The following is a 43805-nucleotide window of genomic DNA, read 5'->3' as shown; positions in this document are numbered from 1 at the left end:
GTCATCGCCGACGCCGTCCGCATCACCAAGGTCTGACCCCGGACGCACCGTCCGGGCCGCGAGGAACGGTGACCGAGAAGCGGGGGAGGCGGCGGGCGGCCGGTGAGGGGGCCGCCCGCACCGGGGAGGCGGGGAACGGCGTGAGACGGCGCGGTCGCCCGCGCGGGCGGGGATGAGGGCGGAAGGTCCCATGCCGGTGGGACCTTCCGCCCTGCCGTTCCGGGAGACCCTCTCCCGACCATGGGAGGGGGTGAGAAGGATGACCGAGACCCGCGAGGTGGTCGTCGGCTACGACGGCTCGGACTTCTCCATGCAGGCCCTGGAGTGGGCGATGGACGAGGCGGAACTGCGGCAGCTGCCGCTGAGGGTGGCCCACGCCTGGCGCTGGCCGTACGGCCAGGCCGAGGAGGAGGTCAAGCTCCACCTGCGCAAGGCGGCCGAGCACGTGCTGTACCACGGCGCCGACTGCGCCCGCTCATGCAGCAGTTCGATCACCGAGGTGACCGCCGACCTGTACGAGGGGTCCGCCGCCGAGCGGCTGGTGGAGCTGTCGGCCCGCGCCGAACTGGTCGTGGTCGGTTCGCGCGGCATGGGAGCGCTGGCCAGGACGGTCCTGGGGTCGGTCGCCGGCTACGTCGCGGCGCACGCGTGCTGCCCGGTGGTCGTGGTGCGCGGTCCCGGCCCCATCCCCGTGCCGCTGCACCGGGGGGCCGTGGTCCTGGGCATGGCCGCGGACACGCGAGACGAGGCGATCGGGTTCGCCTTCGGTGAGGCGGACGTCCGGCAGCTCAGCCTGGTGGCGGTGCGGGGCGGCCCCCTCCAGCCGATGCCGTGGCTGTCGCAGGGGCCGCCGATGCCGGAGCCGGCGATCGTCGCGAAGACGGCCGAGGGGGAGATGATCGAGCGGCTGCGGCCGTGGCAGATCCGGTACCCGGAGGTGGCCGTCCGGGTCCACAGCGTCACCGGGCCGCCGAAGGACGTCCTGGCGGACCTCTCCAGGGAGGCGAGCCTGATGGTGGTCGGCGGGGCGCGCGGGCACGGACGGCTGGGTTCGGTCACCAGGTCGATCCTCCAGCGCAGCGCCTGCGCCGTCGCGGTCGTCCCCGCGCCGGTCCTCCCGGGAGAGGACGTGGCCCCCGCCGGGAGCGCGTGGACCGAGGCCGCGCGGAGCGGGGACGCGCGGGCCGCGGCGGACTAGGTCAGGAGGAGAGACCATGGTCATGCGGGTGAGTGACGTCATGGGCAGGGTGGCCATCGCGGTCCAGCGTGACGCGACGTTCGCCGAGCTCGTCGCGACCATGCGCCGTTTCAAGGTGGACGCCGTCGCGGTGGTCAACGCCGACGGCCGCCCGGTCGGCACGGTGTCGGAGGACGATCTGCTGCCCGGCGGGACGGACCTTCCGTACGGCGAGGGCGGACCGCACGGCGGGCCCGCGGGCGGCGGGCGTGGCCCGGACCACCAGAAGATCATGGAGATGACCGCCGAGGAGCTCATGACCAGCCCGGCGCCCACGGTCGTGGGGGAGACCCCGGTCAGGGAGGCGGCCCGCCTGATGCACGTCAACGGGGTCAGGCAGCTACCGGTGATCGACGCCGTCAGCGGGCGGATCGCCGGGACCGTGCACCAGGCCGACCTGCTGAGGATCTTCGCCAGACGGGCGCCGGAGGTCCTGGCCGACGTGGCGGCGGCCGTGGCCCGGCTGCGGCTGGACCCCCGTACGCTCACGATCTCGGTGGACGCCGGCGTGGTGCGCATCCAGGGGCGGCTGGCCAGGCGGTCGCAGATCGCCCGCCTGGCCGAGGCCGCGCGGCAGGCGGACGGCGTCGTGGACCTGCGGATCGACGTCACCTACGACCACGACGACCTGACCGGTGAAACGGCGGACCACCCGGCGGAGGCCGCCCTGGCGAGGACGGCCACGGAGGACTGAGGGCGGATCCCGGAGGACCCCCTGCGGAGCCCGGATGGCCACCGGCCGCCTCAAGGCTCACCCGCCGTTCCAAGGTTCACCCGCTGTTCCAGGGCTTCCGGCCGCTCCTGGACCTAAGGGCCGTTCCGGGGCCTATCGGCCGCTCCAGGCCGGCGTGTCGTCCAGGGTCCATCGCAGCTCGTCCACCACGTCGACCACCCCGTTGACCCGCTGGACCATCCGTACCGCCAGCCGGGCGTCGCTGCGCCGGTGCATGCGCCCGGTCAGGGTGACGACACCCTGGTGGACCGTGACGGAGGCGGTGCTGGGCTCGGCCCACAGGGTGCGGTCGAGGATGTCCCGGCGTACCTCCTCGGCGATGTCGGCGTCATCGCGGACGAAGACCTTCAGCAGGTCGTGGCGGCTGACGATGCCCTGGAGGACGCCCTCGGCGTCCACCACGGGCAGCCTCTTGATCCCGTGCTCCTCCATCAGCCGCATCGCCGAGACGATCGAGGCGTGCCCCCGCACGGTGATCGCCGGAGCCGTCATCAGCTCGGCGGCGGTGTCGCCCCGGGCCTTCGCCCGGCCGTCCCCGCCCTTGGCGCTCAGACGATCGCGCAGCCGGGAGCGCAGCGGCGGCTGGTAGCCCTCGCGGTAGTAGCGCTCCCTGAACTCCTCCTTGCGCAGTAGATCCTCCTCCGAGACGACGCCGACGACGTGTCCCTCGGCGTCCACCACGGGGACCGCGCTCACGCCGTGGGCGATGAGCACCTCCGCCACGTCCTTGAACGGGGTGCAGCCGTTGACCGACGCCACCTCGGTGGTCATGACGTCCTTGACCTTCGCGTGCATACCGGACCTCCTCCGGGCTTCCCGTGCCGCCCGCATCTCTCATCACACCGCCGCGAGGGCCGCCGGGCAGCGGCCGGAGGTCCTCAACGGCGGGGACCTTCGGCCACCGCCGGAGGAGCCGCTGCGCATCAGAGTGGGTGCGATGCGCATTTCGTGGGGAAACTCATATGTATGGCAGATGTTGAGCCATATGCCCTAACTCCGCACATGCGGCTGGACGAGCTGCTGGCGGAGCTGCAGGTGCGGCTGGAGGCGGTGCTGGCCACCCGCGACCGCATGCAGGCCCTGCTGAACGCCGTGGTGTCGGTGGGCAGCGACCTGGATCTGGAGACGGTGCTGCGGCGGATCGTGGAGACCGCCACCACCCTGGTCGACGCCCGCTACGGCGCGCTGGGCGTCATCGGGGAGGAGGACACGCTCGTGCAGTTCCTCCCGGTGGGACTGAGCGAGGAGGAGATCGCCCGGATTGAGCACTGGCCGCACGGCCTGGGCCTGCTGGGCCTGCTCATCAAGGATCCGTGCCCGGTACGGCTGGCGAACATCGCCGACCACTCCGAGTCCTACGGCTTCCCGCCCGGCCACCCGCCGATGGGCTCCTTCCTGGGGGTGCCGGTACGGATCCGCGAGGAGGTGTTCGGCAACCTCTACCTCACCGAGAAGCGCGGCGGCGGGGAGTTCGACGAGGAGGACGAGGCGATCGTGGTGGCCCTGGCCACCGCGGCCGGCGTCGCCATCGAGAACGCCCGCCTGTACGAGGAGACGCGCCGCCGGGAGGTCTGGCTGCAGGCGTCCTCCGACGTCACCACGGCCCTGCTGTCGGGCGCCGAGCCCACCGAGGTGCTCACGCTGATCGCCGGGCGGGCGCGGCGGATGGCGGGCGCCGACGCGGTGGCGGTGCTGCTGCCGGACGGCGACGGCCGGCGGCTGCGGGTGGTCATCGCGGAAGGTCCCGGCATCGTCCCGAACGTGCCGGCCGCCTCGGATGCTTCGGACACCGCGGACGGCGGCCGGGGCGCACCGGAAGCACCGGAGACATCGGGAGCCCCGGGAGCGCCGGAGGCGTCGGGAGCGACAGGCGAGTGCGACGGCCCCGCGGACGGACGGCTGTGCCCGAAGGTGGGCGCCTTCGCCCTCGTGTCCGGATCGCTGGCCGGGCAGGCGTTCGCCTCCGGCGAGCCGTTCATGGTGACCGGCCCCGTCGGCGGCTTCCCGCCGGGCACGGCCGACCCGGCGGCGCCCGGACCGGCCGCGGCGGTGCCGATCGGCGCGGCCGGCACGGTGCGCGGGGTGCTGTCGCTGGCCAAGCGCCCCGGCCGCATCCCGTTCAGCCAGGTCGAGCTGCGCACCCTGCACGCCTTCGCCGGGCAGGCGGCGATCGCGCTGGAACTGGCCGAGAGCCGTATCCACGCCGAGCGCCTCAGCCTGCTGGAGGACCGCGACCGCATCGCCAAGGACCTGCACGACGTGGTCATCCAGCGGCTCTTCGCCGTCGCCATGACGCTGATGAGCGCGGTGCCGCTGATCGAGCGGCCACAGGCCGGAACCCGGGTGCAGAACGCCATCGACGAACTCGACAACACCATCCGGCAGATCCGCTCCACCATCTTCGCCCTGCAGAGCCCCGACGGCGGCGACACCGGAGGGCTGCGCGGGCGGATCACCGCGCTGGTCGAGGACGCCGGAGCACACCTGGGCTTCCAGCCTGCCCTGACCATGGACGGCCCCCTGGACACCGGGGTCCCACCCGAGATCGGCGACCACCTGCTGGCCGTGCTGCGCGAGGCGCTGTCCAACGTGGTCCGCCACGCGAAGGCCACCCGCGTCGGAGTGCGCGCCGGACTCGCCGGGGACCGGCTGACCCTCCTCGTCGAGGACGACGGCGTCGGCCTGCCCGCAGACGGCCGCCGCAGCGGACTGCGCAACCTGCGGGAACGCGCCGACCGGCTCGGCGGCGTCTTCTGCGCCGACGCCCCGCCCGGCGGCGGCACCCGGCTCACCTGGAGCGTTCCGCTGGGCTGAGCCCGGTGCGGAACGCGGGCCGGTGGGCCCTCCGGCGGCGCCGCTAACGGCGGAGGCGCCGACCGGAGATCCGTTCGATGTGGAGCACGATGAAGTGGTCCCCGCAGCCCGCGGCCCACGCGGTCAGCGGCAGCCCGGTCAGCCGGGTGACCTCCTCGGGGTCCTGGACGGTCCGGGTGCGTCCCAGGGCGGTGACCGACCAGCCGGTGCGGGCGTCGGTGTCGAAGTCGTCCGCCTCGAAGGCCACCACGGTGTCCCGGGTGGCGGCGGCCACCTTGGAGGAGGAATCTGTGCAGATCACGATTTTTCCGCCATCGACGCAGAAGTCGACCGGCTCGACCGCGGGAAGGGCCCGGTCGGTGAAGACGATCCTGCCGATCGGGGCCGACGACAGCAGCTTCATGCACTCCTCCCGGGAGAGCGCGTGCGGCCGGATCGAGTCGATGTCCATACCTGAAGCTTCGTCGAGAGAGGTCCCGGCGGTTGAGGGGAGAAGGTCCCCTTCTCACGGACCATGGCCCCGCGCCGTACGGACCTTCGGTCCCACGGTCCCGTGTCGTACGGACCTCCGGTCCCCTACCGTGCGGGCCTCCGGTTTCACGGCCCTCCGGGGACGGGGTCAGAACCCCTGACGGACGGGGACGTTGTCCCGCTCCCACAGCAGATCGTCGATCACCCCGACGACGCCGTCGACCCGCAGGGCCATCGTCAGGGCGGTCCGGGTGTCGCCGCGCAGGGTCATCGTGCCGCTCAGCGTCGCCATGCCGTTCCTGACGGAGACCCGCACCCGGGAGGTGTCCATCCACAGTGAACGGGTCAGGACATCCTGACGGATCTCGCGCTCGATGTCCCGGTCCGGCCGGACGAACGGCTTCAGCAGGTCGCGGCGGCTGACGATGCCCACCAGCCGGCCGAGGCGGTCCACCACCGGCAGTCGCCTGACGTGGTGGTCGCGCATAAGGCGGCAGGCGTCCGCCAGCGTCGCGGCCTCCGGGACGGTGATCGCGGGGGAGGACATCAGTCTGCGGGCGAGATCGCACCGGCTCGGGCGGCGGACGCCGTCGCCGGGCGCGGTCCCCGGTGGGCCCTCCGGCTCCTCGCGCAGCAGGTCGGACTCGGAGACGACACCGGTCACGCGGCCCTCGCCGTCCAGCACCGGCACGGCGCCGACCGCGTGGGCGACGAACACGGCGGCGATCTGCTTGAAGCAGGCGTCCTCACGGACCGAGATCACCTTCCGGGTCATGACGTTTCCGACGTTGACGCACATCGTGCCTCCAGCCGCACTCGGCGGGGCGGGCGCCCGCGAAGGGGCCCGGCCCGCAGGTGTGAGGTGACGGTGTGTGCGGCGCATTACGAAGAACTGACTCACCTCACACCCAGAAGAGTGGGCGTGCGGACGGCGAGCCTCTAGAGGCTAAATGCCCTTTCTGGCGAGGACTGTCGGCCCTGCCTGGTCGACGGCGCGGAAACCATCCACCCGGCACAGAAATACTTTGAGCTGGGTAAATGCTGCGAAAACCGGCGCCGCGCAGCCTTGACAGGCACCCGGTGTCTCATATTCTGACGTTGGCGGAGGGGAGTACCCGAACCGTCAGGATCGTCAGTACGGCGGGCCGCACGCACGCCCGGTCCTGGCGCCGCCCGGCCTCACGCCGCCGGGACGGTGGGGAGACCTCCGGTCACTCGACGACCGGGGGATGCTCGATGAACGTTCCGCTGTGGATCTGGGCCGCCGTGCTGGGCGTGATCGTTCTCATGCTGGCCGTAGACCTTCTCGCCCATCGCCGGGCGCACGTCATCGGGGTCCGCGAGGCCGCGGTGTGGTCGGTGGTCTGGATCACCCTCGGCCTGGCGTTCGGCGCGGTGATCTGGCGTTTCTGGGGCGGGGAGTTCGCCGCCCAGTACTACGCCGGCTACCTGATCGAGAAATCCCTCGCGGTGGACAACGTCTTCGTCTTCGCGATCATCTTCGGTTACTTCGCCGTGCCCAGGGAGTACCAGCACCGGGTGCTGTTCTTCGGGGTGCTGGGCGCGCTGGTCTTCCGCGGCGCGTTCATCGCCGCCGGATCGGTGCTGATCGCGAGCTTCGCCTGGATCCTGTACGTCTTCGGCGCGTTCCTGGTGCTGACCGGCGTCCGGATGGCCCTGCACCGCGACGAGACCATGGACCCCGGGCGCAGCGTGGTACTGCGGCTGTTCCGCCGCCTCATCCCCGTCACTGACGAGTATCACGGCCAGAGGTTCCTGGTCCGTCGGTCGGGCCGGTGGGTGGCCACCCCGCTGCTGGCGGTGCTGGTCCTGGTCGAGGTCACCGACGTCGTCTTCGCCGTCGACTCCATCCCGGCCATCTTCGCCGTCACCTCCGAGCCGTTCCTGGTGTTCACTTCCAACGCCTTCGCGATCCTTGGTCTGCGGGCGATGTACTTCCTGCTGGCCGACCTGATGCACCGCTTCGTCTACCTCAAGCTCGGCCTGGCGCTGGTGCTGGTGTGGGTCGGGGTCAAGATGCTGCTGCTGGACGTCTACAAGATCCCCACCGGCCTCTCCCTCGCGGTGGTCGCCGCGATCCTCGCCGTCGCCGTCGGCGCGAGCTGGCTCACCACACGTCCCGGCAGGGCCGGGAAAGAGCCGGCCACCGCGGGCGCCGGAGAGGACGCCGAAGCCGATGGAGCGGGGTCGTCCTGACACCGTCACGGCCGGGAGGCGGTGGCACGACGGCCCGGATCGGTCTTTCACCCACCCTGGAACCGGACCGAGGGCGTCTCCACTCCCTGTGAGTGATCTCGGATCACACCCGGAGCGAGCCCGAAGGATCCTGTCCGCCCCGGGAGGGACACCGGGCGAGATCTGGCAGATCGTGAAGGGGAAGACGCCGTTCGCGGTCAGGGGGCCGCCGGGGGCTCCGGAGCGGCCCGGTGGCCGATGAGGTGAAGCTCCCCCAGATCGCCGACGACGATGTCGGCCCCGGCGGCCCGCAGCGCCTCTCCCCGGCCGCGCCGGTCCACGCCGATGACCGGTTCGAACCCGCCCCGCCGTCCGGCCCGCACCCCGGCGAGGGAGTCCTCCACGACGGCCGCCTCACCCGGCTCCACGCCCAGCCGCCACGCCGCCTCCAGGAAGAGCGCGGGGTCCGGTTTGCCGGGAAGGCCCAGCCGGGCGGCCTCGACGCCGCCGACCCGGACATCGAACAGGTCCGCCATGCCGGCCGCGCGCAGCACCTCCGCGCAGTTGCGGCTCGCCGAGACGGCCGCGACGCGCACCCCGCGGCGCCGCAGTCCGGTGACGAGCGCGACGGCCGCGGGGAAGGGGGCGACGCCGTACCGGTGGATCGCGGCCAGGAAGGCCGCGTCCTTGCGGGAGGCGAGCGCCGCGACCACGTTCGTCTCCGGCGAGATCCCCCGGGACCGCAGGAGGTCCCGGACGCCGTCGGCGCGAGGCTTGCCGTCGACGTGCAGCAGGTACTCCGCGTCCGCGTCGAACGGCCGGAACGGCTCGCCGCGCCGCCGGGCGCGCTCGCCGAGGAAGGCGTCGAAGACCTCCTTCCACGCCGCGGCGTGGATCACGGCCGTGTCGGTCAGCACCCCGTCGGTGTCGAAGATCACCGCCGCGATCCGCCCGGCGTCCAGCACGGGGCGGGACGTCACGGCGCTCCGTCCCGCGCGGGGTGATCGGGCGATCCGGCCCGTCCTTCGTGCCCCGGACGCCTGCCGTCCCGCCGGACGCGCCCGGTGGGCCCGGCCCCGTGGCGGCGGCGCTCGGTCGCGTCCGCCAGCGCGGCGACGGCCCGCAGGTCGATCCGGACCCGCACCTCGCCGCCGGTGAACTCGCGGGTCACCGGCAGGCCGAGATCGTCCAGGACGATCAGCATCATCCGGTTGACGGGCAGCACGTCGGCCACCAGCTCGGCCACGCCCAGGCCGGCGGCGTCGATCGCCAGACGCTCCAGCAGGAGCGTGCCGAGACCGCGGCCGTGCACGCGGTCGTCGACGAGCACGGCGACGTCGGTGTCGCTGAGATCCTCCGCCGGGACGTGTTCCGCGATCCCGACGACCCGCCCGCCCAGGACGGCGACGAACGCGCGTCCCCGGTGGCCGGGGGCGGTAAGGCGTTCCATGTGCAGATGCGCCGTGGCCCGCCCGCCGGCGAAGAACCGCAGGTAGGCGGACTCCTCCGAGGTCCGTTCCACCAGGTCGTGCAGGGCCGCGCGGTCCCGGCCCCGCAGCGGCCTGATGTGGACGGTCTCCCCGTCGCGCAGCGGCGCGTCGTACCCGGGCGACCCGCCTCCGGTGTCGTCCGGCGCGGCCTGCCGGGGTCCGCCGTGTCCGGTCGGAGCCTCGCTCATCCCGGCTCCAGGAGGGGGCGATGGAACCGTACGGAGGACGGCTCCCAGACGGGGCGGACCACCGCCAGCGCCTGTTCGAGCGACCGCTCCAGCGGGACGCCGGTGTCGATCTCGGCCGCGCCGGCCCACGGCGCGGCCCGCGCCGCCAGCTCCGCCGCGATCTCCGGACCGGCGTCCGAGATCCCCCCGGTACGGCTCGCGAGCCGGTCGGCGACCACCTGGGACGGGGCGGTGCAGCGCAGCTCGAACAACTCGCTGGACGCGCCGTCGGCGACCGCTCCGGCCGCCGTCCGGTGCGCGGCGTCGGTCCAGGAGGCGTCGAGGACGACCGGCTCGCCGTTCCGCAGCAGCCTGCCGGCCCGCGACAGCAGCTCGCCGTAGGCGCGCTCGGTGTGCTCCCGGTCGTAGACGCCCTCGCCGAACGGGGCGGCGGCGGACCGCTCGGGGGTGACGCCGGCCAGTTCCTTGCGGACGCGGTCGCTGCTCAGCAGCGTCACGCCGAGCCGGTCGGCGAGGGCCGCGGCCAGCGTCGACTTGCCGGTGCCGGGCGTCCCGCCGACGAGGATCAGCGGAACCGCTCCGGCCCGCAGGTGGCGCAGCGTGAGATCGGCGAGCTCGCGGGCCCGCAGCGCCGCGCCGGGCTCGTGCTGGGCGTGCCGCAGGCAGGCCACCTTGGCGCGGACGAAGGCCCGGTAGGCGACATAGTGGTGCCACAGCGCGGGCGGGGCGGGGTCGCCGGAGAACTCGGTGTACCAGTGCAGGAACAGCTCGGCGGCCCGGGGCGCGTCCAGCCGCTCCAGGTCCATGGCGAGGAAGGCCGCGTCGTCCAGGCCGTCGAGGAAACGCAGCCGCTCGTCGAACTCCAGGCAGTCGAGGATCCGGGGCCCGTCGTCCAGGCAGAAGACGTCCTCGGCGAGCAGGTCGCCGTGGCCGTCCACGATCCGGCCGCCGGCGACGCGGGCGGCGAACAGGGGGCCGCGGCCGTCGAGGAAGCGCAGCGCGCTCCGTTCGATCCCGTCCAGCACCGGGGCGTCGACGACCCGCTCCGGCAGCGCCCGGACCTGATCGAAGCTCGCGGTCCACCGCGAGCGCAGCGCCGCCACGCCGCCCTCCTGGTCGATCCGCGGGGAACGGCGGGCACGGCCGTGCAGGCCGGCGAGCACCCGGGCGATCCGGCGCAGGTGATCGTCGACCGGCTCGCCCGCCCGGACCAGCGCCGACAGCCGCCGCTCCTCGGGCATGCGCCGCATCACGACGAGATGCTCGCAGACCCGGCCGTCGGGGCCGACCACGTCGGCGACCCCCTCGTAGACGTCCGGGGCCAGCCGCCGGTTGAGGTCCACCTCCTCCCGGCAGACGGCCCGCCGCGCCTCGAGGGAGGTGAAGTCGAGGAAGCCGAGGTCCACCGGCTTCTTCAGCTTGACGGCGCGATCCCCCAGAAGGATCACGACGCCGGAGTGCGTCTCCCTGACCTGCGCCCACGGTTCCATCGATCACGCCTCCGCGTCCCGGTCCGGCCGTACGGCCGGCGCCGCCCGCCCCGCACGGCGGGCGGACGTCCCCGATGCCGGTCCCCTACCCGCAGCCGCGCCTCCCGACGCGGCCGGGAGCCGCTCAGGAGTGGGAAAACCGCAGGTGAGGAGTGCCAGAACGGGTAAGCACCAGGAAACAGGATCCGGTGGGCGCCCGGGAACGGGGAACCGCCCGCACGCCCCGGCCGGGGCCGGCGGGCTCTGGTGCGCGTCCGGGGACGGGACCGGGCGTGACCGGGAGACCCGAGCGGGCGCCGGACGGGGAGCGGGACCCGCGAGCGGACCGGATCCGGCACGGAAGGAACCGATGGACGTTTCGGATCACCGGCTGGGGGACCGCGTGTTCGCGGCGGTGGTGCTCGGCTGGCGCGCGACCGGGGTGCCGTCGGGTGCCCCCGCCGCGCCGTTCCGCCGCCGCGTGACGGCGCTCTGCGCCGCCGGTCTCGACGTCGCGGTGCTCGCCGGCGAGCCGCCGGAGGCGGTGGACGCGCTGCTGCGCGCCCGGCCGGCCGGCCCCGGACGCCTGTGGCTGTGCGCGGGCCCGGAGGCGGAGCCGTACGAAGTGGGCGAGGCGGGCCTGCGGCCCGTCCCTTCGTGGGAAGGCGACGGGGCGCGGGGGCTGCGGACGGCGCTGGCGCTGCTGGCGGAGCGCGGGATCGGCCCAGGAGCGGTCCTGGTGATCGGCGACCGGTTCGCGGCGCCCGGCCGTTCGGACGCGGACGCGATCGCCTCCGTTCCGGAGGCCGCGCGGGCGACGCTGGTGGCGGTCGGTCCCGGACTCCGCCCGGCGGCGGGGCCGGACACGGGCGATCCGGCTGAAGGTGTGCTGTTCCGGGAGAGCGGGCCGGGCGAGGGTGTGCTGTTTTCGGAGGGCGGTCCGGCTGAGGATGTTCCGCTCCAGGAGGGCGGCCCGGACGCGGGCGTCCTGTTCCTGGAGGGCGGTCCGGACGCGGTGCTCGGCGTCCTCGACCGGCAGGTACGGCTGAGGCGGCGCCGCCGGGTCCCCCTGGTCGACGACGACCCGGCGTGGACGATCCGGGAGACCGGCCGGGACCCGGCGCGGAACCGGGTGACCGAGACGCTGCTCACCCTCGGCGCCGGCGGGTTCGCGACCCGCGGATCGGTCGAGGAGGCCGTCCCCGGCTCGCACCCCCTGGTGCTCGCCATGGGGATCTACACCGGCGTGGGGTCCGGACAGCACCTGCTGGCCGGGCCCCGGTGGACCGGGCTGGTCCTGCGCCCGCCGCCCGAGGAGGACCTCCGCCTGCTCGACCTGCGCAGCGGCCTGATGGCGAGGGAGGAGACCGGCCGGACCCCGCCGGTCCGCACGCTGCGGCTGGCGTGCGTGAACCGTCCCGGGGTGGTGGCGATGCGCGCCGAGGCCGGGATCGGGCGGCTGCGCCCCGGGCCGCCGCTGCGGCTGCCCGCCGAAGGGCAGGGCACCGAGGGACGGCACGGCGGCCGCGACTGGGCGCGGGTGACCGGCGCCGTCGGCTGGGCGGCCGGGGACACCGGGTTCGATACGGCCGGGAGCGGCCTGGACGTCTGGGACACCGGGGGCGGCGGAGGCGCCGGGAGCACCGGAGGCTCCGTGGGCGGCACGGGCCCCGGAGGCGTCGCCGCCCTTTCCTCACAGCGCGTGGGCCGCGACGGCGGGGTGCGCACCGTGGAACGGATCGCCGCCTACACGGCCGACCCCGTCCGCCGCCCGGTGCCGCACGACGCCGCCGGGGCGCTGGAGGCGGCAGAGCGGCTCGGGTTCGACCGGCTGCTCGTCGAGCAGCGGGAGGCGTGGGCCGGGCGGTGGGCGGCGGTGAACGTCAGCATCCCGGACGACCCCGCCGCGCAGCTCGCCGTACGGTTCGCCCTCTTCCAGCTCTGGACCAACGCCGACCGGCTCGCGGGCGGCGGGCTCGCGAACGGCTCGGAGCACGGGGGCCGCGCGTGGCCGGGAGGCGGCGCGGAGCCGGGGTACGGAGGCCGCGCGGGGCCGCCCCCGGCCGTCGGCGGCGGATACGGCGAGGCGGCGGCCGGAGCCGGTGGGCCCGGCGCGGCGGGCATCGACGACGAGTACGGCGAGGCGGCGGTCAGCGCCCGGGGGCTGTCGGGCGGAGCCTACGGCGGCCACGTCTTCTGGGACGCCGACGTGTTCGTGCTGCCCGCCCTGGTGAGCATGCATCCCGCCGCCGCCCGTGCCATGGTCGCCTACCGCCTGGGCCGTCTGGGGCCGGCGCGGGCGCGGGCCGCCACGCTGGGCTGCGCGGGGGCGCGCTTCCCCTGGGAGTCCGCCGCCACCGGAGACGACGTGACCCCCGCGATCGGGCACCTGGGCGGGGAGGCCATCGGCATCCTCACCGGGCGGATGGAGGAGCACATCACCGCCGACGTCGCCTGGGCGGCGGCCCACTACGCCCGCTGGAGCGGGGAGGACGGATTCCTGACGGGCCCGGCCCGGCCCCTGCTGACCGAGACCGCCCGCTACTGGACGTCCCGCTGCCGGACGGACCGCGACGGCCGGGCGCACATCGACCGGGTGATCGGCCCCGACGAGTACCACGAGGGGGTGACCGACAACGCGTTCACCAACGTGATGGCCCGGTGGAACCTGCGGCGGGCGGCCCGCCTCGCCGGCCCCGGATGCGCCGAGGCCGGACGGTGGCTCACCCTCGCCGGCCGCCTGGTGGACGGCCACGACCCTGTCACGGGCCTGTACGAGCAGTTCACGGGCTACTTCCGGCTGGAACCGCTGACCATGGCCGAGGTCGCCACCCCGCCGGTCGCCGCCGACCTGCTGCTCGGCCGCGAGCGGGTGGCCGCCACCCAGATCATCAAGCAGCCCGACGTCCTCATGCTGCACCACATGGTCCCCGAGGAGGTCGAGGCCGGCTCGCTCCCGGCGAACCTGGACTTCTACGGCCCCCGCACCGCGCACGGCTCCTCGCTCTCCCCGGCGATCATGGCGTCCCTGCTCGCCCGGGCGGGCCGCGCCGACGAGGCGCTGGCCCTGCTGCGCACCGCGCTGGTCCTCGACCTGGACGACCTGACCGGGACGACCGCCGACGGCCTGCACCTGGCCACGCTCGGCGGCGTCTGGCAGGCGATGCTCACCGGGTTCGCCGGGGCCCGTGTCAGCGGCGGCGTCCTCCGCCTGGACCCCGTCCTCCCCGCCGCGTGGGGCGGCCTCGGCCTGCGGTTCCGCTGCCTGGGGCGGCGGGTGCGGCTGGACGTCACACGCGAGACGGTCACCGTGCGGACCGACGGGCCCCTGCGGGTACGGCTGGGCGACGGCGATCCGCGCCCGGTGGACGGCTCCGCGTGCCTGCGGGGTGATGACCGATGAACGGGCCGTCCGCAGGGGCGGGGCCCGGAGGAGGGCGGCGCGGGCCAGCCGCCGAGGCGGGGGAGCGGCGCACGGGGCGCGGATCGGTCGCCGGGGCGGGGGAACGGGGCACGCGGCGCGGATCGGTCGCCGGGGCGGGGGAACGGGGCACGCGGCGCGGGCCGGCCGCCGGGGCGGTGACGTCCGGTGCGCGGCACGTGCTGGCCGTCGTCCACGACCCGGGGGCGGAGGCGGCCGTGGTCGACGCGGCCGGGGCGGTGGCGACGCTCCTGGGCGCCGACGTCCGGGCGTTCCGCCTCGCCGCGGAATCCGGCGCCGGGGAGACGGTCGCGGCGGTGCTGCACGAGCTGGAACGGCCGGACGTCCTCGCGGGCGTCCTCGCCGGTGACGGCGGTGCCCGGTCGGGGACGTGGGCCGTGGTGCGGCGGGCCGGCAAACCGGTCGTGCTGCTGCCGCCCCGGCGACCCGTGGCCGCGCCGCCGGCGGCGGGTCCGGCGGCGGGTCCGGCGGCGGCCCGGAGGGTCATCTCCCGGGTGCTGCTGCCGCTGGACGGCTCGGCCGAGGCGGCGGCGGCCGTGACCGGGGCGGCCGGGCTGTTCGCCCGCACCGGCGCGGACCTGGTGGTCCTGCACGTCTTCGACGAGGCGACCGTCCCCCGTTTCTGGGACCAGGCCGCGCACGAGCGCCGGGCGTGGGAGGAGGAGTTCCTGGCCCGGCACTGCGCGCACCCCGGGGTGCGGATGGAACTGCGCAGCGGGGTCGCCGGGGAGCAGGTGGTGGACGTGGCGGCCACCGAGCACGTCGACCTCATCGCCCTGGGCTGGTCCCAGCGCGCCGAGGCGGGAAGAGCGCGGACCGTCCGCCGTACGGTGGCCGGTGCGGGCGTGCCGGTCATGCTGATCCCGGTGCCGCGGCCGTAGGTCGCTCGGTGACGGAGGGACGGGAAGGCCCCGCCCCGGGGCTCCGGGCCCGGGACGGGTTCCTCATCGTTCGCGACGGCTGGTCCCGGACGCCGCCCGGGGCCCGCCGCCGTGCGGGTCACCGTACGGACGGCGGCGACGGCACGCGGGTCAGGGCACCGGAGACGGCGTCGGCGGGGTCGGGGTCGCGACCTCGGTGGTCATCGGCGTCCAGCGGTTCGCCAGCCGCCGCGACAGGATGGACATGGTGGTGTACTCCAGGTCCTCGAGCGGCAGGCGGTGCGGTTCGAACGGGCCGTGCCGGCGCAGGTAGTCCATGACCTCGCCCGCCTGCTGCCGAGCCCGGTCGAAGGCCGGGTCGTCGAACATGTCGCGCGGGCCGATCAGCTTGCCGCCCCTGATCTGGAAGCCCAGGCAGACCACGCGCGGCGGGCCGTCGAACCGGGACGGGTGGGCGTGCTCGACCGGGACCGGCATGAACGGCGCGTGGTGGGAGCCGCGCATGCAGCCGGCGACCGTGTACGGGAAGGCGAAGGGCTCCAGCGCCTCACCGACAGCGGGCAGCCCCGACTGACAGCGGATGATCATCACCGGGTCGTCCTTGCCGACGTACTTGCCGGCGATGAGCGACAGCCGCTGGGTGCTCGTCGCCGCGGCCGTCTCGCCGAGGGTCTTGGAGCGGACCCCGTGGACGACGTAGCGGGCCGGTGCGCCGATGTACATGAGCATGTCGTAGATGTCGGCCGGGCAGTCGAAGACGATGCGCTTCTCCTCGTACAGGTCATAGACCTCGAAGCCGAACCCGGCGTGCATCTTCTCGTCGATGACCAGGCCCGGGGTGTTGAACGGGTCGGCGAACATCTTGTACAGCGGCAGGTTCCACGCGCCCGGCTCGGTCTTGTCGGCCAGGAAGCACAGCACCGGCTCCGACGGGCGCTCCTCGAACTCCAGCTCGGCGTAGCCCGGTCCCATGCCCTTCAGGTTGCCCGAGAAGGCGTCCGACAGCAGGTCCTGGCCGGCGCCGTACAGCCGCAGCTCCTGGGCGATGCGGGTGGTGGCCCGGAAGGTGTCCCAGGCGAAGGAGTGGATGAGACCCGCGTCCACGCCGTAGGTGTGGGTCATGATGAGTGAGATGTCGTCGCCGCAGGAGGCGACCCGGCCGTCGATGAGCAGCCCGGAGGCCGTCGCCCTGCCGAGCTCGCGCCTGGCCTCGGCCAGCATGTCCGGGTGCACGGCGGAGTGACCGACGAACCCCCCGGTGTCGGCCTTGATGACGCTCAAAGTGATCATGGTGATGCCTCCCCCTGGCTTCTCCCTGCACCCACCCTGTGCCGGGCCTTCTCGCCGCCGGTAGGGCAGGAGGTCCCGGGAGGGACGGGACTTCCGCACCTACTCGGCGGCGCCCGGGCGGCCACACGCTGGAACGACGCCCCCGGCGCCGTCTTCGAGGAGGAGGCCGAGATGACGTGGGAGCCCATCCGCAAGACCGGAGGCCGGGCCGTACGGGCCAACCTCGTGGACTACGAGCGCGAGTGCCGGGAGTTCTCCTGGCGGGCGGCGCGGCGGTCGATGGACGGCCTGCCGGGCGGGCGGGGGCTGAACATCGCCCACGAGGCCCTGGACCGCCACCTGGGCACCCCGGTGAGCGACCGTACGGCGCTGCGCTGCGTCGGCCGGGGCGGCGAGGTCACCGAGCTGACCTACCGGGACCTGCACGTCGCCACCAACCGGTTCGCCGGCGCGCTGCGCCTGCTGGGGGTAGGCCGGGGCGAGCGGGTCTTCACCCTGCTCGGCAGGGTCCCCGACCTCTACGTGACCGTCCTCGGCACGCTGAAGAACCTCGGCGTGCTGTCCCCGCTGTTCTCCGCCTTCGGCCCCGAGCCGATCCGCGAGCGGCTGCGCCTGGGCGACGGGAGGGTGCTGGTGACCACCCCGGAGCTCTACACCCGCAAGATCGCCCCGGTCCGGGAGTCGCTGCCCGGCCTGAAGCACGTCCTCGTCACCGGCGCGGGCTCCCCGCCCGAGGGGACGTTCTCCCTGGCGGAGCTGACGGCCGGGGCGTCCGCGGACTTCGAGATCCCGCCCACCGACCCGGAGGACACGGCGCTGCTGCACTTCACCAGCGGCACCACCGGCAGGCCCAAAGGCGCGGTGCACGTGCACGAGGCGGTGGTCGCCCACCGCGTCACCGCCGCCTACGCCCTCGACCTGCGTCCCCCCGACGTGTTCTGGTGCACCGCCGACCCCGGCTGGGTGACCGGGATGTCCTACGGCGTCATCGCGCCGCTCACCCTCGGGCTCACCGTCGTGGCCGACGCGGGCGAGTTCGACGCGCGGCGCTGGTACCGGTTGCTGGAGGAGCAGCGGGTGACCGTCTGGTACACCTCGCCGACGGCGCTGCGCATGCTCATGCGGTACGGCGAGGCCCCGGTCCGGGAGCACGACCTGTCCGCGCTGCGGTTCGTCGCCAGCGTCGGCGAGCCGCTCAACCCCGAGGTGACGGTCTGGGGGGAGCGGGTGCTCGGCCTGCCGGTCCACGACAACTGGTGGCAGACCGAGACCGGCGCCATCATGATCAGCAACTTCGCCGCGATGGACGTCAGGCCCGGCTCCATGGGCCGCCCGCTCCCGGGCGTCGAGGCGGTCCTGCTGGAGCGCGGCGAGGACGGCCGCGCCCGGGTCGAGGACGGGCGGGTGCGGGTGATCGAGGAGGCCGGCGTCGAGGGGGAGCTGGCGCTGCGCCCCGGCTGGCCTTCGATGTTCCGCGGCTACCTGGGCGACCCGGAGCGGTACGCCGGGGCGTTCGCCGGGGGCTGGTACCTCTCCGGCGACGTCGCCCGCAGGGACGAGGACGGCTACTTCTGGTTCGTCGCGCGGGCCGACGACGTGATCAAGTCCGCGGGCCATCTGATCGGCCCGTTCGAGGTCGAGAGCGTGCTGATGGAGCACCCCGCCGTCGCCGAGGCCGGTGTGATCGGCAGACCCGACCCGGTCGCGGGGGAGCTGGTGAAGGCGTTTGTCACGCTCAACCCCGGCTTCGAGCCGACCGAGGCGCTCCGGCTGGAGCTGGTCGCCTTCGGCCGCCGCCGTCTGGGCTCCGTGGCCCCCAAGGAGATCGCCTTCGAGCGGCACCTGCCGCACACCCGGAGCGGCAAGGTCATGCGCCGCCTCCTCAAGGCCCGCGAGCTCGGCCTGCCCGAGGGTGACGTCTCGGCCCTCGAACCACCCGTCCGGGTCCCATCCCGCGGGCCCCGGCCCGGATGACCACGGCGGACGGGACGATCCACCGGACAGGACCCGTTGATCCACCGAACAGGACCGGGCGATCCACGGAACGGAGCCCGGTGATCCATGGAGCGGGGCCGGGGCCCGCCGGGCATCCTCACCAGCGCTGGCGGGCCTCCTCGGCCCAGCCGACCAGGCCGTCGAGATCGACCCGGTCGCCCTCGTCCGTCCGGACGCTGCCGGAGAAGCGGCCGAAACACTGGTGGGTCTCGCTGCCGACCACGCCCAGCTCGGTGCGTGAGACCCTCTCGTGGAACGGGTGGAAGACGACCTCCACCCCGGGACCGGTCATCCGCCAGGGCCGCGTCCAGTCGCGCCGGTCGTACACCCAGGTCAGCTCATCGCCGATCTTGTGCATCCGCCCGCCGGTGAACAGCGCGTTCTCCGTCGAACCGGTGCCGTCGGTCCACCTGCCGCCGAGCTGGATCGCCCGGCCCGGCGCGCAGCCCGCCGCCCAGTTCCAGGTGATCGAGTACGGCCAGCGGCCCCGGCCGTGGTCGAGCACGGCGAAGGAGGTCGCCTCGTCGAGGACGTGCCGGGCCCCTCCGACGGTCAGGGTCCCGCGCACCGGCCTGCCGAGGTCCTTGACCGTGTACTGGAACCTCCGGGGACTCCACGGGACGACCACGCCGAGCGACTCGTGCCCCTCGGGCAGCGGCACCTCCACGTCGAGCCGCACCCCGGGCGCGGCGGCCTGCAGCGACGTGCCCCCGGCGCGCTGGTCGATGTCGATGCGCAGCCCCGGGCCCCGCGCCGACACCCGGCCCTCACCGCAGCGGTCCGGGAACACCGCGCCGCGCGCCAGCGGCACGACCACGTCCTTGACGATCTCCTCGCCGGTCGCGCGGTCGAGCACGTAGACGCCGTGCACGCCCGCGTAGTCGAGGGAGGAGGCCACCACGCCGACGATGTGATCGGGGGTGACGACGCCCCAGTACTCCCAGCGCTTGGCCCGGCCCCAGCCGCGCAGGTTCGCGCGGTGCAGCGGACGCCTGCTCCATCCGACGGCGCCGGGGTTGAGCCGCCCGTCGGGCAGGCACAGATCGACGGGGGCGGTTATCTCCCGCTCATGGGTCGGCATGACGGGAGCCTAGCGACGCGCCGCCGGGACGCCCAGACCACGGCCCTCCCGTCAGCCGGTGCCCGCGCGGGCGGCCAGGAAGCGGGCGCCGCCGGCCACGGTGGCGAGGGCCGGGTAGTCGTCCTCGTCGATCCGGCAACCGCCCGCCTCGCTGAGCCGCTCCACGTAGCCGAGGAAGTCCAGCGAGTCCAGCTCCAGCGCGTCGCGGAGGTCGGCGTCCGGAGGCAGGGCCTCCGGGTCGGCGTCCGGCGCCACCTGGCCCAGCACGCGCCTGACGATCTCCTCGGCCTGCTGCGGGGTCATAGCGCCTCCGGGTGGTTGAGCAGCCGGTCCACCAGGTCCAGGAACCGGCTTCCGGTGTAGCCGTCGGTGGCCCGGTGGTCGGCGGCGAGCGTGGCGGTGACCAGGGGCCGGACGCCGAGCATGCCGTCCGCGGCCCACGGGCGCTCGACGATCCTGCCGAAGCCGACGAGGGCCACCTGCGGGGGATGGATGATGCCGTGGACCGTCTCGGCCCCCCGCTCGCCGAGGTCGGTGACGGTGATGGTCGCCTCGGTCATCTCGGCGCCGCGCAGCAGTCCGGTGCGCGCCCGGGTGGCGAGGTCCTTCAGTGCGGCCATGAGGTCGCCGAGGCCGAGCCCGGCGGCGTCGTGCAGGGCCGGGGCGACCAGGCCGCCGCCCCTGAGGGAGATCGCGACCCCCAGGTGCACCGCCTCACCGGGCACGAACGCGTCGTCGATCCAGAAGCCGTTCAGCTCCGGCACCTCGGAGGCGGCGACGGCCGCCGCCTTCAGCAACAGGGCCGCGGGGAGCAGGCGGCCGGTCACCGGCAGGTCCCGGTTGCGCTCGCGCAGCCACCCGAGCGCGGCATCCATGTCCACGGTCGTGCTCAGGTGGTAGTGCGGGATCTCACGGTTCGACCTGGCCATCGACCGCGCGATCGTCCGGCGCATCGCCTCCCGCCGCCGGTCCGGAGCCGGCACGGGTCCTCCCGGGCCGGGCTTGCGCGGAGCGGGCCTCTCCGGGGCGGGTGCCGGTCCGGGCGGCGCCCCCGCCCCGGGCGGCGCTCCCGGTGGGACGGCGCGTGTCGCTGCCGCTCGCACGTCGCCGGCGCGGATCGCCCCGGTGCGGCCGGTGCCGCGGACCCGGGCCAGGTCCACGCCGAGCTCCCGGGCCAGGCCGCGGGCCAGCGGTGACGCCTTGATCCGGGACGGCGCGGCCGGTCCCGGCGGAGCCGTGGCCGGTCCCGGGACGGCCGCCCGGGGCGACGGGGAGAGGCGTTCCACGTCCGCCCGGGTCACCCGGCCGCCGGGGCCGGTTCCGCGTACGGCCGTCACGTCCACCCCGCGCCGCTCGGCCAGGTGCCGGACCAGCGGCGAGACGACGGGCGGCGGCGCGGCGGGCCGTACGGGGCGGGGGGGAGGGGCGGGTGGTCCGGCGGTCTCCTCCGGGCCCGTGCGGGCCGGCTCCCCGCGTGCCGGTTCCTCGCCGGGCGGGGCGGGGGCCGGTGCCGGAACCGCTCCGGCCGGTGCGGGCGGCCGGCGCTCCGGAGCCGGGGCGCCGGCGATGACGGCCAGCGCCGTGCCGACGGGGACCCGTTCGCCCGCGCCCACCAGCAGGCTCTCCACCACACCGGTGTGGAAGGACTCCACCTCGATCAGGGCCTTGTCGGTGTCTATCACCGCGATGGGGTCGCCCCTGCGGACCGGGTCGCCGGGGCCGACCAGCCACTCGGCGACGGCGCCCGATTCCATGTCGGCGCCCAGCGAGGGCATCAGGAACTCCTGGCGTTCCTCCGTCATCGAGCACCTCCCGTCCGCGGATCCGGTTCCTGAACCTCCTCCTGAACCTTCCCCGGGAAGACCCCGGAGGAGGTTCAGGAGAAGATCCGGCGGGATCGCGGAGAACCGTGGAAAGCCGGAGAAGATCCGAGAAGACAGGGCGATGTCAGGTGGCGACCACCTCGCGGACCGCCTCGACGATCCCCGCCACCTGGGGGACGGCGGCCTCCTCCAGGTGGCGGGCGTAGGGGATGGGCGCCTCGGCCGTGCACACCCGCGCGACCGGCGCGTCGAGCTCGTAGAACGCCCGCTCGGCGATGCGGGCGGCGATCTCGGCCGACAGCCCTCCCGAGCGCCAGCCCTCGTCCACGACGACGGTCCGGTGGGTCCTGCCGACCGACTCCAGGATCGTGGCGTCGTCCAGCGGGCGCAGGACCCGCAGGTCGATCACGTCCGCCTCGACGCCCCCGGCGGCGAGCTCGGCGGCGGCCGACAGGGTCTTGCCGAGGGTGCCGCCGTAGGCGATGAGCGTGACGTCCCCGCCGGACCGCCGCAGCGCGGCGCGGGTGATGTCCACCGGCCCGGGACCCGCCACGCCCGGCATGCCGTACAGGCCGCCGTGCTCGAAGATCAGGACGGGGTCGGGGTCCTCCAGCGCCGGCCAGAGCATGCCGCGGGCGTCGTCCAGGGTCGCGGGGGTGAGGATCCGCAGGCCCGGGATGTGGGCGTACCAGCCCTCCAGGCTGTGGGAGTGCTGGGCGGCGAGCTGCCGGCCGGCGCCGGTGGTCATCCGGATCACCAGCGGGACGTTGAGCTGCCCGCCGGACATGTGCAGGAGCGTCGCGGCGTTGTTGAGGATCTGGTCGAGGGCCAGCAGGCTGAAGTTGACCGTCATGATCTCGACGATCGGCCGCATGCCGCCCAGCGCCGCCCCGATCCCCGCTCCGACGAACGCCGACTCCGACAGGGGCGTGTCACGGATCCGCTCGGGCCCGAACTCCTCCAGCAGCCCCAGGCTCACCGCGAAGCATCCGCCGTAGGAGCCGACGTCCTCGCCCATGAGGAACACGCGCTCGTCGCGGCGCAGCGCCTCGCGGATGGCCTCCCGTACGGCCTCGCGGTAGGTGGTCTGCGGCGCGCCCGCGACGCCCCCGTCCGGCCCGGCCGTGTTCACGGCGCCGCCCCGGCCCCTCGCGGACGCCGGGCCCGCCCTCCGGCGGGCGGCTCATGCGGTCCGGGCGGCCGGGGCACGGTGGGCTCGCTGTACACGAAGCGGGTCAGCTCCTCCACCGGTTCGAGCGGGGCCTCCTCGGCGAAGGTGACCGCCCGGTCGATCTCCGCGGCGACCTCCTTCTCCAGTACGGCGAGGTCGTCGTCGGTGAGGTCCCCGGCGGCCCGCATCCGCGCGGCGAGCGCGTCGATCGGGTCGCGCCGCTTCCACCGTTCGATCTCGGCCCGGTCCCGGTAGCGGTCGGGGTCGTACATGGAGTGGGCGCGGAAACGGTAGGTGCGCAGTTCGAGGAAGTGCGGCCCGCCCCCGCCGCGGATGGCCCCGGCGGCCCGCTCCGCGGCCCGGGCGACCAGCGGGGCGTCCATCCCGTCCACCGGCCAGGCCGTGACGCCGTAGGAGGCCGCGCGGAGCGCCAGGTCGGTCTGGGCGTGCGACTTCGCCAGGGCGGTGCCCATCGCGTACAGGTTGTTCTCGCAGGCGAACAGGACCGGCAGCCGCCAGAGCGCGGCGAGGTTGATGCACTCGTGGAAGACGCCCTCGGCCACCGCGCCGTCACCGAAGAAGCACGCGGTCACCCGATCGCGTCCCCGCATCCGGTCGGCGAGGGCGAGCCCGACCGCCAGGGGGAGCCCGCCGCCGACGATGGCGCTACCGCCGTAGAAGCGGCGGTCGGAGTCGAAGAGGTGCATGGACCCGCCCCGGCCCCGGCTGCACCCGGTGCTCCTGCCGTACATCTCGGCCATGATCGCCGTGGCGGGCACCCCGTGGGCGAGGGCGTGGCCGTGCTCGCGGTAGGTGGACACGACCGCGTCCTCCGGGGCGAGGGCGTGGCAGACCCCGGCGGCCACCGCCTCCTCCCCGATGTAAAGGTGCATGAACCCGCGGATCCGCTCGCCGCTGTACAGCTCGACGCAGCGCTCCTCGAAGCGGCGAATGCGCAGCATCTGGTGGAGCAGCTCCCGGTCCGGGGTGGCGCGTGTCCTGGTCTTCGGTGCCATGGGTCCGTCCTCGCGTGCGGGTGCCCGTCATCTCCACTGTCGGTGACGCCGGACCGCGCCGACAGAGACGAAGGTCCCATCTCCCGGGGCCCGGGGATGGGCGCCGTGCGCGCGGAAGACCAGGGCGGCCGACGCCGGAGCGGACCTGAAGGCGGCCGGGGCCGACGCCTTCCACCCAGCCCTCCCCTCAGCCGCCCGCCGACACCCGGTTCTGGAACCGCGGGTCGCCGGCGCCCGGCAGGAACCGGACACCGCAGACCCGGCGGAGCCGCCGCGGCCGGTACGGTCACCGGCCGCGGCGGGGGAGGGGAGAGGGGTCAGCCCGCCCGGCAGGGGGAGCCGTTGAGGGTGAAGGCGGTGGGCTTGGCGTTGGCGGTGCCGTTGAGGGAGGCCAGGAAGCCGAACTCGGCGCTGCCGCCGCCCGCGGCGAGCGTGCCGTTCCAGGAGACGTTGGTCACGGTGACGGCGGCGCCACTCTGGGCGTGGGTGCCGTTCCAGGACTGGGTGATCTTCTGGCCGTCGGCGAAGGTCCAGCCGGCCTTCCAGCCGTTGACCGCGGTGGTGCCGTTGTTGGTGACCTTGACGCTGCCCTGGAAGCCGCCCTGCCACTGGTTCGTGACCGTGTAGGCCACCGTGCAGGAGGCGACCGGCGTCGGGGTCGGGGTCGGGGTGTCGTCGACCGTGGGCGTCGCGCTCGGGGTCGCCGTCGGGGTGACGCTCGGGGTGGGGGTGGGCTCGGCGCCGCCCTTGGGGATGACGACGGTGCTGATGGAGTTGGCGGGGAACGTGCCGGTGAAGCCGTTCGCGCCGACCTGCTGGTCGGCGGCGCGCTGGATCGCGGTGAGGTTCGCGGCGCTGTAGCGGTAGGTCTGCGCGGTGGAGGAGCCGGTGCGGCCCTTGAGCGCGATGTCGCTGGTGAGGTCCTCGCCGGTCTTGTTGACCACGACGAGGGTCAGCGCCTTGTCGGAGGCGCGCTCGGCGGCGTAGACGGCGAGCTTGCCCTGGTCGGCGCTGGTGGCGGAGACCGCGGTCTCGCCGAACGCGCCGCCCTTGCCGTCGTAGTTGCGGTACATCCGGAACGCGTACGCGACCGGGTCGGTGCCCTTGGGCGCGGTCCACAGCGCGGCCAGGTCGAGCTTCTCCCTGCCGAAGATGCCCAGCACGTCGGCCTCGGCCAGCGCGCCGTTGATGTGGCCGTAGGCGCCCCAGCTGTACTCGGTCATGGCGACCTTGGTGCCCGGGTAGTGCTGGGCGACCAGCTCCCGCATCCGCGGGATCATCCGCACCGGCTGGTTGATCCAGCTCTCGTCCACGTAGGCGGAGTCCCACAGCTGGCGGGTGGAACGCAGCCGCAGCGCCTGGGTGGCGGCGTCGCCGGCGTCGGTGGCGCTCACCCCGGACTGCTGCGGGTAGAGGTGGTTGTCGAAGTAGTCGAGGATCCGGACGCCGTTCTTGTCCTCGTAGGCCTTCATCTGGTCGAGGTACCACGGGCCCAGGTCCTGCCCGCCGTGCGCCGCCTTGTCCGGCGGGTTGCTCCAGCAGCCGGTCCGGCCGCAGGTGTCCTGGTCCAGGCCGGAGAAGGTGATCGAGTTCAGGCCCCAGCCGACCGGGCCGAGGGTCTTGGCGCCGGGGTCGGCCTGCTTGACCGCCGCGGCGTAATCGTAGGTGCGGTCGCGCAGCTCGTCGTAGCCCAGTCCCTTGGAGCGGACGTCCCGGTGGGTGGAGTGCCACAGGTCGGGCTCGTTGTCGAGCTCGTAGTACCTCACCCCGCCGTCGGCGGCGGCGCCGTACCTGCCCTTGAGGTGGGTGATCCAGTCCTTGACGTACTGCGGGCCGGCCTCGACGCTGGTGTCCTTCGGGTCGTTGCCGGTGATCAGGGTGCCGTCGGGCTTCTTGCCGTTGCCGCAGTCGGGGGCCCAGGGGTCGGTGGACTCCTGCGCGCCGTACTTGGCGACGCCGAATCCGCACGCCTTGGCCCGGTCCTTGGCCACCCAGCCGATCAGCGGCAGGGTCAGGATGGTCCGCGTGCCGGTGGCCCGGTTCTGCTCGACGAACCGGTCGGTCTCCGAGCCGTTCGGCAGGGTCGAGGGGTCGGGGTTGTCGTTGGGGATGTTCTCGAAGTACCAGTCGGAGGCCCGGTTGGTGGTGTCGTTGCGGAAGTTGTAGCGGGTGGTCGCGTTTCCGCCCCAGCGGTGGACCGGCAGCCGCAGGTCGCGGGCGAGCGCCTCGTCGGCGAAGTTCATGCCGTAGATGTCCGGGTTGATCGCGTACCGGCCGGAGGCCAGGTCCACGCTCAGCGCGGGGCCCGCGGCGGCGGCGCTGGCCAGGCCGGTCAGCTGCCCGAGCGCGAGGCCGGCGGCCAGCACCCCGGCCGCTGCCGACAGGAGTGCGGTTCGTTGACGCACGGTGAGTTTCCTTCCGATGCTGCGGCGGTCGTGAGCCCTCCTTATGGGAGCGCTCCCACGGGGAGGGTGGTCACCGGCCCGGCCCCTGTCAAGGAAACGCTTTCCGTACGGCGGGCAACGGCAGGTCGGCGCTGAAACTTTCCCGCGGGCGTCCACCGCGCGAGAAGGGCGGGAGTACGAGGAGCGCGAGAAGGGCGGGGGCGCGAGGAACGCGAGGAGCGCAGGAATGTGAGGAGTGTGAGGACCGCGAGGAGTGCAAGAACGTGAGAAGCGTGAGGAGTGCAAGAACGTGAGAAGCGTGAGGAGTGCGAGGAACGGTAGAGAAGCGGCAAAAGTCCCATCGCGGTACTCCCATGGCGCCAGAGGGGCGAACCGGGCGGGTTCATCATGGGTCTATGAACGCGGTCGCCCGCTGGGACGCCTTCCGCGCGCTGGCCGACCGGCGCGGACGTCCCGGTGCCCGGCTGATCGACTCGCTGGCCGGGGCCGCCGCCACCGTGCCGGGCGGCCCGGCGGCGTGGGCCCCGGGGATGGCCCGCGCCTTCGGCCTGCCGGCCGCCGCCGGTCTGGGCCCCGCGACCTTCTACGCCGACCTCGCCGTCCCGCACGGCCGCCGGCACGTACGGATCTGCACGGCGGCGGCCTGCTTCGCCGCCGACGCGGGCCGCCATCTGACCGAGGTGGAGGAGACGCTCGGCGTCGCCGTGGACGGCGTCACCCCCGACGGCGAGGTCTCGCTGCAGGGGGTGCGCTGCCTCGGCTACTGCTACGCGGGCCCCGCCTGTCTCGACGGTGACCTCCCGTGCACCGGTCCCGATCTCGCCGGCCAGCTCTCCGGCCGGGTGCCGCCGCGGACGCCGCCGATCCCGGTCGCCGACGCCACCGGAGACCCCGTCGTGCTCGCCGGGATCACCGGCCGGGAGGCCGCCTGGCAGGTGTGGCCCCGGGTGGTCCGGGAGGGCGACCCCGCGCGGGTGGCCGCCGAGGTGGCCGCCTCCGGGCTGCGCGGACGGGGCGGCGCGGGGTTCCCGGTCGCCGCGAAGTGGGCCGCCGCGGGCGGCTCGCCCGCCACCGTGGTCGTGGCCAACGGCGACGAGGGGGACCCCGGCTCCTACGCCGACCGGCTGCTGATGGAGTCCGACCCCGAACGGGTGCTGGAGGGGATCGCGCTGGCCTGCTTCGCCTGCGGCGCCCGCCGGGCCGTGGTGCTGGTCCGCTCGGAGTATCCCCTCGCCCTGGCCACGATGCGGGCCGCGGTGGACCGGGCCCGCGCCGCCGGGCATCTGGGCCGCGACGTCCACGGCACCGGCGTCGGTGTCGACGTCCACGTCGTCGCGGGGGCCGGCTCCTACGTCGCGGGGGAGGAGACCGCCCTCATCGCCGGACTGGAGGGGGAGCGCGGCTGCGCCAGGCCCCGCCCGCCGTACCCGGTCCGGGAGGGACTGTGGGGCGATCCGACCGTGGTCAACAACATCGAGACGCTCGCCGCGGTGCCGTGGATCGTGCGCCGGGGCGGCGCCGCCTACGCCCGCCGCGGCACCCCGGCCGAGACCGGCACGAAGCTGGTCTGTCTGTCGGAGCGGTTCGCCCGGCCCGGCTGCTACGAGGTCGAGCTGGGCACGCCGCTGTCGCGCGTCGTCACCGGACTGGGCGGCGGCCTGCGCGACGGCGCCGAGCTCGCCGTCCTGCAGGTCGGCGGTCCGCTGGGCGGTTTCCTGGCCCCCGGCGGGCTGGACGTGCCGCTGACGGAGGAGGCCCTGGCCGCCCGCGGCGCAGCGCTCGGGCACGCCGGCCTCGTCGCCTTCGACCGGCGCCCGGCGCCGCGCGACGTGCTGCGCCACGTGTGGGCCTTCGCCGCCGCCGAGAGCTGCGGCGCCTGCTCGCCCTGCCGCGTCGGTTCCCGCCGCGGCCTGGAGATCGCCGGGTACGGCGGGCAGCCCGCCCCCGCAGGGTACGGCACCGCGTCCGAGGTCTCCGGCGGCGCACCCGGTGCCACCGGAGCGGAGAACCCGGCGGCGGACGGCGAGAGGCCGGTGGACGGCGAGAGGCCGGTGGACGGCGGGGGGCCGGTGGACGGCGGGGGGCCGGTGCGGGACGGCGGGCCGCCCGGTGAGGAGTACGCGCGGCTGCTGCGGGTGATGGACCAGGCCAGCCTGTGCGCCTTCGGCCGCCGGGTCCCCGCCGCCGTGCGCAGCCTCGCCCGTGCCTACGGCGACCGCCTCGAAGGGTGGGATCCGTGAACCCCGGCCCGCCGCGGGCGGGCACCCCCGGAACGGCGGCTCCCGGGACCGCGGCTCCCGGGACGGGGGACCCCGAGGCGGCGGTCCCCGGGGTCGCGCGGGCGGCTCCGGTGGAGGTGACGGTGGACGGCGTCGTCGTCCGGGTGGGCGGGGACGCCTCGCTGCTGGACGCGGTGCGCGCGGCCGGCGTCGGGCCGGCGACGCTGCCCGCGCTGTGCCACGACGACCGCCTGTCGCCGGCCGGCTCCTGCCGTACCTGCCTGGTACGGGCGGGCGGGCACGTCGTCGCCGCCTGCGTGACCCCGGCGGCCGGCGGCGCCTCCGTGGAGGTCGCCTCGGGTGAGATGGCGGGGCTGCGCCGCGAGGCCGTGGAGCTGATCGTGGCGGCACTGCCGCCGCGCGCCCTGGCCGGCGACGCCGGCAGCGAGCTGGCCGAGGCGTGCCGGGCGCTCGGCGTCGGCCCGGAGACCGCCCGCGCGCCGGGCGGGCGCGGCCGGGACGACAGCCACCCCTACGTCCGCCTCGACCGCGACCTGTGCATCGCCTGCGGCCGGTGCGTACGCATGTGCGCCGAGGTCCAGGGCACCTTCGCCCTCACGCTGACCGGCCGCGGCGCGGACGCGGTCGTCGCCCCCGGCACGGGCGGGCCGTGGATCGACTCCGACTGCGTGGCCTGCGGCGGCTGCGTCGACACCTGCCCCACCGGCGCCCTCACCGAACCCGGCCTGCCGCTCGGCGGCCGGGCGGCGGTGACCGCGCGCACCCGCACCACCTGCGGCTACTGCGGCGTCGGCTGCTCGCTGGACGTGCTGACCCGCGACGGCGAGGTCGCGGCCGTGCTGCCCGGCCGCGACGGCCCGGTCAACCGCGGCCACGCCTGCGTCAAGGGCCGCTTCGCCCACGGCTTCCTGCGCGCGCCGGACCGCCTCACCCGGCCGCTGCTGCGCCGCGACGGCCGCCTGGAGGAGGTCACCTGGGCCGAGGCGCTCGGCCACGTCGCCCGGGGACTGCGGGCCGCCGTCGCCGGAGGCGGCCCCGGCGCGGTGGCGGCGATCTCCTCGGCGCGGGCCACCAACGAGGAGAACTACCTGCTGCAGAAGCTCATGCGGGTCGTCCTCGGCACGAACAACGTCGACAACTGCTCCCGGCTGTGCCACTCGCCCTCGGCGGCCGGGCTGACCGCCTCCCTCGGCCTGCCCGGCGGCACCGACGCCTTCGAGGACGTCGAGCGCGCCGACTGCCTGTTGCTGGTGGGCGCCAACCCGGCCGAGGCCCACCCGGTGGTGGGGGCCCGGCTGCTGCGCCGCGTCCTGGAGGACGGGACGCGGCTGATCGTCGCCGACCCGAGGGCCGTGGGACTGGCCCGCCACGCCGACGTGCACCTGCGGCCCCGCCCCGGGACGAACGTCGCCCTGTTCCACGGGCTGGCGCACGTGCTGCTGGCCGAGGGGATGATCGACGAGGGGTTCCTGCGGAGCCGCGCCACCGGCCTGCCGGAGCTGACCGCGCTCCTCGGCGACTACCCGCCGGAGCGGGTGGCCGCCGTCACCGGCGTCCCGGCCGCCGACCTGGTGGCAGCCGCCCGCCTGTACGGCGGGGCCGGACGTCCCGCGATCCTCTACGGCCTCGGCGTCACCGAGCACCTGCACGGCACCGACGGGGTGCGGGCGCTGGCCAACCTGGCGATCCTGCGCGGCGCGGTCGGCACCGGCCGCGGCTTCGGCGTCAACCCGCTGCGCGGCCAGAACAACGTCCAGGGCGCCTCCGACATGGGCGCGCTGCCCGACACGCTGCCCGGCTACGGCAGGGTCGACGACCCGGACACCCGGCGGCGGGCCGAGGCCGTCTGGGGCGCGCCGGTCCCGGAACGGCCGGGCATGCGCATCCCGGAGATGTTCGCCGCCGCCCGCGCCGGGACGCTGCGGGCGTTGTGGATCATGGGGGAGGACGTCTGCGCCACCGACCCGGACGCGGGGAGGGTCGCCGAGGCGCTCGACGCCTGCCCGCTGGTGATCTGCCAGGAGCTGTTCCCCTCGGAGACCGCGCGCCGCGCCGACGTCGTGCTGCCGGTGGCGTCGTGGCTGGAGAAGGACGGCACCTTCGTCAACTTCGACCGCCGCTTCCAGCGGGTCCGCCCCGCGCTGGACCCGCCGGGGGAGGCCGTGTCCGACTTCGCGGTGATCAACGCCGTCGCCGCCGCGCTCGGCGTGGACCTCGGCTGCCCCACCCCGGCCGCCGCGCTGGCCGAGTGCGCCGCGGTGGCCCCGTTGTTCGCCGGGCTGTCGCACGAACGGCTGGACGCCGAGGGCGCCGTCCCCTGGCCGTGCCCGGACCCCGCCGCCCCCGGGGAGGCGAGCCTGTACCGGGAGCGGTTCGCCACCCCCGACGGCCTGGCCCGCCTGGCCGCCCCGCCGTACCTGCCGCCGGGTGAGACGCCGGACGACCGCTACCCGCTGGTCATGGTCACCGGGCGGCGCTGGGCGCACTACAACTCCGGAACCATGACCCGCCGTACGGGCAACCTCCTGCTGGACCCCGACGACCGGCTCGACCTGCACCCGGTGGACGCCGCCCGGTACGGCCTCGCCGACGGCGCGCCGGTGGTCGTGGAGAGCCGGCACGGCCGGGCCACGCTGCTCGCCCGGCTCACCGGCGAGGTGGCCCCGGGGCAGGTGTTCTGCGCCTTCCACTTCCCCGGGAACGGGGTCAACACCCTCACCTCCGACCATACCGACACCGTGACGTCGTGCCCGGAGTACAAGGTGACGGCGGTACGGCTGGCCGGGGGCGGCTGAGACGGCCACCCGCCGTCCGCCGTCCCCGGGCACGGACATCAAGGGAAGTACCGAGGGGAACAGCATGGTGAAACCGCGGAGGAGAAGGCGCAGGGTCGTGACCGGCTACGACGGCTCGGACCACTCGCTGCAGGCCCTGGAGTGGGCCATGGACGAGGCCGAGCTCAGACGGCTCCCGCTGACCGTCGTCCACGCCTGGCAGTGGCCGTACGGCGAGGCCGGCGAGGACGCCGGGGAACGCCGGCGGGAGGCGGCCGGGCGGGTGCTGCGGCACGGCGCCGACTGCGCGCGGGCGTGCAGCACGATCGTGGAGGTGGCCGCCGACCTCTACGAGGGGCACGCCGCCCGGCGGCTGGTGGAGCTGTCCGCCGACGCCGAACTCGTCGTGATCGGCTCCTGCGGGCGGAACGCCCCGGCCCGGTCGGTGATCGGCTCCACCGCCTCCTCCGTCGCCGCCCACGCGCGGGCCCCGGTGGTCATCACCCGGGGGACCGGCCCGATCCCCGTGCCGCTGCACGCCGGCCCGGTGGTGCTCGGCCTGAAGGACACCACCTCCGACGAGGTGCTGGAGTTCGCCTTCGAGGAGGCGGCGCTGTGGCGGCTGCGGCTGCTCGTCATGCACGCCGGCCATCCGCGTCACCTCACGGCGTGGGGCGTGGCCATGGCCCCGCTGCCCGACATCGACGACTCGGCCCGGGTCTGCCGGGAGTGGGTGGACGAGCGCCTCGCCGGCTGGCAGGAGAAGTACCCGAAGGTCACCGTCGACGTCTGCCTCAGCACCACCGCGCCGAAGGAGGCGCTGCTGACCGCGTCGGCCGAGGCGACCCTCCTCGTGGCCGGGGCGGGCCGGTCGGCGCTGCTGTCCGGGCACCTGGGGCTGATGACCCGCTCCCTGGTCAGGCACGCCTCCGGGGCCGTCGCGGTCGTGCCCCCGCCGTGGGACCGGCCGGACCCGGCGGACCCGGAGAACCTGGAGGACCTCGAGAATCCCTGATCCCCGGGCGCGGAGAACAGGAGACGGTGACGCAGGACGGGAGGAACCATGGGCGGGCACGTGGTGGCCGGCACGGACGGATCGAGGCCGGCGTCGATCGGGGTGAAGTGGGCGGCCGACGACGCCGCCCGGCGCGGGTGCGGCCTGCGCGTCGTCCACGTCTGCGAGCCGTGGGCCTACGACCTGCCGTACGTGCAGGTGCCGGGCGTCCAGCCGTCCGGGGCGCAGGTGCCCGGCGCGCGGGTGCCCGGCGCGCCGGTGGGCGTGTCGCGCGCCTGCGAGGAGATGCTCTCCGCCGCCGTGGACCTGGCCCGCGAGCAGGCGCCCGGCGTGGAGGTGACGCCGGTGCTCGTCACCGGGCGGGTCATCGAGACGCTGCTGGAGGAGTCCCGCCGGGCGGTCCAGGTCGTCGTCGGCAGCCGGGGCCTGGGCGGCTTCGCCGGCATGCTGGTCGGGTCGGTCGGGGTGGGCCTGGCCGGCCGGGCGGCCTGTCCCGTGGTCGTGGTGCGCGGCGCCCAGGAGGCCGTTCAGGGGGAGATCGTCGCCGGGTTCGACGGGTCGGCCGCGTCCCGCGCCGCGCTGGAGTACGCCTTCGCCGAGGCCGCCCGCCGCGGCGCCCGCCTCCGCGTGGTCTACGCCTGGCACGCGACCGTGATGACCCCGTACGCGGCCGGCTGCTCGTCGCTGGCCGAGGACGCCCTCGCCTCCGGCCGGGAGGCGGTGCACGGGGTGCTGGAGTCGTGGATCGAGGACCACCCCCAGGTGGAGACGGCCGAGACGTCCGTCTGCGCCCACCCGGTGTCCGCCCTCTGCGAGGCCTCGGCCCGGGCCGACCTCGTGGTCGTCGGCTCGCGCGGCCTGACCGGGCTCGGCTCGCTCGTGCTGGGCTCGGTCAGCCGCGGCGTGCTGCACCACGCCCACTGCCCGGTCGCTGTGGTGCCGTCTCCGGAGGAGGGGTGAGACACGAGGGACGCGGACGGCGGCGCCCTGCGGGAGGAGGGCTTCGCGGGGGGAGCGGGAGGAGGCGGCGGAGGGGCCGCTTCACGGGAGGAGGCGGCGGACGGGCCGCTTCACGGGAGGAGGCGAGGGCGGGCTCCGGCCCGTGACGGCGACGGCAGCCGGACCGGAGCGTCGGCAACCGGACCGGAAGTCCCTGGCGGACGGGTCTTTCGGCCGCTGCGGCGGACCACGGCCCGGGTGTCGGATGGACGGTGATGAACCTGAGGAGGGTGACATGACAGCGCACGTACTGGTGGGTACGGACGGCTCCGCCCCGGCGCGGGCCGCGGTTCGATGGGCCGCCGACGACGCGGTCCGGCGCGGCTGGGCCCTGCGGATCGTGCACGTGTGCGAACCGTGGACCTACGACCTCCCGCTCCAGACCCCGCCGGGCTTCCGCGACTCCATGGCCGAGTACTGCCGGGGGATGCTCGAAAGCGCCGCCGACCTGGCCCGCGAGCACGCTCCCCAGCTGGAGGTGGACGCCGTTCTGGAGCCGGGCAGGATCGTGGAGGTCCTGCGCCGCGAGGCCGCCGACGCCCGGGAGGTCGTGGTCGGCAGCCGCGGCCTGGGCGGATTCACCGGCATGCTGCTCGGCTCGGTCTCCCTGGCCCTGGCCGGGCACGTGAACGCCTCCGTCGTGGTGGTCAAGGGGGAGCCGAGGGAGCAGCCGGCCGGCGAGGTCGTCGTCGGCTTCGACGGCTCCGCCCACTCGGTCGCGGCCCTGGAGTACGCCTTCGAGGACGCCGCCCGGCGCGGAGCCCGGCTGCACGCCGTGCACACCTGGCAGATGCCCGTCGTGGGACCGGGCGCCACCGCCTACACGCCGCTGATCGAGGAGATCGCCGCCTCCGAACGGCACATCATCAAGGACGCGCTCGCCCCCTGGCGGGACAAGTACCCGCAGGTGGAGGTGACCGAGACGGTGGTCTGCGGGCACCCGGTCGCGGTCATCCGCGACGCGTCGCGGAACGCGGACCTGGTGGTCGTCGGCTCCCGCGGGCTGGGCCGCGCCGGCTCGGCCCTGCTCGGCTCGGTGAGCCACGGCGTGCTGCACCACTCCCACTGCCCCGTCGCCGTGGTGCGCGCCCGAGGGGAGGCGTGATGGACGTGCAGAGCCAGCCGGACGTCCGCGACCTCACGGTCGGCCGGGTGATGAGCCGGACGCTCGTCGCCGTCGACCCCGACGAGTCGCCGCTGCTGGCCTGGGAGATCATGCGCCGGGCCGGCGTCCACCACCTGCCGGTCGTGGACGGCGACCGCCACCTGGTGGGCGTCCTCACCCGCGAGGACATCACCGCCCGCTGGTCGGGCGGCCCGGCCGAGCAGTCCCGGGTCCGCGTCCACGACCTGGTCTCCGGGCACCGCTGCCCCCGCATCTCGGCGCACGCGCCGCTGAGGGAGGCCGCGGCGGCCATGATCGGCGCCGGCACCGCCGCGATCCCGGTCCTGGGGGAGTCCGGGACCATCGTGGGGATGGTGACCACCACCGACGTCCTGCGGGCGGTGGCCGGCCGGATCGGCGAGGAGGCCGGCGACGGGGAGCCGCCGGAGCTCATGACGGGGATGTTCCGCCTGGTCCCGGTGCTGCCGCATGACTCGTGGCGGTGACGCGCAGCTCGCCGCGCGGATCCACTTCCTGTCCCGGGTCGCGTACGGCGCCGCCTCCCGCCCCCGCGCGGGACGCGAGATCGTCGTCGCGTTCGACGGGTCCGCGCAGAGCCGCGCCGCCGTCGAGTGGGCGGCACGGGCGTGCGGGGTGCGCGGCGGGAGGCTGACCGTCTGCCACGTGTGGGACGGCCCCCGGGCCGAACGCGAGGCGGCGGTGACCGCGCGTGAACGCGGTCTCGCCGGGCTCGTCCTGTCGGAGGGGGTGGAGCTGGCCGAACGGCTGCTGCCGGGCCGCGCCGTACGGCCGGTGCTGCTGCGGGGGGACCCCGGGGCGGAGCTGGTCTCGCTCGGCCGGACGGCGGAGATGCTGGTGCTCGGCGCCCGGGGCCGCGGCGGCACGGCCGGGCTGCTCGTGGGCTCGGTGAGCGCCCACGTCGCCGCGCACGCGGCCTGCCCCGTGCTGGCCGTACGGGGGACCGAATCGGCGGCGGGGCGCGCGGAGACCGTCGTGGTCGGGGTGGACGGGTCGGCCTGCTCGCTGGCGGCCCTGCGGTTCGCGCTCGGGTACGCCCGGGGTCACCGGCTGCCGATCCACGCGATCCACGCCCGCCGGGACGGGCCGGGCAGGCCGGGGGAGGAGCTGGAGCGGTGGGTCGCCGAGGCCGTCGCCGAACTGCCCCGGGGAACCGCCGGGGTGACCGTCACGACCAGCACGGTCGGCGGCCCGCCGCTGCCGGTGCTGCTGCCCGGCAGCCACCGGGCGCGGCTGCTGGTCGTCGGCTCGCGCGGGCTCGGCCCGGTGCGGAGCCGCCTGCTCGGCTCGGTCAGCCGGGAGGTGCTCCGGCGGGCCGGATGCACGGTGGCGGTGGTCAAGGACCGCGACTGAGCCCGCCGCGGGCCGGCGGGCCCCGCCCGAGGACCCGAGGACCCGAGGACGCGCAGGACCTGAGGAGGAGACCATGTTCCCGAACGACACCGGCCGGCCGGTTCCCGGAGCGGCCGGCGGCCCCGCGCCCGTCGTCGCCGCGGTGGACGGCTCACCCGATGCCGACAGGGCGGTACGGTGGGCCGCCGACGACGCCTTCCGGCGGCGGCTGCCGCTGCGCCTCGTGCACGTCGTGGAGCGCGGGCCGTACGACGTCCCCCGGTTCGCCGCCCCCGAGTGGCCGGGCGCGCTCGTCGTGAGCGGGCGCCGGGTGCTGGAGGAGGCCGAGAGCCGGGCGCGCGCCCACCAGCCGACGCTGCAGGTGACCACCGAGCTCATCGAGGGGTCCCGGACGAGGAGCCTGTGCGAGCAGGCCGGCGACGCCGCCGAGATCGTGCTCGGCAGCCGCGGCCTGGGCGGCTTCGCCAGCGCCCTGCTCGGCTCGGTGAGCACCTACGTGGCCGGGCACGTCCGCTGCCCGGTGGTCGTCGTCCGCCCCGGAGGGGAGGAGCACCGCCGCGAGGTCGTCGTCGGCGTCGACGACTCCCCGCAGTCCGACCCCGCCCTCGCCTACGCCTTCGAGCAGGCCAGGGTGCGCGGCTGCCCGCTGCGCGCGGTCCACGCCTGGCAGCTCCCGGTGCACGCCTTCGCGCCGGACGTCACCTACGACATGGACGAGGTCCGCCGCTACCAGGACCGCATGGTGCGCGAGAAGCTCACCGCCTGGCGGGAGAAGCTTCCCGACGTGCCGGTGATCGAGGACGTCTCCAGCGCCCACCCCGTCGACGCCCTCGTCGAGGCGTCGGCCGAGGCCGACCTGGTCGTCGTCGGCTCGCGGGGCATGGGCACGATCGGCTCGGCGATCCTGGGCTCGGTCAGCCGGGGGGTACTGCACCACGCCCGCTGCCCGGTGGCGGTCGTACGGGCATGAACCCCGACCCCGACCGCACCGGCCCGGACCGCACCGACCGCACCGGCCCGGACCGCACCGATCCCGGCCGGGACCGCACCGATCCCGGCCCGGACCGCGCCGGGCCCCGTCAGGACCGTGCGTGCCCCGGCCCGGACCGCGCCGGTCCTCGTCAGGACCGCGCCGGCTCCGGCCCCGCCGGCCCGGGGGCCGCCCGGGACACGGAGGGGACGGCCGCGGGGACCGCCAGGGACGCCGCAGGCCCCGGCCGCGTCGCACACCGGGCCACCGCCGCCCTGCTCGCCGTCACCGTGGCCGGGCTGGTGTGCGGCGGCGCGCTGTACCTGGCCGGCGCGCCCGCCGCGGCCGGCGTCGCGTGGGCGGCCGTCACCGTCGTGGCCCTCGTGCCCGCGGCGTGGTGGGTGGTCTCGGCGCTGCGCGGCGGCCGGGTGGGCGTGGACGCGATCGCCGTCCTCGCCCTGGGCGGCGCGCTCGCCGTACGGGAGTACCTCGCCGGAGCGCTGATCGGCGTGATGCTCGCCACCGGCCGGGCCCTGGAGGAGCACGCGCTGCGCCGCGCCCGGCGCGACCTCACCGCGCTGTACGAGCGCGCCCCCCGCTCGGCCCGGCGCTACGAGGGCGGCGAGCCCCGCCTCGTCCCGGTGGACGCGGTCCGCCCCGGCGACCTGCTGATGGTCCCCCCTGGCGAGACCGTCCCCGCCGACGGCGTGGTCGCCGCCGGCTCGGCGCTGCTGGACGAGTCGGCGCTGACCGGCGAGTCGCTGCCGGTGGAGTACCCCGAGGGCCGGCCGGTGCGCAGCGGCGCCGTCAACGCCGGCGCCGCGTTCGACCTGCGAGCCACCCGCACCGCGGCCGACAGCGCCTACGCCGGCGTCGTGCGGCTGGCCAGGGAGACCGAGGCGGAGAGCGCCCCCGTCGTACGGCTCGCCGACCGCTTCGCCGCCTGGTTCCTGCCCCTCACGCTGCTCGTGGCCGGGGCGGCCTGGTGGCTGTCCCGCGACCCGGTCCGCGCCGTCGCCGTGCTGGTCGTCGCCACCCCCTGCCCGCTGCTGCTGGCCGCGCCCGCCGCGATCGCCTCCGGCCTGTCCCGCACCGCCCGCCACGGCGTGGTCGTCAAGGGCGGCGGGGCGCTGGAGCGGCTCGGGCAGGCCCGCACACTGGTGCTGGACAAGACCGGCACGCTGACCTCGGGCCGGCCGGACGTCTCCGGCGTCGTGGCCGCGCCCGGCGCCGACCCCGGCGACGTGCTGCGCTGGGCCGCCGCGGTGGACCGGATGTCGTCCCACGTGCTCGCCGAGGCGATCGTCCGCACCGCCCGGGAACGCGGCGTCTCCCCGCCGCAGCCGTCCGGCGTGGTCGAGCGGCCGGGCACCGGCACCGAGGGGCTGGTGGAGGGCCGCCGCATCGAGGTCGGCAAGGCCACCGCCCCCACCCACCCGGAGTGGGAACGCGTCCAGCGGGCGCGGGCCGCCCTGGACGGCGCCATGACCGTCTGGGTGACCGCCGACGGCGAACCGGCCGGGGTGATCCTGCTCCGCGACACCGTGCGGTCCGACGCGGCACGGACCCTGCGCCGGATGCGCGAGGCCGGGATCGACCGGGTGGTCATGCTCACCGGGGACCGCCCCGAGGTCGCCGAGAGCGTCGGCGTGGTCCTCGGCGTGGACCGCGTGCTGGCCGGGCAGACGCCCGCGGACAAGGTCGCGGCGGTACGGCGGGAGACCGGCCGGGCGGTGACCGTGATGGTCGGCGACGGCGTCAACGACGCCCCCGCCCTGGCCGCCGCCGACGTCGGGGTCGCCATGGGCGCCCGGGGCTCGGCCGCCTCCACCCAGGCCGCCGACGTGGTGCTCACCGCCGACCGGCTGGACCGCCTGGCCGACGCCATGGACGTCGCCCGCCGCTCCCGGCGCATCGCCGTGCAGAGCGCCGCCGCCGGGATGGCGATGTCGCTGCTCGCCATGGCCGCCGCCGCGGCCGGGCTGCTGCCGCCCGCGGCCGGCGCGCTGCTGCAGGAGGCCATCGACATCGCGGTGATCGTCAACGCGCTGCGGGCGCTGCGCCCGGCGCGCGGCACCCGCCCGGAGGTGGACGCCGCCACCGAGTCCCTGCTGCGCCGCTTCGAGCTGGACCACTCCTCGCTGCGGCCGCCGCTGGAACTGATCCGCCGGACCGCCGACGAACTGGGCGAACGCCCCGGCCCCGAGGACCTGGAACGCCTGCGGGAGGTCCACCGCTTCCTCACCGGGCGGCTCCTCCCGCACGAGCGGGCCGAGGAACGCGCGCTGTACCCGGCGATGGGCCAGGTCCTCGGCGGCCCCGAGGTGACCATGACGATGAGCAGGGCGCACGCGGAGATCGAACGGCTCGTCCGCCGGTTGGGCCGACACCTCGACCTCGCCGGGGACGCCGGGCTCCGCCCGGAGCAGCTCGACGACCTGCGCTCCTGCCTGTACGGCCTGCACGCGGTGCTGCTGCTCCACTTCGACCAGGAGGAGGAGGCCTACTTCTCCCTCGCCCTCGGCGTCCGCTCCCCGGCGTGACCCCGCCGCGGCCCGGACGGCGGCCGGATCCCCGGCGTGGCCTCCGGGCGGAGGACGGAACCGTACCGGGGCCATGGTCCCTGCCATCGGGGACTTTCGCCGCTGACCGCCGGGCCGCCGTCCGGGGACGATCGACAGGAGGAGGCGATGATGACGACCAAGGATGTCCCGGGCGCGCGGGCCGCCTCCGCGCGGACGCCCGGCGGAGGACGGTCATGAGCGCTCACCCGATCGAGGAGATCATCTCGGCGACGAGGGCGGCGGTCCAGGCCGCGGTCTGGGCGCCGTCGGTGCACAACACCCAGCCGTGGTCCTTCACCGTCGAGGGCGACGAGATCGCCCTGCGCGCCGACAGCGACCGCAAGCTGCGGATCGGCGACGCCGCCGGCCGCGAGCTGCTGATCAGCTGCGGCGCGGCCCTGGCGAACATACGGCTCACGCTGCGCCGCCTCGGCCACGAACCCCTCGTGCGGATCCTGCCCGACCCCGACCGTCCCGCCCTGGTGGCGACCGTGCGGGTCGGCGGGACGGTCGTCCCCGACGAGCACACCGCCCTGCTGCACGCCGAGATCGAACGCCGCCGCACCCACCGCGCCGGGTTCACCGAGCTGCCCGTCCCCGAGCGCCTGGAGGAGACGCTGGCCGCCCAGGCCGCCGCCGAGGGCGCGCGGCTCACGCCGATCCACGCCGAGGCCGCCGTCCGGGTGCTCGCCGCCCTCACCTCCGCCGCCCAGGACGTGCAGTCGCAGGACCGGCTGTTCTCCCTGGAGGTGGTCCGCTGGGCCCGGCCCCCGGGCAGCATGCGGGGCGACGGCGTCCCGGCGGGCGGCTACCCCCGCGAGCCCCGGCGGACCCGCCCGCACTTCGCCCAGCGCGACTACGCCCACGGCCACCCCTGGGGCAACGACAGCGACCAGTTCTTCGGCACCTCCACCGGCACGGTCGCCGTGCTGACCACGCGGGGGGACTCCCGCGAGGACTGGGTCACCGCCGGCCAGGCCCTGCAGCGCGTGCTGCTGCACGCCTCGGCGTACGGCCTCAGCGCCGCCTTCCACACCCAGGCGCTGGAGGCGCACCACCTGCGGGAGTTCATCCGGCAGGAGCTGCTGTCCGGCGAGTACCCGCAGATGATCATGCGTCTCGGGTTCACCTTCGACGAGAACGCCGCCACCCGGCGGCCGGTCTCCGAGGTGCTGGAGGAACGCCCGCCGCACTGACGGGTGATCATTCGGGGGAGCGCCCGGAAGCGCTCGCGAGCGCACGGGAGCACCGTACGACCGGGCCGCGGGCCCGCGAGAGCAGGGGGAGGACACCGTGATCCTGGTGGGAGTCGACGGCTCGCACGCCGGCCTGGGCGCTGTGAGCTGGGCGGTCCGGGAGGCCCGCCTGCGCCGGACCGCGCTGCGCGTCGTGCACGTCATGCCGGCCTGGCCGCTGCGGATGACCGAGGGCGCCCCGTACGCCGAGGTGGGCCGGTGGATGCGCGACGGGGCCGCCGCCACACTGACCGGCGCGCTGGCCCGGGTGGAGGAGGAGGGCGGCGGCGTCGAGACGGAGACGGAGCTGCTGCCCGGCGAGCCCCGGAACGTGCTGCTGGAGGCCGCCCGGGAGGCGGAGCTGCTGGTGGTGGGCAGCCACGGGCTGGGCGGGTTCCGGGGGATGCTGCTCGGCTCGATCGCGCTCGGCGTGACCGGCCGCGCCTCCTGCCCGGTGGCCGTCGTGCGCGACCTGCCCGCCCACTCGCGCGGCGAGGTGGTCGTCGGCGTCGACGGATCCCCGGGCGGCGCGGCGGCCGTCGACCTCGCCTTCGCCGAGGCGGCCCTGCGCGGCGCCCCGCTGCGGGCCGTCCACGTCTGGCGGCGGCCCGTCGCCCCGTTCCCGGCGCGCGAGACGGCCGAAGACGAGCGGCGGGTCCTGGCCGAGGCCCTGGCCGGCCGGGGTGAGGGCCACCCGGACGTCAAGGTCGTCGAACAGGTGGAGCAGGGCCACCCGGTCGAGGTGCTCAGGGACCTGTCCGCGCGGGCCGACCTGCTGGTCGTGGGGTCGCGGGGACGCGGTGAGCTGGGCGGCCTGCTGCTCGGCTCGGTGAGCCACTCGCTGATCCACCACGCCGCCTGCCCGATGATCGTGGTCCCCGGCCCGCCGGAGCACTGATCCCCGCCGCGGCTTGATAGGTTGACCGGCGGGGTGAGCCGGGAAGTCTGGTCGGCAGTTCTGTCGTCGACCCCGAAAGTGCCGGTGCATCCGATGCGCGCCCGCGACCTCGTCAGCGAGTTCCCCACCATCCCCCTCGACGCCCCGGCGGCCGACGCCGCCCGGATCGTGGCCGACCGGCACCTGCTCGCGCTGATCGTCGTCGACGACGGCGGCTCACCCGTCGGCGTGCTGCCCGCCACCGCGGTGCTGCGATTGGCCGTGCCGCGCTACTGCCTGGACGATCCCGCGCTGGCCCGGGTGGTGGACGAGGCGCACGCCGACGCGTTCCTGCGGTCGCTGGCCGGACGCACCGTCCGCGACTGCATGCCGGACGACCCCCGCGAACTGCCGGTGACCGACCCCGACGCGACCGTGCTGGAGGTGGCCGCGCTCATGGCCCGCACCTCCAGCCCCCTGGTCGCGGTCATGGACGACGGGCGCCTGCTGGGAGCCGTCCTGCTGACCAGGCTGCTGGGCCGGGTGCTCTCGTCGTGACGGTCACCGCGTGGCTGGCGGTCGCGATCTTCCTCGGCGCGTACACGCTGATCGCCAGCGAGAAGGTCAACCGCGTCGCGGCGGCGCTCGGCGGGGCCGGCATCATGCTGATCATCCACGCCACCGACGGCCGGGCCGCGTTCTTCTCCGAGCACACCGGCGTCGACTGGAACGTCATCTTCCTGCTGCTCGGCATGATGATCATCGTCGGGGTGCTCAAACAGACGGGCGTCTTCGAGTATCTGGCGATCTGGGCCGCCAAACGGGCCAGGGGCCGCCCCTTCCGGCTCATGGTGCTGCTCCTGGTGATCACGGCGGTCGCGTCGGCGCTGCTGGACAACGTCACCACGGTCCTGCTGATCGCCCCGGTGACGTTCCTGGTGTGCGAGCGGCTCGCACTGCCGGTCGCGCCGTTCCTCATCGCCGAGGCCATGGCTTCCAACATCGGCGGCACCGCCACCCTGGTCGGCGACCCGCCCAACATCATCATCGCCAGCCGCGGCGGGCTGACCTTCAACGACTTCCTCGTCCACCTGGCGCCGCTGGTGGTGGTGCTGATGGTCGTGTTCATCGGCCTGTGCCGCCTGCTGTTCCGCAAGGCGTTCGTCTACGACCCCGAGCGCGCCGCCGAGATCATGCAGCTGAACGAGCGCGAGGCCATCGCCGACCGCCGCCTGCTGTGGCAGAGCCTCACGGTGCTCGCCCTGGTGCTGGCCGCCTTCGTCCTGCACCCCGTGCTGCACTACGAGCCGTCGGTGGTGGCCATCCTCGGCGCCGGGGTCCTGGTGGCGGTCACCAGGGTCACCACCGAGGAGGCGATCCGCGAGGTCGAGTGGCCCACCCTGGTGTTCTTCGCCGGGCTCTTCGTCATGGTCGGCGCACTGGTCGAGACCGGCGTCATCAAGCAGGTCTCCCAGGCCGCCGTCGAGGCCACCCAGGGCCGTCTGGGGGTGGCCGCCATCGGCCTGCTGTGGATCTCCGCCGTCATCTCGGCGATCGTGGACAACATCCCCTACGTGGCGACCATGAGCCCGATCGTCGCCGAGCTGGTGAACGCCAACGGCGGCAACGGCCAGGCGGAGGTGCTGTGGTGGGCGCTGGCACTCGGCGCCGACCTGGGCGGCAACGCCACCGCGGTCGGCGCGGCGGCCAACGTGGTCGTCCTGGGCATCGCCGCGCGCAACCGGACGCCGATCAGCTTCTGGCAGTTCACCAAGTACGGCCTCGTCGTCACCTTCGCCACCATCCTGGTCGCCACGCCGTACCTGTGGTTCCGCTATCTGGTGTGACACGGGGACGGACCGCCGGGAAAACATGACATCAGGTGTCCTCTTTTGGTGGCAGCATCGTCCCCATGCACAACACGCTGAAGGAGAAGGTCGCCGTGGTCGCCGGGGCGACGAGGGGGACGGGACGGGCCATCGCGGTGGCGCTTGGCGAGGCGGGTGCCACGGTCTACTGCACCGGCCGGACCACCCGCGGGGAACGATCCGAGATGGGCCGCCCCGAGACCATCGAGGAGACCGCCGAGCTGGTGACCCGCGCCGGCGGCAGGGGCGTCGCCCAGCGCGTCGACCACCTGGAGGGCGACCAGGTGCGCGCGCTGGCCGAGCGGATCGACCGCGAGCACGGCCGCCTCGACATCCTCGTCAACGACATCTGGGGCGGCGACATGTTCGCCAAGTGGGACGTCCCGGTATGGGAGCACCCGCTGGACGACGGGCTGCGCCTGATGCGCCTGGCGATCGACACCCACCTCATCACCAGCCACCACCTCCTGCCACTCATGATCAGGAACCCCGGCGGCCTGCTCGTCGAGGTGACCGACGGCACCGCCGAGTACAACGCCGTCAACTACCGCCTCTCCGTCTTCTACGACCTGGCCAAGACCTCACTCAACCGCCTGGCGTTCTCCATGGACCACGAACTGCGCCCGCACGGCTGCTCCGCCGTCACGCTGACGCCCGGCTGGATCCGCTCGGAGGCGATGCTGGAGCACTACGGCGTCACCGAGGACAACTGGCTCGACGCCACCGCCCGGGAGCCGCACTTCGCGATCTCCGAATCGCCGGCCTTCGCGGGCAGGGCCGTCGCCGCCCTGGCCGCCGCCGACGACCGCGCCCGCTGGTCCGGGCAGACCGTCTCCAGCGCCCGGCTCGCCCAGACGTACGGGGTCACCGACGTCGACGGCAGCATGCCCGACGCCTGGCGCTACATGGAGGAGGTGCAGAGCAAGGGCAAGCCCGCCGACGTCACCGGCTACCGCTGATCCGCCGGGCCGGGGGGGGGGGGGGGGGCGGGCCGCCCCCCCCCCCCCCCCCCCCCCCCGCCGGCCCCCCCGACGAAGCACAACCAAACCACACACAACAACGAT

Annotated in this window: 34 protein-coding genes; 21 read left to right on the top strand and 13 right to left on the bottom strand. The window is 75.2% G+C overall.

The genetic code is table 11. The features are described 5' to 3' along the window. The first annotated feature begins 259 nt into the window (after window positions 1-259). Window positions 260-1198, top strand: a complete 939-nt coding sequence (locus tag AB0D67_RS33530) for a universal stress protein (protein ID WP_362944921.1) — start codon at window positions 260-262, stop codon at window positions 1196-1198. A 16-nt stretch (window positions 1199-1214) separates the two neighbouring features. Continuing rightward, window positions 1215-1931, top strand: a complete 717-nt coding sequence (locus AB0D67_RS33525; protein ID WP_362944918.1) for a CBS domain-containing protein — start codon at window positions 1215-1217, stop codon at window positions 1929-1931. 132 nt (window positions 1932-2063) lie between these two features. On the opposite strand, the gene AB0D67_RS33520 is transcribed toward AB0D67_RS33525, so the two are convergent. Continuing rightward, the gene (locus AB0D67_RS33520; RefSeq protein ID WP_362944916.1) at window positions 2064-2765 is read right to left on the bottom strand and encodes a CBS domain-containing protein; all 702 of its coding nucleotides are present in this window, start codon (window positions 2763-2765) and stop codon (window positions 2064-2066) included. Between the two features lie 171 nt (window positions 2766-2936). Between AB0D67_RS33520 and AB0D67_RS33515 the strand changes: the two genes are divergently transcribed. Then, window positions 2937-4784, top strand: a complete 1848-nt coding sequence (locus AB0D67_RS33515; protein ID WP_362944914.1) for a GAF domain-containing sensor histidine kinase — start codon at window positions 2937-2939, stop codon at window positions 4782-4784. A 43-nt stretch (window positions 4785-4827) separates the two neighbouring features. Here the strand turns inward: AB0D67_RS33515 and AB0D67_RS33510 are convergent, their stop codons facing one another. Continuing rightward, the gene (locus tag AB0D67_RS33510) at window positions 4828-5235 is read right to left on the bottom strand and encodes a pyridoxamine 5'-phosphate oxidase family protein (RefSeq protein WP_362944912.1); all 408 of its coding nucleotides are present in this window, start codon (window positions 5233-5235) and stop codon (window positions 4828-4830) included. A gap of 168 nt (window positions 5236-5403) precedes the next feature. Beyond that, entirely contained in the window at window positions 5404-6030 is a 627-nt protein-coding gene (locus AB0D67_RS33505; protein ID WP_362944910.1) for a CBS domain-containing protein, read from the bottom strand. A gap of 461 nt (window positions 6031-6491) precedes the next feature. Between AB0D67_RS33505 and AB0D67_RS33500 the strand changes: the two genes are divergently transcribed. After that, a complete protein-coding gene (locus tag AB0D67_RS33500) occupies window positions 6492-7472 on the top strand; it encodes a TerC family protein (RefSeq protein WP_362944908.1) in 981 nt (326 codons plus the stop codon). A 197-nt stretch (window positions 7473-7669) separates the two neighbouring features. On the opposite strand, the gene AB0D67_RS33495 is transcribed toward AB0D67_RS33500, so the two are convergent. The 3 genes from AB0D67_RS33495 to AB0D67_RS33485 are packed head-to-tail and all read right to left on the bottom strand — an operon-like array spanning window position 7670 to window position 10619. Further along, the gene (locus AB0D67_RS33495; protein WP_362944906.1) at window positions 7670-8431 is read right to left on the bottom strand and encodes an HAD-IA family hydrolase; all 762 of its coding nucleotides are present in this window, start codon (window positions 8429-8431) and stop codon (window positions 7670-7672) included. Continuing rightward, a complete protein-coding gene (locus tag AB0D67_RS33490) occupies window positions 8428-9129 on the bottom strand; it encodes a GNAT family N-acetyltransferase (protein WP_362944904.1) in 702 nt (233 codons plus the stop codon). Before AB0D67_RS33490 ends, AB0D67_RS33495 begins: the two co-directional genes overlap by 4 nt. After that, entirely contained in the window at window positions 9126-10619 is a 1494-nt protein-coding gene (locus tag AB0D67_RS33485) for an AAA family ATPase (protein ID WP_362944902.1), read from the bottom strand. Before AB0D67_RS33485 ends, AB0D67_RS33490 begins: the two co-directional genes overlap by 4 nt. Window positions 10620-10968: 349 nt before the next feature. Between AB0D67_RS33485 and AB0D67_RS33480 the strand changes: the two genes are divergently transcribed. Both AB0D67_RS33480 and AB0D67_RS33475 read left to right on the top strand, forming a co-directional pair. Further along, on the top strand, window positions 10969-14001 hold the full coding sequence (locus AB0D67_RS33480; protein ID WP_362944900.1) for a glycosyl hydrolase family 65 protein: 3033 nt from the start codon (window positions 10969-10971) through the stop codon (window positions 13999-14001). A gap of 176 nt (window positions 14002-14177) precedes the next feature. After that, window positions 14178-14921, top strand: a complete 744-nt coding sequence (locus tag AB0D67_RS33475) for a universal stress protein (RefSeq protein WP_362944898.1) — start codon at window positions 14178-14180, stop codon at window positions 14919-14921. 150 nt (window positions 14922-15071) lie between these two features. Here the strand turns inward: AB0D67_RS33475 and fbp are convergent, their stop codons facing one another. Further along, window positions 15072-16211: a fructose-1,6-bisphosphate aldolase/phosphatase gene (fbp, locus tag AB0D67_RS33470; RefSeq protein WP_362944896.1), complete on the bottom strand. Its 1140-nt coding sequence runs from the start codon at window positions 16209-16211 to the stop codon at window positions 15072-15074. A gap of 171 nt (window positions 16212-16382) precedes the next feature. Between fbp and acsA the strand changes: the two genes are divergently transcribed. Further along, a complete protein-coding gene (gene acsA / locus AB0D67_RS33465; protein WP_362944894.1) occupies window positions 16383-18185 on the top strand; it encodes an acetate--CoA ligase in 1803 nt (600 codons plus the stop codon). Window positions 18186-18303: 118 nt separating this feature from the next. Here the strand turns inward: acsA and AB0D67_RS33460 are convergent, their stop codons facing one another. From AB0D67_RS33460 to AB0D67_RS33435, 6 genes are all read right to left on the bottom strand, one after another. After that, window positions 18304-19287, bottom strand: a complete 984-nt coding sequence (locus tag AB0D67_RS33460; RefSeq protein WP_362944892.1) for a DUF2804 domain-containing protein — start codon at window positions 19285-19287, stop codon at window positions 18304-18306. A 51-nt stretch (window positions 19288-19338) separates the two neighbouring features. Next, on the bottom strand, window positions 19339-19590 hold the full coding sequence (locus tag AB0D67_RS33455) for an acyl carrier protein (protein WP_362944890.1): 252 nt from the start codon (window positions 19588-19590) through the stop codon (window positions 19339-19341). Beyond that, window positions 19587-21089, bottom strand: a complete 1503-nt coding sequence (locus AB0D67_RS33450) for a 2-oxo acid dehydrogenase subunit E2 (protein ID WP_362944888.1) — start codon at window positions 21087-21089, stop codon at window positions 19587-19589. The genes AB0D67_RS33455 and AB0D67_RS33450 overlap by 4 nt, the downstream gene beginning before the upstream one ends. 145 nt (window positions 21090-21234) lie before the next feature. After that, window positions 21235-22242, bottom strand: coding sequence for an alpha-ketoacid dehydrogenase subunit beta (locus tag AB0D67_RS33445; RefSeq protein ID WP_362944886.1), 1008 nt, complete (start codon window positions 22240-22242; stop codon window positions 21235-21237). Then, window positions 22239-23297 carry a pyruvate dehydrogenase (acetyl-transferring) E1 component subunit alpha gene (pdhA, locus tag AB0D67_RS33440; RefSeq protein WP_362944884.1) on the bottom strand — a complete coding sequence of 353 codons (1059 nt, stop codon included), beginning with the start codon at window positions 23295-23297 and terminating at the stop codon, window positions 22239-22241. The genes AB0D67_RS33445 and pdhA overlap by 4 nt, the downstream gene beginning before the upstream one ends. Window positions 23298-23614: 317 nt before the next feature. After that, entirely contained in the window at window positions 23615-25702 is a 2088-nt protein-coding gene (locus tag AB0D67_RS33435) for a glycoside hydrolase family 44 protein (protein WP_362944882.1), read from the bottom strand. A gap of 395 nt (window positions 25703-26097) precedes the next feature. On the opposite strand from AB0D67_RS33435, the gene AB0D67_RS33430 reads away from it, so the two are divergent. From AB0D67_RS33430 to AB0D67_RS33365, 14 genes are all read left to right on the top strand, one after another. Next, complete coding sequence (locus AB0D67_RS33430; protein WP_362944880.1) at window positions 26098-27942, top strand: NAD(P)H-dependent oxidoreductase subunit E; 1845 nt, start codon at window positions 26098-26100, stop codon at window positions 27940-27942. Further along, entirely contained in the window at window positions 27939-30737 is a 2799-nt protein-coding gene (gene fdhF, locus AB0D67_RS33425) for a formate dehydrogenase subunit alpha (protein ID WP_362944878.1), read from the top strand. The genes AB0D67_RS33430 and fdhF overlap by 4 nt, the downstream gene beginning before the upstream one ends. 97 nt (window positions 30738-30834) lie before the next feature. Next, on the top strand, window positions 30835-31731 hold the full coding sequence (locus AB0D67_RS33420; protein WP_362944876.1) for a universal stress protein: 897 nt from the start codon (window positions 30835-30837) through the stop codon (window positions 31729-31731). 48 nt (window positions 31732-31779) lie between these two features. After that, window positions 31780-32691, top strand: coding sequence for a universal stress protein (locus AB0D67_RS33415; protein ID WP_362944874.1), 912 nt, complete (start codon window positions 31780-31782; stop codon window positions 32689-32691). A 274-nt stretch (window positions 32692-32965) separates the two neighbouring features. After that, on the top strand, window positions 32966-33835 hold the full coding sequence (locus tag AB0D67_RS33410; RefSeq protein WP_362944872.1) for a universal stress protein: 870 nt from the start codon (window positions 32966-32968) through the stop codon (window positions 33833-33835). Continuing rightward, a complete protein-coding gene (locus AB0D67_RS33405) occupies window positions 33835-34341 on the top strand; it encodes a CBS domain-containing protein (RefSeq protein ID WP_362944870.1) in 507 nt (168 codons plus the stop codon). The genes AB0D67_RS33410 and AB0D67_RS33405 overlap by 1 nt, the downstream gene beginning before the upstream one ends. Beyond that, window positions 34325-35227 carry a universal stress protein gene (locus tag AB0D67_RS33400; protein ID WP_362944868.1) on the top strand — a complete coding sequence of 301 codons (903 nt, stop codon included), beginning with the start codon at window positions 34325-34327 and terminating at the stop codon, window positions 35225-35227. Before AB0D67_RS33405 ends, AB0D67_RS33400 begins: the two co-directional genes overlap by 17 nt. Window positions 35228-35300: 73 nt before the next feature. Next, complete coding sequence (locus AB0D67_RS33395) at window positions 35301-36197, top strand: universal stress protein (protein ID WP_362944866.1); 897 nt, start codon at window positions 35301-35303, stop codon at window positions 36195-36197. Next, window positions 36194-38740 carry a heavy metal translocating P-type ATPase gene (locus tag AB0D67_RS33390; protein ID WP_362944864.1) on the top strand — a complete coding sequence of 849 codons (2547 nt, stop codon included), beginning with the start codon at window positions 36194-36196 and terminating at the stop codon, window positions 38738-38740. The genes AB0D67_RS33395 and AB0D67_RS33390 overlap by 4 nt, the downstream gene beginning before the upstream one ends. 215 nt (window positions 38741-38955) lie before the next feature. Beyond that, on the top strand, window positions 38956-39957 hold the full coding sequence (locus AB0D67_RS33385; protein WP_362944862.1) for a nitroreductase family protein: 1002 nt from the start codon (window positions 38956-38958) through the stop codon (window positions 39955-39957). Between the two features lie 97 nt (window positions 39958-40054). Then, on the top strand, window positions 40055-40894 hold the full coding sequence (locus AB0D67_RS33380) for a universal stress protein (RefSeq protein ID WP_362944860.1): 840 nt from the start codon (window positions 40055-40057) through the stop codon (window positions 40892-40894). 93 nt (window positions 40895-40987) lie between these two features. After that, window positions 40988-41431, top strand: coding sequence for a CBS domain-containing protein (locus AB0D67_RS33375; RefSeq protein ID WP_362944858.1), 444 nt, complete (start codon window positions 40988-40990; stop codon window positions 41429-41431). Continuing rightward, entirely contained in the window at window positions 41428-42720 is a 1293-nt protein-coding gene (locus tag AB0D67_RS33370; RefSeq protein ID WP_362944856.1) for an ArsB/NhaD family transporter, read from the top strand. Before AB0D67_RS33375 ends, AB0D67_RS33370 begins: the two co-directional genes overlap by 4 nt. A gap of 65 nt (window positions 42721-42785) precedes the next feature. Beyond that, the gene (locus tag AB0D67_RS33365) at window positions 42786-43700 is read left to right on the top strand and encodes an SDR family oxidoreductase (RefSeq protein ID WP_362944854.1); all 915 of its coding nucleotides are present in this window, start codon (window positions 42786-42788) and stop codon (window positions 43698-43700) included. The last annotated feature ends 105 nt before the right edge of the window (window positions 43701-43805 follow it).

This window comes from Streptosporangium sp. NPDC048047, from assembly GCF_040653115.1.
Lineage (GTDB): Bacteria > Actinomycetota > Actinomycetes > Streptosporangiales > Streptosporangiaceae > Streptosporangium.
Note: the sequence above shows the minus strand (reverse complement) of the source record. Positions and strands in the feature narration are given on the sequence as shown.

What these genes read in the sequence shown, in the direction of transcription:
- AB0D67_RS33395 (WP_362944866.1), top strand. Translation starts at nt 35,301, where the DNA reads ATGTTCCCGAACGACACCGGCCGGCCGGTTCCCGGAGCGGCCGGCGGC.
- AB0D67_RS33500 (WP_362944908.1), top strand. Translation starts at nt 6,492, where the DNA reads ATGAACGTTCCGCTGTGGATCTGGGCCGCCGTGCTGGGCGTGATCGTT.
- AB0D67_RS33520 (WP_362944916.1), bottom strand. Translation starts at nt 2,765, where the DNA reads ATGCACGCGAAGGTCAAGGACGTCATGACCACCGAGGTGGCGTCGGTC.
- AB0D67_RS33510 (WP_362944912.1), bottom strand. Translation starts at nt 5,235, where the DNA reads ATGGACATCGACTCGATCCGGCCGCACGCGCTCTCCCGGGAGGAGTGC.
- AB0D67_RS33525 (WP_362944918.1), top strand. Translation starts at nt 1,215, where the DNA reads ATGGTCATGCGGGTGAGTGACGTCATGGGCAGGGTGGCCATCGCGGTC.
- AB0D67_RS33430 (WP_362944880.1), top strand. Translation starts at nt 26,098, where the DNA reads ATGAACGCGGTCGCCCGCTGGGACGCCTTCCGCGCGCTGGCCGACCGG.
- AB0D67_RS33455 (WP_362944890.1), bottom strand. Translation starts at nt 19,590, where the DNA reads ATGACCCCGCAGCAGGCCGAGGAGATCGTCAGGCGCGTGCTGGGCCAG.
- AB0D67_RS33450 (WP_362944888.1), bottom strand. Translation starts at nt 21,089, where the DNA reads ATGACGGAGGAACGCCAGGAGTTCCTGATGCCCTCGCTGGGCGCCGAC.
- pdhA (WP_362944884.1), bottom strand. Translation starts at nt 23,297, where the DNA reads ATGGCACCGAAGACCAGGACACGCGCCACCCCGGACCGGGAGCTGCTC.
- AB0D67_RS33460 (WP_362944892.1), bottom strand. Translation starts at nt 19,287, where the DNA reads ATGCCGACCCATGAGCGGGAGATAACCGCCCCCGTCGATCTGTGCCTG.
- AB0D67_RS33375 (WP_362944858.1), top strand. Translation starts at nt 40,988, where the DNA reads ATGCGCGCCCGCGACCTCGTCAGCGAGTTCCCCACCATCCCCCTCGAC.
- AB0D67_RS33505 (WP_362944910.1), bottom strand. Translation starts at nt 6,030, where the DNA reads ATGACCCGGAAGGTGATCTCGGTCCGTGAGGACGCCTGCTTCAAGCAG.
- AB0D67_RS33530 (WP_362944921.1), top strand. Translation starts at nt 260, where the DNA reads ATGACCGAGACCCGCGAGGTGGTCGTCGGCTACGACGGCTCGGACTTC.
- AB0D67_RS33490 (WP_362944904.1), bottom strand. Translation starts at nt 9,129, where the DNA reads ATGAGCGAGGCTCCGACCGGACACGGCGGACCCCGGCAGGCCGCGCCG.
- AB0D67_RS33405 (WP_362944870.1), top strand. Translation starts at nt 33,835, where the DNA reads ATGGACGTGCAGAGCCAGCCGGACGTCCGCGACCTCACGGTCGGCCGG.
- AB0D67_RS33400 (WP_362944868.1), top strand. Translation starts at nt 34,325, where the DNA reads ATGACTCGTGGCGGTGACGCGCAGCTCGCCGCGCGGATCCACTTCCTG.
- AB0D67_RS33365 (WP_362944854.1), top strand. Translation starts at nt 42,786, where the DNA reads ATGCACAACACGCTGAAGGAGAAGGTCGCCGTGGTCGCCGGGGCGACG.
- fbp (WP_362944896.1), bottom strand. Translation starts at nt 16,211, where the DNA reads ATGATCACTTTGAGCGTCATCAAGGCCGACACCGGGGGGTTCGTCGGT.
- AB0D67_RS33385 (WP_362944862.1), top strand. Translation starts at nt 38,956, where the DNA reads ATGAGCGCTCACCCGATCGAGGAGATCATCTCGGCGACGAGGGCGGCG.
- AB0D67_RS33415 (WP_362944874.1), top strand. Translation starts at nt 31,780, where the DNA reads ATGGGCGGGCACGTGGTGGCCGGCACGGACGGATCGAGGCCGGCGTCG.
- AB0D67_RS33390 (WP_362944864.1), top strand. Translation starts at nt 36,194, where the DNA reads ATGAACCCCGACCCCGACCGCACCGGCCCGGACCGCACCGACCGCACC.
- AB0D67_RS33480 (WP_362944900.1), top strand. Translation starts at nt 10,969, where the DNA reads ATGGACGTTTCGGATCACCGGCTGGGGGACCGCGTGTTCGCGGCGGTG.
- AB0D67_RS33410 (WP_362944872.1), top strand. Translation starts at nt 32,966, where the DNA reads ATGACAGCGCACGTACTGGTGGGTACGGACGGCTCCGCCCCGGCGCGG.
- acsA (WP_362944894.1), top strand. Translation starts at nt 16,383, where the DNA reads ATGACGTGGGAGCCCATCCGCAAGACCGGAGGCCGGGCCGTACGGGCC.
- AB0D67_RS33515 (WP_362944914.1), top strand. Translation starts at nt 2,937, where the DNA reads ATGGCAGATGTTGAGCCATATGCCCTAACTCCGCACATGCGGCTGGAC.
- AB0D67_RS33485 (WP_362944902.1), bottom strand. Translation starts at nt 10,619, where the DNA reads ATGGAACCGTGGGCGCAGGTCAGGGAGACGCACTCCGGCGTCGTGATC.